General features: G+C 34.7%; 47 protein-coding genes, 6 tRNA genes and 2 pseudogenes (2 of these 55 only partly in view). 25 read left to right on the forward strand and 30 right to left on the reverse strand.

Features of this window, described 5'->3' with window-relative positions:
* The 7 genes from ybeY to J3U18_RS01390 all read left to right on the forward strand — a co-directional run.
* A protein-coding gene (ybeY, locus tag J3U18_RS01360; protein WP_065562131.1) for an rRNA maturation RNase YbeY crosses the window boundary here: on the forward strand, positions 1-237 show its 3' portion. 222 nt of this gene lie to the left of the window's left edge; 237 of the gene's 459 nt are visible here — the last part of the coding sequence; its start codon lies beyond the left edge, outside the window; the stop codon is at positions 235-237.
* A 77-nt stretch (positions 238-314) separates the two neighbouring features.
* Entirely contained in the window at positions 315-1,181 is an 867-nt protein-coding gene (gene corC / locus J3U18_RS01365; RefSeq protein ID WP_267352728.1) for a CNNM family magnesium/cobalt transport protein CorC, read from the forward strand.
* A 10-nt stretch (positions 1,182-1,191) separates the two neighbouring features.
* Positions 1,192-2,709, forward strand: a complete 1,518-nt coding sequence (lnt, locus tag J3U18_RS01370) for an apolipoprotein N-acyltransferase (RefSeq protein WP_267352729.1) — start codon at positions 1,192-1,194, stop codon at positions 2,707-2,709.
* Positions 2,710-2,935: 226 nt separating this feature from the next.
* Positions 2,936-3,844, forward strand: coding sequence for a glutamate/aspartate ABC transporter substrate-binding protein (locus J3U18_RS01375; protein WP_065562134.1), 909 nt, complete (start codon positions 2,936-2,938; stop codon positions 3,842-3,844).
* A gap of 81 nt (positions 3,845-3,925) precedes the next feature.
* A complete protein-coding gene (locus J3U18_RS01380; protein WP_065734340.1) occupies positions 3,926-4,660 on the forward strand; it encodes an amino acid ABC transporter permease in 735 nt (244 codons plus the stop codon).
* 1 nt (position 4,661) lies between these two features.
* The gene (locus tag J3U18_RS01385) at positions 4,662-5,363 is read left to right on the forward strand and encodes an ABC transporter permease subunit (RefSeq protein ID WP_267352730.1); all 702 of its coding nucleotides are present in this window, start codon (positions 4,662-4,664) and stop codon (positions 5,361-5,363) included.
* Complete coding sequence (locus J3U18_RS01390) at positions 5,360-6,085, forward strand: amino acid ABC transporter ATP-binding protein (RefSeq protein ID WP_065562137.1); 726 nt, start codon at positions 5,360-5,362, stop codon at positions 6,083-6,085. Before J3U18_RS01385 ends, J3U18_RS01390 begins: the two co-directional genes overlap by 4 nt.
* Before the next feature lie 50 nt (positions 6,086-6,135).
* Here the strand turns inward: J3U18_RS01390 and recD are convergent, their stop codons facing one another.
* Both recD and J3U18_RS01400 read right to left on the reverse strand, forming a co-directional pair.
* Positions 6,136-7,986 (reverse strand): exodeoxyribonuclease V subunit alpha, encoded by a 1,851-nt coding sequence (gene recD, locus J3U18_RS01395; RefSeq protein WP_267352731.1) that lies wholly within the window; start codon positions 7,984-7,986, stop codon positions 6,136-6,138.
* 24 nt (positions 7,987-8,010) lie between these two features.
* Positions 8,011-9,585 carry a mucoidy inhibitor MuiA family protein gene (locus J3U18_RS01400; protein ID WP_267352732.1) on the reverse strand — a complete coding sequence of 525 codons (1,575 nt, stop codon included), beginning with the start codon at positions 9,583-9,585 and terminating at the stop codon, positions 8,011-8,013.
* Between the two features lie 228 nt (positions 9,586-9,813).
* Here J3U18_RS01400 and nadR point away from each other — a divergent pair, with 228 nt between their 5' ends.
* Positions 9,814-11,058, forward strand: coding sequence for a multifunctional transcriptional regulator/nicotinamide-nucleotide adenylyltransferase/ribosylnicotinamide kinase NadR (gene nadR / locus J3U18_RS01405; RefSeq protein ID WP_267352733.1), 1,245 nt, complete (start codon positions 9,814-9,816; stop codon positions 11,056-11,058).
* Positions 11,051-11,755, forward strand: coding sequence for a nicotinamide riboside transporter PnuC (gene pnuC, locus J3U18_RS01410; protein WP_267336797.1), 705 nt, complete (start codon positions 11,051-11,053; stop codon positions 11,753-11,755). The genes nadR and pnuC overlap by 8 nt, the downstream gene beginning before the upstream one ends.
* 54 nt (positions 11,756-11,809) lie before the next feature.
* On the opposite strand, the gene J3U18_RS01415 is transcribed toward pnuC, so the two are convergent.
* The 6 genes from J3U18_RS01415 to J3U18_RS01440 are packed head-to-tail and all read right to left on the reverse strand — an operon-like array spanning position 11,810 to position 15,296.
* Positions 11,810-12,436, reverse strand: a complete 627-nt coding sequence (locus J3U18_RS01415) for a protein-L-isoaspartate(D-aspartate) O-methyltransferase (protein WP_267352734.1) — start codon at positions 12,434-12,436, stop codon at positions 11,810-11,812.
* Complete coding sequence (truD, locus tag J3U18_RS01420; RefSeq protein WP_267352735.1) at positions 12,436-13,452, reverse strand: tRNA pseudouridine(13) synthase TruD; 1,017 nt, start codon at positions 13,450-13,452, stop codon at positions 12,436-12,438. Before truD ends, J3U18_RS01415 begins: the two co-directional genes overlap by 1 nt.
* A gap of 9 nt (positions 13,453-13,461) precedes the next feature.
* Entirely contained in the window at positions 13,462-13,953 is a 492-nt protein-coding gene (gene ispF, locus J3U18_RS01425; protein WP_324169780.1) for a 2-C-methyl-D-erythritol 2,4-cyclodiphosphate synthase, read from the reverse strand.
* A 12-nt stretch (positions 13,954-13,965) separates the two neighbouring features.
* A complete protein-coding gene (gene ispD, locus J3U18_RS01430) occupies positions 13,966-14,667 on the reverse strand; it encodes a 2-C-methyl-D-erythritol 4-phosphate cytidylyltransferase (protein WP_416379927.1) in 702 nt (233 codons plus the stop codon).
* Positions 14,664-14,957, reverse strand: a complete 294-nt coding sequence (gene ftsB, locus J3U18_RS01435; RefSeq protein WP_065562145.1) for a cell division protein FtsB — start codon at positions 14,955-14,957, stop codon at positions 14,664-14,666. Before ftsB ends, ispD begins: the two co-directional genes overlap by 4 nt.
* 21 nt (positions 14,958-14,978) lie before the next feature.
* Entirely contained in the window at positions 14,979-15,296 is a 318-nt protein-coding gene (locus J3U18_RS01440; protein ID WP_065562146.1) for a TusE/DsrC/DsvC family sulfur relay protein, read from the reverse strand.
* Positions 15,297-15,489: 193 nt separating this feature from the next.
* On the opposite strand from J3U18_RS01440, the gene J3U18_RS01445 reads away from it, so the two are divergent.
* The 4 genes from J3U18_RS01445 to J3U18_RS01460 all read left to right on the forward strand — a co-directional run bounded on the left by J3U18_RS01445 (position 15,490) and on the right by J3U18_RS01460 (position 17,886).
* Positions 15,490-15,577 (forward strand) — tRNA-Ser (locus J3U18_RS01445).
* 543 nt (positions 15,578-16,120) lie between these two features.
* Positions 16,121-16,477: a tetratricopeptide repeat protein gene (locus tag J3U18_RS01450; protein ID WP_267352736.1), complete on the forward strand. Its 357-nt coding sequence runs from the start codon at positions 16,121-16,123 to the stop codon at positions 16,475-16,477.
* A 298-nt stretch (positions 16,478-16,775) separates the two neighbouring features.
* Complete coding sequence (locus J3U18_RS01455; RefSeq protein ID WP_267352737.1) at positions 16,776-17,189, forward strand: hypothetical protein; 414 nt, start codon at positions 16,776-16,778, stop codon at positions 17,187-17,189.
* A gap of 103 nt (positions 17,190-17,292) precedes the next feature.
* Positions 17,293-17,886: a glutathione S-transferase family protein gene (locus J3U18_RS01460; protein ID WP_267352738.1), complete on the forward strand. Its 594-nt coding sequence runs from the start codon at positions 17,293-17,295 to the stop codon at positions 17,884-17,886.
* A gap of 627 nt (positions 17,887-18,513) precedes the next feature.
* On the opposite strand, the gene J3U18_RS01465 is transcribed toward J3U18_RS01460, so the two are convergent.
* A complete protein-coding gene (locus tag J3U18_RS01465) occupies positions 18,514-19,071 on the reverse strand; it encodes a TetR/AcrR family transcriptional regulator (RefSeq protein WP_267352739.1) in 558 nt (185 codons plus the stop codon).
* A gap of 114 nt (positions 19,072-19,185) precedes the next feature.
* On the opposite strand from J3U18_RS01465, the gene J3U18_RS01470 reads away from it, so the two are divergent.
* Entirely contained in the window at positions 19,186-19,725 is a 540-nt protein-coding gene (locus tag J3U18_RS01470; RefSeq protein ID WP_267352740.1) for an HPP family protein, read from the forward strand.
* 270 nt (positions 19,726-19,995) lie between these two features.
* Here J3U18_RS01470 and J3U18_RS01475 read toward each other — a convergent pair whose 3' ends face one another.
* Both J3U18_RS01475 and aspT read right to left on the reverse strand, forming a co-directional pair.
* Complete coding sequence (locus tag J3U18_RS01475; RefSeq protein WP_065562154.1) at positions 19,996-21,597, reverse strand: bifunctional aspartate transaminase/aspartate 4-decarboxylase; 1,602 nt, start codon at positions 21,595-21,597, stop codon at positions 19,996-19,998.
* A 29-nt stretch (positions 21,598-21,626) separates the two neighbouring features.
* Positions 21,627-23,327, reverse strand: coding sequence for an aspartate-alanine antiporter (aspT, locus tag J3U18_RS01480; RefSeq protein ID WP_267352741.1), 1,701 nt, complete (start codon positions 23,325-23,327; stop codon positions 21,627-21,629).
* A gap of 266 nt (positions 23,328-23,593) precedes the next feature.
* Between aspT and J3U18_RS01485 the strand changes: the two are divergent.
* Positions 23,594-23,842, forward strand: a pseudogene (locus J3U18_RS01485) (beta-ketoacyl-ACP synthase); the annotation flags it as partial.
* A gap of 169 nt (positions 23,843-24,011) precedes the next feature.
* Here J3U18_RS01485 and purD read toward each other — a convergent pair.
* The 3 genes and pseudogenes from purD to araC form a co-directional block, all read right to left on the reverse strand.
* On the reverse strand, positions 24,012-25,301 hold the full coding sequence (gene purD, locus J3U18_RS01490) for a phosphoribosylamine--glycine ligase (RefSeq protein ID WP_065562173.1): 1,290 nt from the start codon (positions 25,299-25,301) through the stop codon (positions 24,012-24,014).
* A gap of 26 nt (positions 25,302-25,327) precedes the next feature.
* Entirely contained in the window at positions 25,328-26,920 is a 1,593-nt protein-coding gene (gene purH, locus J3U18_RS01495; RefSeq protein WP_065562174.1) for a bifunctional phosphoribosylaminoimidazolecarboxamide formyltransferase/IMP cyclohydrolase, read from the reverse strand.
* A gap of 195 nt (positions 26,921-27,115) precedes the next feature.
* Positions 27,116-27,961 (reverse strand): annotated as a pseudogene (gene araC, locus J3U18_RS01500) (arabinose operon transcriptional regulator AraC); the annotation flags it as partial.
* A 203-nt stretch (positions 27,962-28,164) separates the two neighbouring features.
* Here araC and J3U18_RS01505 point away from each other — a divergent pair.
* From J3U18_RS01505 to J3U18_RS01520, 4 genes are all read left to right on the forward strand, one after another.
* Positions 28,165-29,826 (forward strand): ribulokinase, encoded by a 1,662-nt coding sequence (locus tag J3U18_RS01505; protein ID WP_267352742.1) that lies wholly within the window; start codon positions 28,165-28,167, stop codon positions 29,824-29,826.
* Between the two features lie 41 nt (positions 29,827-29,867).
* The gene (gene araA, locus J3U18_RS01510; protein WP_267352743.1) at positions 29,868-31,376 is read left to right on the forward strand and encodes an L-arabinose isomerase; all 1,509 of its coding nucleotides are present in this window, start codon (positions 29,868-29,870) and stop codon (positions 31,374-31,376) included.
* An 83-nt stretch (positions 31,377-31,459) separates the two neighbouring features.
* Positions 31,460-32,875, forward strand: coding sequence for a sugar porter family MFS transporter (locus tag J3U18_RS01515; protein WP_065734316.1), 1,416 nt, complete (start codon positions 31,460-31,462; stop codon positions 32,873-32,875).
* A 75-nt stretch (positions 32,876-32,950) separates the two neighbouring features.
* Positions 32,951-33,643, forward strand: coding sequence for an L-ribulose-5-phosphate 4-epimerase (locus J3U18_RS01520; protein ID WP_065562459.1), 693 nt, complete (start codon positions 32,951-32,953; stop codon positions 33,641-33,643).
* A gap of 80 nt (positions 33,644-33,723) precedes the next feature.
* Here the strand turns inward: J3U18_RS01520 and era are convergent, their stop codons facing one another.
* The 8 genes from era to J3U18_RS01560 form a co-directional block, all read right to left on the reverse strand.
* Positions 33,724-34,629: a GTPase Era gene (era, locus tag J3U18_RS01525; protein ID WP_065562179.1), complete on the reverse strand. Its 906-nt coding sequence runs from the start codon at positions 34,627-34,629 to the stop codon at positions 33,724-33,726.
* On the reverse strand, positions 34,626-35,303 hold the full coding sequence (gene rnc / locus J3U18_RS01530) for a ribonuclease III (RefSeq protein WP_370632544.1): 678 nt from the start codon (positions 35,301-35,303) through the stop codon (positions 34,626-34,628). The genes era and rnc overlap by 4 nt, the downstream gene beginning before the upstream one ends.
* Before the next feature lie 2 nt (positions 35,304-35,305).
* Entirely contained in the window at positions 35,306-36,304 is a 999-nt protein-coding gene (lepB, locus tag J3U18_RS01535; protein ID WP_220225033.1) for a signal peptidase I, read from the reverse strand.
* 20 nt (positions 36,305-36,324) lie between these two features.
* A complete protein-coding gene (gene lepA / locus J3U18_RS01540; RefSeq protein ID WP_065562181.1) occupies positions 36,325-38,121 on the reverse strand; it encodes a translation elongation factor 4 in 1,797 nt (598 codons plus the stop codon).
* Between the two features lie 139 nt (positions 38,122-38,260).
* A complete protein-coding gene (locus J3U18_RS01545; protein WP_220225034.1) occupies positions 38,261-39,157 on the reverse strand; it encodes a MucB/RseB C-terminal domain-containing protein in 897 nt (298 codons plus the stop codon).
* A 99-nt stretch (positions 39,158-39,256) separates the two neighbouring features.
* Positions 39,257-39,814, reverse strand: a complete 558-nt coding sequence (locus J3U18_RS01550) for an RseA family anti-sigma factor (RefSeq protein ID WP_065562183.1) — start codon at positions 39,812-39,814, stop codon at positions 39,257-39,259.
* Between the two features lie 47 nt (positions 39,815-39,861).
* A complete protein-coding gene (gene rpoE / locus J3U18_RS01555; RefSeq protein ID WP_065562184.1) occupies positions 39,862-40,434 on the reverse strand; it encodes an RNA polymerase sigma factor RpoE in 573 nt (190 codons plus the stop codon).
* 200 nt (positions 40,435-40,634) lie between these two features.
* A complete protein-coding gene (locus J3U18_RS01560; protein WP_267352744.1) occupies positions 40,635-43,106 on the reverse strand; it encodes a class I adenylate cyclase in 2,472 nt (823 codons plus the stop codon).
* 107 nt (positions 43,107-43,213) lie between these two features.
* Between J3U18_RS01560 and J3U18_RS01565 the strand changes: the two genes are divergently transcribed.
* The 3 genes from J3U18_RS01565 to J3U18_RS01575 all read left to right on the forward strand — a co-directional run bounded on the left by J3U18_RS01565 (position 43,214) and on the right by J3U18_RS01575 (position 46,661).
* Positions 43,214-43,840: an NUDIX hydrolase gene (locus tag J3U18_RS01565; protein ID WP_065562186.1), complete on the forward strand. Its 627-nt coding sequence runs from the start codon at positions 43,214-43,216 to the stop codon at positions 43,838-43,840.
* 318 nt (positions 43,841-44,158) lie between these two features.
* A complete protein-coding gene (locus J3U18_RS01570) occupies positions 44,159-44,959 on the forward strand; it encodes a YdgH/BhsA/McbA-like domain containing protein (protein WP_065734310.1) in 801 nt (266 codons plus the stop codon).
* A 292-nt stretch (positions 44,960-45,251) separates the two neighbouring features.
* Entirely contained in the window at positions 45,252-46,661 is a 1,410-nt protein-coding gene (locus tag J3U18_RS01575) for a hypothetical protein (RefSeq protein ID WP_220225039.1), read from the forward strand.
* 115 nt (positions 46,662-46,776) lie between these two features.
* Here the strand turns inward: J3U18_RS01575 and J3U18_RS01580 are convergent.
* The 7 genes from J3U18_RS01580 to J3U18_RS01610 form a co-directional block, all read right to left on the reverse strand.
* Positions 46,777-46,851, reverse strand: a tRNA-Gln gene (locus J3U18_RS01580).
* Positions 46,852-46,873: 22 nt separating this feature from the next.
* Positions 46,874-46,958 (reverse strand) — tRNA-Leu (locus J3U18_RS01585).
* A 71-nt stretch (positions 46,959-47,029) separates the two neighbouring features.
* Positions 47,030-47,104: transfer RNA gene (locus J3U18_RS01590), tRNA-Gln, on the reverse strand.
* A gap of 25 nt (positions 47,105-47,129) precedes the next feature.
* Positions 47,130-47,214 (reverse strand) — tRNA-Leu (locus J3U18_RS01595).
* 37 nt (positions 47,215-47,251) lie between these two features.
* Positions 47,252-47,328 (reverse strand) — tRNA-Met (locus J3U18_RS01600).
* Positions 47,329-47,445: 117 nt separating this feature from the next.
* The gene (locus J3U18_RS01605) at positions 47,446-48,537 is read right to left on the reverse strand and encodes a multifunctional CCA tRNA nucleotidyl transferase/2'3'-cyclic phosphodiesterase/2'nucleotidase/phosphatase (protein ID WP_324169781.1); all 1,092 of its coding nucleotides are present in this window, start codon (positions 48,535-48,537) and stop codon (positions 47,446-47,448) included.
* Positions 48,538-49,146 carry a TIGR04211 family SH3 domain-containing protein gene (locus J3U18_RS01610; RefSeq protein ID WP_065562190.1) on the reverse strand — a complete coding sequence of 203 codons (609 nt, stop codon included), beginning with the start codon at positions 49,144-49,146 and terminating at the stop codon, positions 48,538-48,540. It lies immediately after the preceding gene.
* A gap of 226 nt (positions 49,147-49,372) precedes the next feature.
* On the opposite strand from J3U18_RS01610, the gene J3U18_RS01615 reads away from it, so the two are divergent.
* The 3 genes from J3U18_RS01615 to J3U18_RS01625 all read left to right on the forward strand — a co-directional run bounded on the left by J3U18_RS01615 (position 49,373) and on the right by J3U18_RS01625 (position 56,126).
* Complete coding sequence (locus J3U18_RS01615; RefSeq protein ID WP_267330125.1) at positions 49,373-51,490, forward strand: alpha-galactosidase; 2,118 nt, start codon at positions 49,373-49,375, stop codon at positions 51,488-51,490.
* Between the two features lie 330 nt (positions 51,491-51,820).
* Positions 51,821-52,825 (forward strand): substrate-binding domain-containing protein, encoded by a 1,005-nt coding sequence (locus J3U18_RS01620; protein WP_267330124.1) that lies wholly within the window; start codon positions 51,821-51,823, stop codon positions 52,823-52,825.
* Between the two features lie 202 nt (positions 52,826-53,027).
* Positions 53,028-56,126 carry a beta-galactosidase gene (locus J3U18_RS01625; RefSeq protein WP_416380368.1) on the forward strand — a complete coding sequence of 1,033 codons (3,099 nt, stop codon included), beginning with the start codon at positions 53,028-53,030 and terminating at the stop codon, positions 56,124-56,126.
* A 52-nt stretch (positions 56,127-56,178) separates the two neighbouring features.
* On the opposite strand, the gene recB is transcribed toward J3U18_RS01625, so the two are convergent.
* On the reverse strand, positions 56,179-57,671 hold the 3' end of the coding sequence (recB, locus tag J3U18_RS01630; protein ID WP_267352746.1) for an exodeoxyribonuclease V subunit beta. 1,963 nt of this gene lie beyond the right edge of the window; 1,493 of the gene's 3,456 nt are visible here — the last part of the coding sequence; the start codon falls outside the window, past its right edge; the stop codon is at positions 56,179-56,181.

Genomic DNA, 57,671 nt, shown 5'->3' on the forward strand with positions numbered 1-57,671 from the left:
GAAATTGATGTTCCATTACTTGGCGATTTGGTGATTTGTAAGCAAGTGGTTGAAGCTGAAGCAATTGAGCAACATAAGTCGTTAACATCACATTGGGCGCATATGATTGTTCATGGCTGTTTGCATTTATTAGGATATGATCATATCCTTGACGAAGAAGCCGAAGAAATGGAAAATATCGAAATCGATATAATGGCACAGTTAGGATTTGATAATCCTTATTTATTAATTGATTAGATGACTAATTTTTAATAGTCTGTTTAATATAAAATTATAACTCAAAATACATTTGATATATGAAAGGAAGAGAGCAAATGAGTGATGATAATCACCGGAGACCCAAAAAAGGGTTTACATTATGGTTAAGTCAATTATTCAATTCAGAACCAAAAGATAAAGATGAACTTATTGAAGTGATTCGTGAAGCTGAAGAAAACGAACTTATTGATCCAGATACCCTTGATATGATCGAAGGTGTAATGGATATAGCTGATCAGCGCGTTCGCGATATCATGATCCCCCGCTCTCAAATTGTAACAATCAAAGATAATTTTTCCCTTGATGAATGTTTAGATATTATTTCTGAACACGGCCATTCACGCTACCCGGTTATTAGTGAAGATAGAGACCATATTGAGGGAGTACTTTTAGCTAAGGATTTACTTATTTATATTCGACAAGGTGTTAATGATTTTGACTTGAAGAAGATCCTTAGACCGACTGTTGTTGTTCCTGAAAGTAAACGCGTTGATCATATGTTAAAAGAGTTTCGTATGCAGCGCTATCATATGGCGATGGCCATTGATGAGTTTGGTGGCGTTTCAGGTTTAGTGACTATCGAGGATATTTTAGAACTTATTGTTGGCGATATTGAGGATGAATACGATGAGGTTGAAGATCGGAATATTCGTCGTTTATCACCAACTATGTACTCCGTTCGTGCGCTTACGCCTGTTGAAGATTTTAATGAGATCTTTGGCACCTCATTTAGTGATGAGGAGGTGGATACTATCGGCGGTTTGGTGATGCAACATTTTGGGCGTTTACCAATTCGTGGCGAGACGATTACTATTGATGGCTATCAATTTAAGGTAACCATTGTTGACCGTAGACGAATTATTCAATTGCATGTCACAATCCCTGAAGATGCAGTTGTTCCTAATTTAGAGCAAAATGCTTAAGCATATTCTATTGAGCCTTTTTTTAGGCGCCATTGCCGTATTTAGTTACGCGCCCTTCCATTTTTGGCCGATTGCCTTTGTGTCTTTTGCTGGGCTTTTATGGTTAGTTGCTGATAAAACAAAAAAGCAAGCTATGCTAGTTGGCTTTAGTTGGGGTGTAGGCTACTTTTTAGCTGGTGTTCACTGGGTTTATATCAGTATTAAACAATATGGCGAAGTGCCAACGTCAGTTGCGATTATTATTTTGGGTCTGTTAGTTAGCTATTTAGCGCTCTATCCAATGCTATTTGCTTGGTTATTGAGAGCCTGTGACCGTTTTGCAACTAAGTGTTCAATGAAACAATTGGTTTTACTGGCACCAATTTTGTGGCAAGTTACCGAATTTTTACGAGGCTATATTTTAACAGGATTCGCTTGGTTAGAATTAGGTTATAGTCAACTTGATAGCCCTTTACGAAATTATTTCCCGATCGTTGGAATTAATGGGGTAACGTTACTCTTTACTATATGCTGTGGATTGGGTGTTTATTATTTGTACCATGTCAAGCAATCAGCCTTTATAAAGCACACATTTGGTGCAATTGTCGCACTATTTGCGATCATTTTTGCACCAGTTTCACTCAATTCAATTAATTGGACAACCATTGATCATTCCCGGACAGCTAATTTCAGCTTAATTCAAGGAAATATTTTACAATCACTACGTTGGAGCAGAGAGCAGTTAGATAACACTTTACAAACCTACGCTTCATTAACCGAAAAGAATTTCGGTAAAGATAAAATTATTATTTGGTCAGAAGCCAGTGTTACTGATTACGAGATAAATCAGCAACCTTATTTACAGTTTTTAGATAATGAAGCCCGAGCAAATGGTAGTGAAATTGCAGTCGGTATTATTGATTATCGTATCGGAGATAATGATGCAAATCCAGATATTTACAATACGTTACTGGTTTTAGGCGAAAATATGCCATATCAATATCCTAATGTTAATCGATATCAAAAACATCATTTGGTGCCTTTTGGCGAATTTACCCCTTTTAGATTTTTATTAGATCCTATTGCCGATCTCCTTGATATTCCTATGTCGTCAATGCAAGAGGGAGCAGAAAAACAACCTCAGCTTACAATGAAGGGATTTAAGTTTACTACTGCAATTTGTTATGAGGTGATTTTATCGAATTTGATGTGGAAGAATTTTGCACCTGATACAGATTTTTTATTGACCGTTTCAAATGATGCTTGGTTTGGTGATAGTATTGGGCCAAAACAACATTTGCAAATGGCGCAAGCTAGAGCGTTAGAGTTTGGTCGACCAATGATTCGTAGTACCAATACCGGTATTACAGCAATTATTGACCATCATGGTTATATTATTGAGCAATTACCGCAATTTCAAACCAATGTTTTAAATTATACGTTGTCACCAACTGTTGGTTTGACTCCTTATGCTAGATTTGGCGATCTAGCTTATTATCTTATTCTTTCTTTGCTATTTATTTTGGTTTTTGTAAAAAAACGTCGATAATCAATTTTTTGGCATAAATATTGCTTGTATATTATTGAAATTCAAAAAATTGTCTGAGTTAAATTTTTGTGAAAATCTAGATAAACCTAGGTTGTAGCTTGTCCTTTTAATCGATAAATATACAGTAAAAAGTACTTTTATGATGAAAAATAAGTTATAATATACGCCCTTTGTAAAAATATTAAATTTATTTAATATGATACAAATTAAACAGTAGGAGATGAGTATGAACAAAAAGACAAAATTAACCAAATTAGTGTTATCATTAGCAATGCTTGGACTAATGAGTGGTGCCGCTGTTGCTGAAGAATTAAGTGGTACATTAGCCAAAATTAAAGATAGTGGTGTGATTGTTGTTGGTCATCGTGAATCTTCTATTCCATTTTCCTACTATGGTGAAAAACAAGAAGTTATTGGCTATTCACAAGATTATTCTAATTTAATTGTCGATGCAGTTAAAAAAGAGTTGAATATGCCAGATCTTAAAGTTAAATATTTACCGGTTACTTCTAAAACGCGTATTCAATTACTTAATAACTATACTTATGATTTTGAATGCGGTTCTACTACTAACAATCTTGAGCGCCAAAAGACAGTAAGCTTTTCTGATAGCATTTTTATTGTTGGTACTCGATTCTTAGTGAAAGCAGACAGCAATATTAATAGTATCGAAGATTTAAAAGGTAAAAATGTGGTAACTACTGCGGGTACTACCTCTGAAGTCCGATTAAATCAAATTAATAATAAAGATAATTTAGGTATTCGTATTATTACGCCTAAAGATCATGGTGATGCATTTAATGCCCTTGAAACAGGTCGTGCTGCTGCATTTTTAATGGATGATGCACTTTTAGCTGGTGAACGTTCACGCGCTATCAATCCAGCTGAATGGAAAATTGTTGGCGAGCCATTATCTTACGAATCCTATGGTTGTATGTTAAGAAAAGGCGATACCCAATTTAAACAATTGATGGATAAAGCTATTGCTGATGCACAAAAATCTGGTAAAGCATTAGAGTCTTATAACAAATGGTTTACTCAACCAGTTCCACCTAAAGGTGCGAATATGGCTCTTGAAATTTCACCTAAAATGGTTGAGCTTTTTGCAAATCCAAATGATAAAGCATTAGATTAATACTTTTCATATCTTTCTAATCCAATGTACTAAATGTTTTTGCATTTAGTACATAATCTAATTTAGTGAAATAAATATATTATGAGTTTCAATTGGACACTATTTTTTGAATCCACCCCTTATGGTGATGGAATTTACTTAAACTGGCTTTTTGACGGTATTATCGTTACCGTTTCATTAGCAGTAACAGCTTGGATTATTGCATTCATACTAGGATCACTAGTAGGGATTTGCAGAACTTTAGAAAATAAATTTCTAAATAGCTTTGCTGCCGGTTATATCCAGCTTTTCCGTAATATCCCATTACTTGTTCAGATGTTTTTATGGTATATGCTTTTTCCAGAAATTTTATCTGGTAGCTTAAAAACATGGTTTATTTCTGGCATTTCTCCTAATGTCAGCGCATTTATTACTGCGGCAATCGCTTTAGGTTTGTTTACTTCTGCACGTATTGCAGAACAAGTTAGAACAGGTATTCAAACTCTACCTAAAGGCCAACGTTATGCGGCAATTGCGCTCGGTTTAACCAATCGACAAGCTTATATGTATGTTTTATTACCTAATGCTTATCGTCGTATTATTCCACCATTAACATCTGAAATGACCAACATCATTAAAAACTCATCAGTGGCTTCGACCATTGGGCTTATTGATTTGATCGGTCAAATCGATCGTATTAATGATGCAACTAATAGTATTATTGAAATATTATGTGGCGTTACCATTGCGTTTATGTTGATAAACTATGCTGTGTTAACGATTATGCGTTTTGTTGAAAAACATACACGCTTACCTAATATGAGTCATGGAGGTTAATATGCAAATTTTAAGTTGGATTGCAGATATACCTTCATTGGTTTTAAACAATTATCATTTATTGTTATCTGGATTATGGCTAACAACTAAGATCACCTTTACCGCTGTTGTATTCGGTATTATTTGGGGAACTGTGCTAGCTTTAATGCGTTTATCAAATAATAAAATTTTAAATATTTTTGCTAAATGTTATGTCAATTTATTCCGTTCCATTCCATTACTATTAGTGTTGTTATGGTTCTATTTAGCATTACCACAAGTTATTAAGCATTTATTTAATTTGCCACCATATGCTGATGTTAGGGTTGTTTCAGCAATGATTGCGTTTGCTTTATTTGAAGCAGCCTATTATTCAGAAATCATTCGTGCTGGTATTAATGCCGTTGCTAAAGGTCAGTATCATGCCGCTTATGCGTTGGGTATGACTAAAGGCCAGGCAATGCGTTTGATAATATTACCGCAAGCATTTAGATCAATGGTACCATTGTTATTAACCCAAGGTATTATCTTGTTCCAAGATACATCTTTAGTTTATGTGATGAGTTTAATTGATTTATTTGGTGCAAGTGTGACACAAATTGGTGTCGTTCAAGGTGGCACAGTTAAGTATTCAATGATTATTTTTGCAGCAATAAGTTACTTTATAATTTGTTATACTGCTTCTCGTTTAGTTAATTATTTCAAGAAAGGGATAAGTAGATGATCTCCTTAGAAAATGTATCAAAATGGTACGGAAAATTTCAAGTATTAAAAAACTGTACTACTAAAGTAGGTAAAGGCGAAGTTGTTGTTGTCTGTGGACCATCAGGTTCTGGTAAATCAACATTAATTAAAACCGTTAATGGTTTAGAGCCTATTCAGAAAGGTAAAATTACGATTGATGGTACTGAGATTACTGATCCATCGACTAATTTAGCAAAACTACGTTCTAAAGTGGGTATGGTGTTTCAGCATTTTGAGCTTTTCCCACATTTGACAATTTTAAAGAATTTGACACTTGCTCAAGTTAAAGTGCTTGGCCGATCAAATGAAGAAGCACGTGAAAAAGCCCTTTCTCTTTTAGATCGTGTGGGTTTGTTAGCACATGCCGATAAATTCCCTGCTCAACTTTCTGGTGGGCAACAACAACGTGTTGCGATTGCTCGTGCACTTTGTATGGATCCAATTGTTATGTTATTTGATGAACCAACTTCAGCACTTGATCCAGAAATGGTTAACGAAGTGTTAGACGTTATGGTTGAATTAGCCTATGAAGGGATGACAATGATGGTTGTGACCCATGAAATGGGCTTTGCTCGCAAAGTTGCGCATCGCGTTATTTTTATGGATGCCGGTGAGATCATTGAAGATACTTCTAAAGAACAGTTCTTTACTAATCCACAATCTGATCGTGCTAAAGACTTTTTAGCGAAGATCATCCATTAATATATAAAAAGCACCAGCTATTATTAGTTGGTGCTTGCTTAATCTTTTCTTTAATTCTTTTGCGAATAATTTGCTATTTGCTCAACTAATCCACTTTCCCGATGTATTTGACTTTTAACCACGCGCTCTAATATTTTGGCATCAGCGTAAATGGATACTGACTTTTTCGCCCTAGTGATTGCCGTATAGAGTAGAGAGCGATTAAGTAACGGTGAGAATTCAGTGGGTAGTATTATATTTACATGATCAAATTCAGAACCTTGTGATTTGTGTATTGTCATTGCATAGGCTGTTTCATGTTCAGGTAGTCGATAAGGTGAAAAACCTTTAATGACTCCATCCGAAAATGGAAAATAGACTCGCAATTTAGAACTATCATGTTCAGCTGTTAGTGTAATGCCTATATCACCATTGTATAAACCTAACGATGTGCTGTTACGTAAAATCATAACTGGTCGACCGATATACCATTGTTCACGTTGATTTAATTTGATCAATTTATGCTTGGCTAGTAGCAGTTCAATTTGTTTATTTAATCCTTCTACGCCAAATTTTCCTTCACGCACAGCGCATAATAAACGGCATTGAGCGAATTTAGCTAAAACTGTAGCGATATCATTATTGGCGTGATGTCTAATGGCATTTAAGTAATCTTTATAGTGTTCAATACAGTCTTCCAATAGAACTTGGTAGATTTGATTTGATGAAAGTTCATAATAACTGACATCTTGTAATGTATTATCAGCAAGTAGCTTTTTAACATTATGATACTGCCCTTCTTTTACTGCATTTGCTAACAATCCAATACCGGATGACTCGTTAAATCGATAACTTTTTTTCAGTAAACAGATGCTATCAGCGATTGTTGTTACAGGTTGATCCGTAATTGGGATGGTATAGCCGGTTAACTTACTTAGCTCATCGGCCCTTGATTGACTATACCCATTTGAAATAAAGTGACATAAGTCTCCAAAGACCGCTCCGGCCTCAACCGATGAAAGTTGGTCTTTGTCACCTAATAAAATTAATCGGGCAGAAGTCGGTAAGGCTTCAATAATTCTCGCCATCATATTGAGATCAACCATTGAGGCTTCATCAATTACAAGAACATCGATATGTAATTGGTTGTTCTTGTTATAACTAAAAGAGCGATTATCAGTCTTTGCGCCTAATAGTCGATGAAGTGTTACCGCTTCGGTTTTAATATTTAATGATTCAAAAGATAGCTGTTCAATTGCTCGCCCTAATGATTCAGTTAATCGTGATGCAGCTTTGCCGGTTGGCGCAGCTGCTACGATTCGTGTTGCTGGGTTGTTTAATACGATTCCAGCTAGAATTTTAGCTACGGTAGTTGTTTTACCTGTTCCCGGTCCACCAGAGATGATGGCAACTTTTCGTGTTAATGCAACAGCAACAGCAATTTTTTGCCAGTCAATACTTGCGCTGTTGTGAGTAAAGAGTTGGTCGAGTATTTTCTTTAAGTCGATACTCGACGTAATATCCAATTGAGTTTGATTGAAATATTGCGCAACAAAACGTTCATCTAACCACATGCGTTGAAAATAGAGTTTGTTTTCAATAAAAACTAAAGGTGCGAGTTGTTCACCAAAACTGACAACATGTTTATTAGATGCTAACTTAAGTACATTAACCCAATCGTCATTCGTCGGTGAATAAAGTTCTGACCAGATTTGTGGCTCAATATTTTCTAATCGAGTAAGATCAAGGCACACGTGCCCTGCTCTTACTTCCATACTTAAAGATAAAACTAAAAAAGCAAAACGTTTAGCAATGACTTCATCTTCAAAATCAATTTTATTAACCAAAAATTGAGCCAAATGAAGATCTAATAAACTGATCTGACTATTTTGCTTAAATTGTTCTAACCACGTAATTAACATACTTTATACTTTGTTTTATTAGGTTTATAAACCATATATATCTCGTTCTTTACCATCTGGATAAGTGATTTTAAAACTTAGATTAAGGTTTTTACTTTCACTTGGGTTTAAGGTGAATTGCCACGTTAATAATCCAGTTTGTTTGTCATATTTTGCGCCATCATATTTGGCATCATCAAGTGTTACCGCTTTATTTAAAATAACAGGTAGTTGATCCTTCACAACAATATTTATTGGCAAAGTTTTGGTATTTTTGACATCAATAGTATAAGCAAATTTTTCTGAAACATCATTACCAAATAGTGTAGGAGTCGAGGTCTCTTTTATATTACGATTTCGAGAAACTAAGATATTTTTATCACGCCCTAATGAAAAATCCAATGAGCCTTTAGTATTTTTGGTTGAAATGATAGTTTCCCCCATAAAATCACCACTGAAAAAGATATTGGCTTTTCCTGATAATAAATTCAGCTTATCCCAATCATTTATTTGCGCTAGTAAGTATACGCTACTATCAAATTTAGGCATTGAAACATATTGGTAATTTGCTTTAACATCTTTAGTTTGTAATGTGATTATGTTACTTTTACTATCGTTTTTGATTGTATAAGGTAATTTGATATCAAGATGGGTATTGATACCTAATGTATTAACATTGCCAATTTGACTAGGATTAACAAATTGCGATTTGACGTCACGTTCATAGTACTCTTGTTTTTCAGAGCTGGAGAAAAATAAACCGCTTTTTTCATAAACGTCAATGTACCATGGATTAAAATCTGGTGGAGTAATATCTTTGCTCGGATTAGATGTTGATAAACTAAAATCAACATCTTGCCAATCTAAACCCGTGTTTTGGTGGATTTCTGCTTTATATGTTAATTGGAGTGGCGAATTGATATCCGCTACTCGCACATCATAAGCAGGTTCCCAACCTGCTTTAGTTGTGATATATGAAAGCGTGATAGGTAGCGTTATATCTTTGTCAGAAGCAACTTTGACTATAACGGCATTGTGTAATTTTCCACTGTTAGTCTGATTTTCATCTAGTTGTTTTTCATATTCGCTTATCTGCCTGTCTAACTCATCGACTTCTTTTTGTAATCGATTTTGTTCATTTAATGCAGTGGTCAAATTGGTTTTCACAAAATCTAATACATTTTTCATTGCTGTTAAGTCATCAGGTCCTTTTTTAGCTAAAGTATCTAAACGGTTACCTTGTAAAAGCATAATTTGTTCATTAACAGCTTTGAGTTCGATTTCTAATGTATCGCGATCTTCTTGTAACTTATTCATTTTTTTAACAGTTAATAGAGTATCTTCACCGTTACGAATATTAGCCAGATAGTTATCACTAAATGATGTAGATAATACTCGGACGTCACTATTAGTACCAAAACCTACATTGATTGTATTTGGTTTAACATCATTAGCAATACCAGTTAATACTATTTCACTTTCACCTTTAGTTAATGAAACAGTTGACTGACCTTGTAATTCTGCTCCCTGAATAAATAATGTCACTTTATTTAATTTAACGTTATTATCTGCCAAAGCACTACCTGAAATTAATGCAATTGCTAATGCAATTTTTTTCATTGAATTATTTCCTTATATCATTCTGATTTTAATTATTAAATTATAAATGTTACTTAAAATGAAGATTGCCTATTTTTAAGATTATAAAAGTATCTCCTATTTTATATTTAATTACTATTAGATTTAAATTGATTAGGCAAAATTATTTTCCTTGTTTAATATATTGAACATTTATTAAAAATGATGTAAATTTAGTTCCAGATAAAAAACAAAAGGTAAGGAGGCGATATGAATGGTTTTAGTTATTTAAAAACTGCCATAAAACGCAAAAATTTATCGTTACAGACAGTTGCTGATGCCTGCCAAATGACCAAAGGTTATTTGAGCCAATTAATTAATGATAAAATCAAAAATCCTAGTGCTCAAAAATTACAATCACTACACCGTTATTTGCAAATTGATCCCAACAGTAAACATAAAAAGGTAGGTGTCATTTTTGGTAAGTTTTATCCATTACATACCGGACATATTTATCTTATTCAAAGAGCGATTAGCCAAGTTGACGAACTTTATGTGATTCTTTGTTCCGATACGATGCGAGATATGGCACTATTTAAAGAAAGCGCAATGTCACGCCAACCAACAATTAACGATAGGATTCGTTGGTTATTACAAACGTTTAAATATCAAAAAAATATCCATATTGAACTTTTAGAAGAAGACGGTATTCCTTCATATCCAAATGGTTGGAATGAGTGGAGCGATCGCGTTAAAAAGTTATTCAAGGAAAAAGCCATCAATCCTAGTTGCGTTTATTCGAGTGAACCACAAGATGTAGCGATGTATAAAGATTTATTCGATTTAGATACTGTGCTTATTGATCCTACCCGCCGATTTATGCAAGTTAGTGGTACACAAATTCGTCAAGCGCCTTTAAAAAATTGGCAATATATTCCAACTGAAGTTAGACCGTTTTTTGTACGAACTGTTGCTATTCTTGGTGGAGAATCGAGTGGTAAATCAACATTAGTTAATAAGTTAGCCAATATGTTTAATACCACTAGCGCTTGGGAATATGGTCGTGATTATGTGTTTTCTCAACTTGGTGGCGATGAACGAGCATTGCAATATGCTGATTACGATAAAATTGCATTAGGACATGCACAATATATCGATTTTGCTATCAAACATGCGAATAAAGTGTCGTTCATTGATACTGATTTTATTACCACGCAAGCATTTTGCAAAAAGTATGAAGGTAAAGAGCATCCATTTTTACAAGCCATGATCAACAACTATCGCTTTGATTTGGTTATTTTATTAGGTAATAACACGCCTTGGGTTGCTGATGGCTTACGTAGTTTAGGAAGTCCAAAACAACGGAAAGATTTTCAGCAACTACTAATCTCATTATTGAAAAAGAACCATATCAGCTATGTTCAAATCGACTCATCTGACTATGATGAACGTTATTTACGCTGTATTGAATTAGTAAATCAACTTATTAATGATAAGAGTATTAATTATGAATAATTTAAGAGATGTCATCATCGCTATTGGACGAAACAAGTTTTATCCACTATTTTGTATTATCTGCGTCACCCTTGCATTTTTGTATACTGATCCATTTAATAATTTCAATTTACGCTATGCCGTATCGTACGCTGGTGCATTTTTGGGATTATTGTGTGTCATTTTATTAGCTAAACGAAAAAACTTAGGAAATGTGCTAGGAATGCTTGCTGTAGTAGCTGAGTGTTGTGCCAATTTTCTTGGTGGCAATATTGGGGCAGGCTTACCTACTTTTTACTATTTTGGTTCACATATTTATGGATTATTTACTTGGCAAAAAAATCTCGATCAGAATAAAAATGTTAAAGTTCGTTCCTTAAATGAAAGTGCATTTTTATATGCGTTGATATTTTTAATTGTTGCAGCATTTTTTAATATCTATTTAACTAACGAAATCGGTGCGAGCAATACTTCATATCAACTCATTACAAATTGCTTTATATTTGGCTTAGGTGTAGTTGCTCAACTATTATTAATGATGAGGTACGCCTTCAATTGGTATTTGTGGGTATTGTTAAATGTATTAGTGATCGGTTTGAATATTTATACTGACAATATTGTTATTGCAACTCAATATTTAATTTACCTATTTAATGCATTATACGGTATTTGTGAATGGAAGCTTTCAGAAGAAAAAGCAAAAGAAAATAAATTATAGAGAACATTCAATCAAAAAATAGAAAATAATTGATTATTTTCTATTTTTTGCGATTTATTCAACATCCCCATCAACAAGCGGTACAAATTTTACTTCCCCAATATTTGTAGTTATAAAATTGTCTCCATCACGCTCAATTAATTGTAACATTTGTTTGTTTTTACCAACAGGTAAAACTAAGCACCCTTTGTCAGCAAGCTGTTCTAGAAGGCTTTGAGGAACTTCTGATGCTGCAGCAGTAACGATTATGCCGTCAAATGGACCTCGTTCAAGCCAACCTTGCCAACCATTACCATGACGAGTTGAGATGTTATGAATATCAAGTTGCTTTAATCGCCGTTTTGTATTCCATTGTAAACTTTTTATTCTTTCTACTGAGCAGACATGATCAACCAGCTTGGCTAGTACTGCGGTTTGATATCCTGAACCTGTACCAATTTCAAGTACTTTGGCTGTCGGCGTTAACCTTAGTAATTCAGTCATTTTGGCAACGATATATGGCTGAGAAATGGTTTGACCGCTACCTATTGGTAATGATCGGTCATCATAAGCTTGATGAGAAAGCGCTTCATCAACAAAATTTTCACGCGGTATTGAAGCTATAGCATCTAAAACACGATCATCTTTTATTCCCTGCTGGCGCAATAAATTAATCATAGCCTGCATTTTTGAATTTTGCATTACTCATTTCCAATTATCAATTCGCGTAAAACACTTGTAGCATAGCAACCAGAAGGTAAGTAGAAATTGATTTCAATATCATTTTCGCCTATCCATTGCCATTTAAGTTGCTCGGGGCGCAATAATATTGAGCGCCTGATTGTTTCCATTCGTTCTTTCTTGAATAATTCCTCAAAGCAAGACCAATGTTTTAAACAATTTGTTTCAAATTCTAATGCAACTGATGTTGTGCCCAATGGCGAATCACCAACCATTGGTGCAGTAATATTAATTTCGCCATTTTGCAAACGTTGTTGTAAAAGTGATAATTCATCAGTTTTAGACAAAAACCAACTATTACTTTTAGATAGTTGTAATATATCACCATCGAGCACCGTTTGCTGAATATTTTGTTTAATTCTTTGGCTGACAATATCATTAAAAATAGCACTACGAGCAGCAGAAAGATAAAAACCTCTTTTTTTACGATCTTTAACTGATATTTCGCCAGTTGCCCATTTTATTGCTTGGGTTATGTTATTTTGATCTCGTCCAAATCTTTGCTCACCAAAATAATTAGGGACACCATATTGTTTAATTGTGTTTAATTTAGGCTCAATATTATCAGTTAAGTTTCTTAAAATAATTTTAAAACGGTTACCTTTTAAAGCACCTATTTTCAATTTTTTATTATGGCGAGTAATTTGCAATATTCGACAGCCTGCTAAGTCAAATTTTGAAAAATCAGGTGTTTCTTTACCTGGCATATGTAAGCTAAACCATTGCTGGGTAACTGCTTGACGATCTTTAAGACCAGCATAACTGACATTTTTAGCTGAAATACCGACATATTTAGCTAATTGTTCGGCGACAAAGACCGTATTGCAGTCTTTCTTTTCAAGATAAACTAAAACATGTTCACCTTCACCAGTAAGCTCAAAACCAAGCTCTTCAATAACGATGAAATCTTCAAATTGCTGTTTATATAAACCATGAGTTGTCGGTTTACCATAAAAATAATTAAATTCTGCTAACACTTATTTTGCCTATCGTTTATTTTGTATTTGTTTTTTTGCTAATAGTACTACTGCCTCACAAGCTATCCCTTCTTTACGACCTGTAAAACCTAGTTGTTCGGTGGTGGTTGCTTTAACACTAATTTGATCAAAATGTACATTCAAATCTTCAGCAATATTAACGCGCATTTGATCTACATGAGGTCTCATTTTAGGTTCTTGGGCAATAATAGTTGTATCTAAATTAACTAATTCATAACCTTTAGATTGAACAATTTGGTAAACTTCTTGTAATAACAATCGGCTATTTATATTTTTGTATTTGGGATCATTATCAGGAAATAGTTTACCAATATCGCCCAAAGCTAATGCGCCAATTAAAGCGTCAGTGATAGCATGTAAAACTACATCGCCATCAGAATGAGCAATAAGTCCATATTGATAAGGAATTGTTACTCCACCTAGGATAATTGGTCCTTCCCCACCAAACTTGTGTACATCAAATCCATGACCTATTCGCATAATCTACCTATATTAAATTTGATTAGTTAAATAAAACGTAGCCAAGCTTAAATCTTCTGGGCGAGTAATTTTTATATTATCTCGACGACACTCAATTAATAATGGATGACCACCACAATACTCTATCGCTGATGCTTCATCAGTGATGGCGACATGATTATTTAAAGCCTTACTCAAACATGCTTTAAGTTCACCAGCATTAAACAACTGAGGTGTAGCAGCACCCCATAAATATGTACGATCCACAGAGTGGCTAATGATATTGGCATCATCTGTATAAGCTTGCTTGATCGTATCACTGAGTGGGGTTGCCAATATTCCACCTTTGTTTTCATGTAAAACTCGATTTATTAATTTAGTGATATCTTCATGACTAACACAAGGCCTTGCGGCATCATGGACTAATGCCCATTGATTTTCAGCAACTAAGTTTAAGCCTGCTAAAACAGAGTCAGCACGAGTTTCACCACCATAAGTCACTTTAACTTTTGATGCAACGTCAAGTGTTTTAAAAAGCTTATCTTCTTGGTTTATCACCACTACTACTTGACTGATTTTAGGGTGGGTTAATAATTTTTGTAGGGTGTGTTCTAAAATGGTCATTTGACCAATTTTTAAATATTGTTTAGGTAATTGACTATCCATGCGACAACCAATTCCTGCGGCAGGAACGATTGCGATAATATCACTATTATTTGCCACGTAATACCTTATTGTTGTGAGTTGGAATCAATAATTATTCGATAAAAATACTCATTAGGTTTAACCATACCCAAATGACTTCGAGCTCGTTCTTCTATTGCTTCATAACCTTTTTGTAAATCTTCAACTTCAGCAAACATCTGTTCGTTGCGAGCTTTTAACTTATCATTCTCTTGATGTAGGTTTTCAAGCATTTGCACATTTTCTTGGTAATCATAAAAATTATTTTTACCATACCATAATGAGTACTGCAAATACCCTAATACAAGAAGTAATATAAATGGGAGTTTCCATCTAATCATGAGTATAATTGTTCTCTTAACTTAAATACATTTCACAGGTTTAGGTAAGCCTGCAAGTTTAGTTGCTTGTTTAGCTGGTCCGTCAGGAAATAATTTATATAAATAGCGACTATTACCTTTTTCTGGACCAAATTTTTTCTCCATTGCTTTAACTAACGCACGGATTGCTGGTGATGTTTTATATTCTAAATAAAAATCACGAACGAATAAAATGACTTCCCAGTGAGCATCAGTTAATTCAATAGACTCTTTAATAGCTAATTCAGGCACCAAATCAACAGACCAATCCTGCCAATTCTTTAAATAGCCTTTTTCATCGGTTTCTATTTGATTTAACATTTTTCAAAACATGGTTTGATATTTGCGGTGTATTATACTCAAATAATAAGATTCCAACACTAATTTTGGTAAGTAAACCATATCAATTTACCTAAATTGACCCGAATTTGGCGAAAATTAGAGCAGTTGATGAAAAATATTAAATTAGCTATTTACAAATAAGTCCGTCTCCTTTAATATTCACAGCCATTGCGGAAGTGTGGCTGAGCGGTTGAAAGCACCGGTCTTGAAAACCGGCGAGGGGCGACCCTCCCAGAGTTCGAATCTCTGCGCTTCCGCCATCTTTCCTAGAGATTAATCAAATAGTTACAATTCAAAACTCAATAAATAACTCTCTTCCAAAATATATCACTTAGAATTAACTTAGAATATATCTATTTTCCCTAAAATACCTGTTTTACGTACAGTGAAAATCATCATCAATTTTTTTGCTAGGGTAAAACTCATACCATTTTTAGCAAATTTCTGCGATCTGCTTTCCAACTTTTCACTTCAATTCACACTCCAGAAAAATATTAGTTATGATGAATAAAACTAACTAATCTTTCATAACATGATCACAATAAACTACACAAAACAATTTACATACTAACCGGCCCAGACACCGATTCAATTTACGATTGCGAAAATGATTCGTATTTTATTTTTCCCTCTCTCGATATACACAATGACTGGTAGTGCTTTTATCGGAATAACGGATTAAACAAAATCGGAATTTTTGAATCGTATCAAGATGCCGTAGAGTATGTTAAGTTGAAGATTGAAGATGAATCTTTTAACTGGATATGATTTAATAATCATCTTATTAATTATTGAGATCAACCATGAAAAAAATAATAGCGATATTTTTTATCTTATTTTCGTTTAGTGTTTATTCTTATGATATTGATGAGTTAATTAAGAAAGCTAACAACGGAGACGCAGAAGCTCAATATAAGTTAGGTAATATATATTCTGATGTCAACAGTACAATTACAGATTATGAGAAGGCTATAAATTATTATAAATTATCCGCAGAGCAAGGTAATTTATATGCTCAACACAACTTAGGCGTAATGTATTATTTTGGCAACGGAGTACCTAAAAATTTATCTATTGCAAAAGAATGGTTTAAGAAATCTTGTGACCAAAAATTTGTAATTGCATGTGGTTATTATAAAAAATTAAATAAGTTTAATTAATAACTTGACCTGCACCGTCGGTTAAAACTCCCGAAATTTTTGCCATGATTTTAATTTCTCCAGATAATAAAAAACCGCTACTAAAGCGGTTTTTTTATTTTTTTAATGCCATAAGCGTAATGATGTCGGGAATGCCCGTTTTATGATGTTTATCGCTCTCGCGCATACTAACACTAAATGTTGCGTGCGCGGAATGACAACATAATATGTGTTGCTAGCAATATGATTATAATTTATTGTTTCCATTGTTTTTACCAAAATAAATCTACCATTAGTATTATCGAATGTAACAACCAGCATGGTTATTTATGAAATTATAAGCTTAAATCAGAGTTTCTACGCAGCAAATAAACTTTATAAATTATTACCCTATCTTAAGATTGATGAGTTAATTATTAAAAAGGTAGAGGCTGATGAAGCTAATCTTTTAGAAGATTACTTTGGAATCTCAGAAAATAAATTCGTGCCAGTGCTGGATAATTTAAGAAATAATGAGTTAGATAATATTACAGATTATCAACATTTATGTTCTTTTGCTGCATTGCAGCTAATTAGAACAATTAAAATACAAAAAATACAGACAGGTATCATGCAAAGGTGTATGAAAAATTTTCATATTCATGTCAAAAGGAATGTTTTATTTATTGTTCAAAACATGCTGAAAAATTATTTTTTTTATACAGCAACTACTATACAATCTGTCATCAGATAAGATGATCATCTGGAGTTGCAATAGGAAATGATCACTTAAACCCAAAATGGATGCTTGCTTTTACGCAATACCGATTATTTGATTTATTAAAAGGAGATTAAGCTTGAAAATATACACGGCACCTGGAGCACGATCTTTGGCTGTTATCTGGGCTTTGGAAGAAATCGGTCTTCCTTATGAAGCAATCCGGGTTGAAATACACACAGATAATGCGGTCGTCAAATCACCACATCCTTTTGGTAAAGTACCATTTTTAACGGAAGGGAGTTTTTCATTAAGTGAAACGTTGGCCATATGCCTTTATATTTGTGAAAAGAAACAAAATACGTTATACCCTGCGAATTTACAAGAAAAAGCTATTATCAATTCTTTAATCAGTTTTTCGATTACTGACTTAGAAACGCCACTTTCTTGCCTTGCTAAACAGATACTGTTTACTCCTGAAGATAAGCAATGGCCAGAATTTATCGATTACTTTAAAAAACAAACCATTGATGTTTTGTCTAGGATAGAACTAAAAGAAACAAATATATGGCTCATTGGTGATACCTTTACGTTAGCAGATATCTTTTTATCTCATCGATTAATGTTTGCAAAAGCATTTGGCATTACGTTGGACAAAAAACTTGAAAACTATCTTCAAAAAGCGACGAGTAGACCTGCGTTTTTGAAAGCTCATAAAATAAATGATAATTAATTCTCATTTATTTTACATTTTTGATTAACCGCTTCATGGCGGTTTTTTTGATTGAACCCTCTTTACTGAATTGGATTTGTTAAGCCGTGAGCAAGTGAGTAGTGAACCACTACTTTACCGTTCCCAATTGATTGATTTGGGCAAAATTATCAATATGTTATTAAGCAGTACTGTCAAGTTAACTCATTTTTAATATAATTATACAAAAGAAGACAAGTAAATTTTATCAACAACATCGTTATTGATAAACTTAGTAAGTATTTCATCAAAAAAATTAGCTTTGACTTTGATTGTACATCATATTATTTTGTCCATACCAGTTTAAAATAATCTAGTTTTCAAAAGGTAGAACAAAGATTTACGCAAAAGATGAAGCATGATTAATTTACATAAAATCTATTAGTTAAATTAGAAGTCTTTTTTCTTCGCTTCCACAATCTTTGCTAAAGATTGATCAATTAGTGGCAATTCAAAATTTAATAAACGACTTTTCTTCAAAAAATATCCCTTAGAATATATTGTAACCTTTAGATTTATTATTCCTCCAAAATATTAGATTTTTATAGATAAAAAACAAATAACCTTAAAATGATTCAATTAAACTTTACCAATACAATATTTGTATACTTAATTCCTATTCAACAACTCTGCCATTAAATTAATGGTATCTTGTTCAATCTGATCATTAAGATCCCTATCATTTTTATACACTACACTAATATTAATTAATCCTTCAAGAATCACCATCAGTTTATTTGTCAAAGACTCTTTATATGAATAATCTTCAAGTTTTGAATAAATTAGATGTCTAACAAATTCTTTATGCTCCATAAGTATATCTGATACGCAAGGCAAGGTTTCACGCATTTCCTCAACTGCTCGCATGAATAAACAGCCATTATAATCCACTTCAGAAAACCATTTTTTATGCCATTTAAATATTCCCAAAATAGCATTTTTTCCATTGAGTCCTTTGATAGAATCCTCAAGTTTTGAACGAAATATTGAGTCTCTAAGTTTCAACACTTCTACGATAAGTTTATCTTTGCTTCCAAAGTGATTGTATAAAGTAGTTTTAGAACATCCTGATATATCCCTAATATCATCTACTCCTACACTAGAAAAACCAGTTCGATAAAACAGTTTTTCTGCCGTCTTAATAATTAATTCATCTGTTTTTTTCAAAATAAATCACCTAAATAAATTGCAAAGTGAACAGATCTGTACTACTATCAATTTTTTGTACAGATCTGTTCATATTTTCTATTCATATATTATAACTTATAAGGAAAACAATTAATGAAATTCTTTCTTTGGGGTAGTGAAAAACTACCTAATAGACCTAAATTACTTGATTTATTTCAAGGACTGTTAGGCGGAACTTTGGCAATTTTAACTCTGGAATATCTGACTATCTATTCTGGTAGCTATTTTATTATGGCTCCGTTTGGAGCTTCATGTGTCATCTTATTTGCTGTTTCTCAGTCTCCTCTTGCACAACCAAGGAATGTAATTTTTGGGCATCTTATATCAGCATTTATTGGTCTTATATTTTTGAAATTATTTGGTGATTCAATTTTTATTACTGCTTTAGCGGTGGGTTGTGCTATTGCAGCAATGCAATTCTTAAGATGTGTACATCCACCAGCAGGTGCTAATCCGTTGGTTATATTATTAACAGCAAGTCAGGTTAATTACGATTTCAGCTTTTTATTGTTTCCCGTGCTTTCAGGCTCCATCTCTCTGGTAATAATAGCCTATGCTATTAACAATCTACTATCTAAAAACCAGTGGCCAATTTATTGGTTAGCATTTTTTAATGATAAAAAGGAGAAGTGATTAAATTAGATGCAAAGTAATAATTTTATGAGAACATTCAAAATGTGTTGCTATATGAAATAGTGTTGAACATTGCGTTATGATTTACAGTCACATCCATAAAAAAAGCCATTAAACAACGATATAAAAAATCAATATTATTGAATTAACTTGTTTCTTATTAGAATTGAATAACTAATATTCATAATGAAATTTGAGAGATATAAGAGAAAAAACCCTAGATAATCTAGGGTTTGATAGTAGAGTTGATAAGTTAATCAGTATGATTATCTATTTTTTATTAGCTTTACCTTGGTACTCTGCATAATACTCTTGTGCAAGTTTACGCATAGATAAACCAATTGCCGCATATTGATATTCATTTAAGTTAGCTAATGAAGCCCGAGCAGATGGATGTTGCACTGCAAACCCTTTACCTGGTAATAAAACTACACCAGCTTCATCAGCAATTCTAAATAACATTTCAGATGGATTTTTATTTTTTAAGATCCATTTAGCAAACTTATCATCATAAAGTTCACGACAAATATGTTCTAGATCAATTAAGGTATAATAATCGACACTATTTTCATCAGTATGATGTTCAAGTCCTAAATGTTGATACAATGATGCTGCTCGACGACGAATTAACGATTTCAATGCGGCTTTATAACTTTGATCAGTATCCATCATTTCACACAATGCAAATAACACCATTTGAACCTGTTGTGGCGTAGATAGACCAGCAGTGTGATTTAACGCAACTGCACGGCTATCTGCTACTAAACGATCGATAAATTTAAGATTTTCAGGATCGGTCACAATTGAGCTGTAACGTTTATCTAAAATCTGTCTAGCCTTGCTTGGTAATGCTTTAATTTTGTTATCTAAAATATTATCGTGTGCTATTGCAATCACACCTAAACGCCAACCTGTTGCACCAAAATACTTAGAGAATGAATAAACTAAAATCGTATTTTTAGGGCAAATAGCAAATAAGGATTGGAAATCATCAGCAAATGTACCGTAAACATCATCAGTTAAAATAATTAAATCTGGACGTTTTTTCACAATATCAGCAATGATTTTCAAACTTTTATCATCAATTTTTACTGATGGTGGATTAGATGGGTTAACTAAATAAAATGCTTTGATGGAAGGATCTTCTAATTTGCGCAATTCGGCTTCTGGATATTGCCAATTTTTATCAGGATCAGAATTAACTAACACTTCAACCAATTGATAATCATTAAGCTCTGGAATTTCCAAATACGGCGTAAAAATAGGTGCACCAATTGCAATTTTATCACCTTTTTGGATTAAGTTATTTTCTTTCATTGAATTGAAAATATAAGCCATTGCAGCAGTACCACCTTCAACAGCAAATAGATCAAGATCATCTCGTCTTAAATATTGCGCACCCATTTGAGAAAGAACATAGGCTTTAACCACCTCTTCACTAAAATGCAGCATTCTATCAGGTACTGGATAGTTACAGCCCAAAATACCTTCCACCATCTCTTGTAAGAAGGCATTTTCATCTAAACCAAGTTGATCGCGAATATATGAAAACGCTTTACCTAAAAATGACACGCCAGGAGTTTGATAATTTTGACGGACAAAATGTTCAAAACGACCTGTTAAACCAGCCTTAATTGGCATTCCTCCTATGCCTTCATTCATATATGAAAAAGACATTTCAGACTCTTGCAAAGCAAAAACACCAAGTTGGAAAAAAGCTTGTCGTGGCCATGTTGCCAAGAAATTAGGATTACCACGCCCCGCGTTTAACATTACACGGTCAGTATGGCTTTGTGCTAGTTTAATTAAATTATCTTTCAATTCAAAAGGACTTAAATTCGCATATTTTGCATATTCATTATTACTTTTCATAACCATGTATCCTTAATTTGAGATGTCAATTAAACAAAAGCAACAACTAATGGCCCTAATAAAGTTAGGAAAACATTAGCTAAAGCATAGGTAATAGCAAAAGAGTTAGTAGGTGTTGAGTTACCCGCTTTATTTAATACTTCACCAAAAGCTGGATTTGCACTACGAGAACCCGCCAAAGCACCAGCGAATACAGCAGAATTTTTATAACCCAGCACATACTTACCAAAGTAAATGCCAAGCAACATAGGCAATAAAGTAACTACAACGCCAATTAGAAATAAAGAAATACCTTGATCTTTAATGGTATCAATAGCTTGCAATCCAGAGCTTAGACCAACTACGGCTACGAAGCCAGCTAGACCAAAATCTTTAAGTAATTGCACCGCACCCGTTGGGATGTTTCCTACAGTTTGATGTAAAGATCGATACCATCCAAATAATAAGCCTGATAACAAAGCACCACCACCAGCACCTAAGGTAATTGGAATACCACTAACACGAATTACAATAAGACCAATAATAAGGCCAACGACAAGACCTAAACCATGGAATATCCAGTCAGTTTTTTCGCTCTTTGTTATCGGCGCACCAATTTTATCAACTACTCGCCTTAAGTCACCATCAGTACCATAAACCGTAATAATGTCACCTAATTTGAACACCATATCATTATTTAATGGCAATGGTTGCCCATCGCGATGGACAGCAATTAAATAAATACCATGTTTTAGTTTCATTACTTCATCAGATGAAAGTACTTGCGTTAAGTTTTGACCAACATAACGTGTATTACGCATTTCGACATCTTGAGTATTCATAACCACATCCATACCCTGTGCCGAATTCACCTCTTCACCTAATAAATCAGTGGCTTTAATCATGGCATCACGATGGCCAACAACTAAAATAATATCTTTGGCCTTTAATATAGTTTCTGGTCCAGCTTCAATAATACGATTACCACGTTTGATTCGTTCGATGCTTATACCGTTAATCACCTTTTCTAAACTTTCAACGGTCTGATTAACTTTATTGGTAATACGATATAAACGACCAGTTACATCTGATAAGGCAAAGTTCTGACCACTACCTAATAAAAGTGAACCATGTAATTGTTCTGCTTCTGCCTGAATTGCATCATCGTTAATTTCACGCCCCATAATTTTAGGTAAAATATTAACACAGACAATTATGGCTCCGAGTGAACCAAAAATATAAGTTACGGCATATCCAATAGTCACATTACCTTGTAATCGGCTTAACTCTTCAGGGCTTAAACCTAACTGAGTAAGAGCATCTGATGCCGTCCCCATTATTGCTGATTGGGTTAATCCTCCTGCAGCTAAACCAGCAGCAAGACCTTTATCTAAATGGAATAATTTGGCTAAAACGAGCACCGTAACAAAGCCAGCAACGGCAATAAATAGTGCTAAAAAGATTTCACGAAGGGTTTTAACCCCCAATGAACGAAAGAATTGTGGTCCGCTTTCAAACCCTACTGCATAAATAAATAAAGCAAAAAGTACAGCTTTGACACCAGCATCAACCGTAACACCAAACACGCTTAATGCTACAGCAACTAGTAGGGAACCAGCCACTCCACCTAATTGAAATTTACCAATTCGAATACCACCAATCAAATACCCTAAGCTCAGTGAGAGAAATAAAAGTATTTCTGGTGAATGTTTAAGTCCATCTAAAATCCAATTTGAAAGCCATTGAAACATAATAATTGTCCTCAAGTGCTAAAATTTATGAAATAGAAAAAGATAGAAAAGAAAAGATTGGAACTTGAACTTTAATATTCATCACATTTTATGAATACAGTTATATATTAAACTTCAATGCAAAGAATAGATAGTTAATTTTAACGATTAATACCATTGTTAGGAGATAACAATTTTTTAAGAATTTTAAGATTTTTACTGCTACATTAATACTCACAACATTGCTGTCTTACATTGAAATATTACTAAAGCCAATATCTATGGTTATATCATCTTTAAAAAGCTATTTTGGTCATACTCTTGGTGCATGTGGCGCGATAGAGGCATGGTTAACATTAGAAATGATGCATACTGGCTGGTTTAATCCAACTATCAACTTAAATAATGTCGATCCTCAATGTGGTGATTTGGATTATATCGTTGGTTCAGGACGAAATTTAGATATTGAATATTTTCAAACTAATAACTTTGCTTTTGGCGGAATTAACACCTCAATTGTGATTAAAAGAATATAATTTGTAATTTCTTGTCATTAAAACAAGGCAAAAAAAGTTGAGGAGAGGGGTTTTTGAGGTTATTTTCAAACCACAAAAAACTTTTAGGGTTTAAAAACCCCGTTCCTCAACTTTTTTTGGCTTAATGGTAGATAAAAAATAGCGCCATATAGCGCTATTTATTTGAAATTTATTTATTTTTTTCGCGTTCAATAGCTCGATAGCCAATATCATGACGATAGTAACAACCATGCCAATAGATACTTTTAATTTGTTCATAAGCACGTTTTTGAGCGTCTGAAACACTATCGCCTAAAGCTGTAACACATAGAACTCTCCCACCATTGGTATAGACTTGACCGTTTTCTAAACAGGTGCCGGCATGGAAGATTTTGCAATTAGTATCTGTTTCAGTAGGTAGACCTAATATAACATCTTTGGTGTTGTAATCGCCTGGATATCCGCCAGCAGCAAGAACTACACCTAAAGCAGGCCTTATATCCCATTTTGATTTTACTGTATTTAGTTCGCCCTTTGTGGCAGCCAAGCAGAGCTCAACTAGGTCTGATTGCATTCGCATCATGATTGGTTGAGTTTCAGGATCGCCAAATCGACAATTGAATTCGATTACTTTAGGATTTCCTTGTTTATCAATCATTAATCCGGCATAAAGAAAACCAACATATACATTGCCTTCTTTTGCCATGCCATTGACGGTTGGGTAAATGATTTCTTCCATAACTTTATTGAAGACGTCATCGGTTACTACTGGCGCTGGAGAGTAAGCGCCCATTCCACCAGTATTCAAACCAGTATCACCATCACCAACACGTTTATGATCTTGGCTGGTTGCCATTGGTTCGACATGTTTACCATCGACCATTACGATAAAACTGGCTTCTTCGCCATCAAGGAACTCTTCAATTACGACTCGATGACCGGCATCACCAAAGGCATTTCCCGCTAACATATCGTGTACTGCCTCTTCGGCTTCCTTTTGTGTCATGGCAACAATCACGCCCTTTCCTGCCGCTAAACCATCAGCTTTTATCACAATTGGTGCACCTTTTTGACGAATATAAGCAATGGCTGGCTCAATTTCTGTGAAGTTTTGGTATTCAGCAGTTGGGATGTTATGTCGAGCTAAAAAATCTTTAGTGAAAGCTTTTGATCCTTCTAGCTGAGCAGCCGCTTTTGAAGGACCAAAGATAGTTAATCCAGCTTTTTGAAAACTATCGACAATACCAATCACTAATGGCGCTTCTGGTCCAACAATAGTTAAGTCTATTTGTTGCTCTTGAGCAAAGTTGAGTAGACCAGCAATATCTGTTGCTTTGATGTTGATATTTTCTAAATTTGGCTCAAGTGCGGTACCTGCATTACCTGGTGCAACAAACACTTTAGAAACTAATGGCGATTGTGCTGCTTTCCAAGCTAAAGCATGTTCGCGCCCACCATTACCAATGACTAATACTTTCATACAAGGTCCTTTCAATACTTTTATAATTAATGCCTAAAATGACGCATATTGGTGAAGATCATGGCAATATTATGCTCATTAGCGGCTTGAATTACTTCGTCATCACGGATTGAACCACCCGGCTGAATAACACAAGTGACACCAACCGCAGCCGCGGCATCAACACCATCTCTAAACGGGAAGAATGCATCAGAAGCCACCACTGAACCAGCAACTTCTAGATTCTCATCTTGTGCTTTTATTCCAGCAATTTTGGCCGAATAAACACGACTCATTTGCCCTGCACCAATGCCAATAGTCATCTTATCTTTAGCGTAAACAATAGCATTAGATTTCACAAATTTTGCCACTTTCCAACAAAATAGTGCATCAGATAACTCTTTTTCAGTCGGTTGTCGTTTGGTAACTACCGTTAATTGGTCTTTGGTTACCATACCTAAATCACGATCTTGTACAAGCAATCCGCCATTAACGCGTTTTAAATCTAAACTGGCTTTTGTGCTCGCTGGCCATTCGCCACATTCTAATACTCGAACATTTTTTTTCGTTTGTGTAATGGCCAAAGCGTTTTGATCAACCGATGGTGCAATAATTACTTCAACAAATTGTTTATCAACAATAGTTTGGGCTGTTTTAGCATCTAATGGGCGATTAAAAGCAATAATGCCCCCAAAGGCAGAAGTTGGGTCGGTTTTAAAAGCATTAAGATAGGCATTTAAGATGTTATCACTCACCGCAACACCACATGGGTTAGCGTGTTTAACTATTACACAAGCTGGTTCATCAAATGATTTTACACATTCTAATGCAGCATCGGTATCGGCAATATTGTTATAAGATAGCTCTTTACCTTGTATTTGTTTGGCAGTAGCAATAGAACCTTGCTCAAGATGTTCTTCCACATAAAAAGCTGCATGTTGATGTGAGTTTTCGCCATATCGCATATCTTGTTTTTTAACAAATTGTAGATTTAAAGTGCGAGGGAATTCACCAGCAGGCTTTTCAGTATCGCCATAATATGGAGGTACAAGTTTACCAAAATAGTTAGCGATCATACCGTCATATTGAGCAGTATGTTCAAATGCTTTTATTGCTAAGCTAAATCGATACTTGAAAGAGAGGCAATTTTGCTGTTTATCTAACATATCAATGATTGTGCTATAGTCCTGACAATCAACAACAATGGCGACATCTTTATTATTTTTAGCTGCAGATCGCACCATAGTTGGTCCGCCAATATCAATGTTTTCTATCGCATCTTCTAAACTACAATTTGGGTCAGCTACCGTTTTCGCGAAAGGATATAAGTTGACAACCACCATATCAATCGGTGCGATCTGATGTTGTTGCATCACTTCGTCATCAATCCCTCGACGCCCTAAAATACCACCGTGTATTTTAGGATGTAACGTTTTGACTCGACCATCCATCATTTCAGGGAATCCCGTATAATTCGATACTTCGGTAACAGGAATGTGGTTGTCGATTAAAAGTTTGGCGGTGCCACCAGTAGAAAGGAGTTCAATATTACGTTCAGATAAAGCTTTAGCAAATTCAATGATTCCTGTTTTATCAGAAACACTGAGTAAAGCACGACGGATAGGACGAAACTGCTGCATGAAAAAGCTCCGAAATTGATATTCTAAATCCAAGTCTGTGAGCGGCTATTATATATAAAACGAGGAGCGATGTTTAGTATTAACTTTCTGAAAAAATAATTACCTAATAATTTGTATTTATTCAATGATATGGTCATTTTGCTTATCATAAAAGTAAAGCGAGTTGACACTTTGGATTTTTCTTTCATTTTGTTCTCGAGTGCTATTGCGATATTTTTGAGGACATAGACCAATTCTTTTTTTGAAGATTCGCGAAAAATAAAGTTGATCATCAAATCCGATTGAACGGCTAATTTCTGCGATACTCATATTAGTGGTTTGCAATAACAGTTTTGCACGATTTACCCGTTGCTCTTGTCGCCATTCTCCAATAGACATACCAATCTGGTCTTTAAATATATGAGCAATTCGCGATGTCGACAAACACACTTTCTGCGATACGATATCAAGCGTAAAATTATTTTCATCCAGAGTATCAATTAAATAGTTGCAAACTTGTAGTACTCGGGTATCTATTTTAGGAGGATTAGTGCAAGAAGTCTCTTGTGCGCAACGTATCAAGAATTGCTCTAACATGCTCATAGCTAAATTTTCAGAATATATCGTATTTGATTGCCCTACCTCGACAATTTTTATAAATAGCTGTTCTATTTCATCTTTTACTTGGGTATTAGGGCGATAAAATCCCGTTTCTTTTAATCGGTTTTCCCAACTTAATAAATATTTCCATGTTGATTTTGGTCTGAAATATACCCAAAAATGAAACCAATTATTCTCATCTTCTTTACGTCCGTATAAATGGGGTTCTTTGGGAGGAAAAAGAACAAAGTCACCGGGATAACAATTAAATGATTCATCATCACGATAAATAGTACCTTGGCCTGCATAAGTGAGGTTAATAATGTAACCATTTAATCCATTAGGACGATCAATGAAAAAATCAAATTTTCCTTCTTTTTCGATCGGTGTTAAACCAGATACAAGATGGACATTAAATGAATAACCAGGTAACAAAGGGTTATTTTGTTGTTTATTGCTCATTTGTCATCACCAATTTTTTGAAACTATTTTATTTTTACATAAAAATTTTTTTTGAATAGTGATAATTGTGAGATCTACATCACAAAACAAATTAGGTGTGCAGAATCGTCTATATTTATAGCAACAACATACCTACTTGTTTTATCGATAATTATTTATTCTTTCAAAAAACTCCATTTAATTAGTCTTTGAGGTGTTAGCGGATGAATAAAAAAATAACCATTGGATTGGATTTTGGTAGTGATTCTGTCAGAGCTTTAGCGGTCGACTGTCAAAATGGGAAAGAGTTAGCTACAGCAGTAGTTTATTACCCACGCTGGTCTAAGGGCCAGTTTTGTGATCCGCAAAAAAATCAGTTCAGGCATCATCCCCTTGATTACATTGAGTCAATGACTCAATCAATACAATCTGTTGTCAATCAACTTAAATCTGATGCACAAAATATAGTTGCTATTGGTGTGGACTCAACAGGTTCTACCCCAGCACCTATTGATGAAAATGGCGATGTGTTAGCTTTAAAACCAGAATTTATGAACAATCCTAATGCAATGTTTATTTTATGGAAAGATCATACCTCGGTACACGAAGCTGAAGAAATTAATAGAGTGTGCAAAACTGAACCATACTCTAAATATTTGGAATATTGTGGTGGAGTTTATTCTTCAGAATGGTTTTGGGCGAAGATTATGCATATTTTTCGTCAAGACAGTGCTGTAAAAAATGCTTCGGCTTCTTGGATTGAACTCTGTGATTGGGTACCCGCTTTACTTTCTGGAACGACAGCGCCAAATGCAATAAAGCGTGGTCGATGCGCTGCCGGTCACAAATGTTTTTGGAGCGAAAAATGGAATGGTTTACCCCCTTATGAGTTTTTTGAAAAACTCGACCCAAGTTTAGTTAATAACTTACCTTATCCTTTATTTGAAAAGACTTATACCGCAAATCATAAAGTGGGCACTATTACCCAAGAGTGGGCAGAAAAATTAGGATTACCAACATCGACCGTAATTTCTGGTGGTGCATTTGATTGTCACATGGGTGCCGTTGGTGCGGGTGCAAAACCTTATACATTAGTTAAAGTAATTGGCACCTCTACCTGCGATATTTTATTGGCAGAACAAAACGTTATAAATAATCGTTCAATTAAAGGCATTTGTGGTCAAGTAGATGGTAGTGTAATACCAAACTTTATAGGTCTTGAAGCTGGGCAATCAGCTTTTGGAGACATCTATGCATGGTATAAAAAACTCTTGTGTTGGCCTCTTGAAAAGTTAGTTTCAATCTCACCAGAATCTCAACCAATAGTAAAGGAGTTAAAGCATAAATTATTAAATGATATTGCTCAAGCTTGGGCAGAAAATCCAAATCTAGACACAATTCCTATAACGCTTGATTGGTTTAATGGTAGACGAACCCCTTATGCCAATCAACGAATCAAAGGTGTTATAACCAATTTAACGATTTCAACGGATGCTGCAACATTATTTGGAAGCTTGGTTTTATCAACAGCCTTTGGCGCTAGAGCAATTATGGAATGCTTTATTAATCAAGATGTGCCTGTTAATGAAATTGTCGCTTTAGGAGGAATAGCTAAAAAATCCCCGGTTATTATGCAAGCTTGTGCAGATGTAATGAATAAACCGCTGACCGTTGTGAGTTCAGAACAATGTTGTGCATTAGGTGCAGCAATCTTTGCGGCTGTAGCGGCCAATGTTTACACCGATATTTCCACCGCTCAAAGTAGCATGTCTAGTAAGCTAGAAACCACCTTTATTCCTGATGAAAACAGGGTCCCTAAATATGAAGAATTATATAGAAAGTATTTAGTTTGGTCAGCATCTAGTGAGCCCAACTATAACGCTTAATTTAATTTAAAAAATATGAATAAATTATAAAGGAGTCCATTATGTTTGTTTATTCAGAATCTGAAATTTGGTTTGTTGCAGGTAGTCAACACCTTTATGGGCCAGAATCACTTGAACAAATTAAAAAAAATATTCAAGAGGTAACAGATTATTTTAATCATGAAGCAAATCTACCCGTTAAAATTGTTCTCAAACCACTAGCAACAAAACCTGAGGATATATATAACCTTTGTCAGGAAGTAAATTATTCTTCAAAATGTGTTGGATTAATCACATGGTTACATACATTTTCGCCAGCTAAGATGTGGATTAATGGATTAACTCATCTGCAAAAACCTCTTCTACAACTTCATACTCAATTTAATAAAGTCGTTCCGTGGGATTCAATGGATATGGATTTTATGAATCTTAACCAAACTGCACATGGAGGACGTGAATTTGGTTTTATCGGTTCTCGTATGCGCCAACCTCATTCTCTGGTAACAGGTTACTGGAAAGATAAAGATGTTCATGAGCAAATTGGGAAATGGATGCGAGTTTGTGTGGCAATTAATGCAGAAAAAACCATGAAAATCGTTAGATTTGGTGACAATATGCGCGAAGTTGCTGTAACAGAAGGAAATAAAGTTTCTGCACAAATTAAATTTGGTTATTCAGTCAACACTCATGCAGTTGGTGATTTGGTTTCGGTCATTAACTCAATTGCTGATGGTGATGTCAATCAGCTAATTGATGAATATGAAACACTTTATAAACTTGCTCCCGTCGCCCAAATTGGTGGAGAGAAAAGACAAAACTTAATTGACGCAGCGAGAATCGAATTAGGTATTGAGCAATTCCTTAAACAAGGTAATTATGGCGGATTTACCACAACGTTTGAAGATCTATACGGTATGGCACAATTACCAGGACTTGCTGTCCAACGATTAATGGCTAAAGGTTATGGCTTTGCAGGCGAAGGTGATTGGAAAACCGCAGCATTACTAAGCACAATGAAATTAATGGCCAAAGGACTTTCTGGCGGCACCGCATTCATGGAAGATTATACCTATGATTTTACTGAAGGTAATGAGTTAGTTGTCGGCTCACATATGTTAGAAGTTTGCCCATCTATCATAGATGATGATGTCAAACCTTTACTTGATATTCAACATTTGGGCATTGGTGGTAAAGCCGATCCTGCTCGACTTATTTTCCCTGCAAAACCTGGTTTAGCAATCAATGCCAGTTTAATTGATATTGGTAACCGATTTAGATTAGTCGCTAATGAACTTGAGACAATCAAGCAACCTTATGCACTACCCAAATTACCTGTAGCATGTGCTGTTTGGAAACCAAAACCATCGTTAAAAGTATCTGCTGAAGCCTGGATTCTTGCTGGAGCAGCACATCATTCTGTTTATACCCAAGCACTTTCTATGGATTATTTTAAACTTTATGCGCAACTGCATAAAATTGAACTGTTGGTTATTGACGAAAGTACTCGAATCGATGATTTCAGGAATGAGTTACGTTGGAATGAGATTGCGTATTGTAATCCTTATGCTTGATAAATTTATTTTAGTTCAATGATTGGAAATATTTTTTCCAATTATTATCAAAATTACAGAATAAAGGGAATAAAGAGGTGGATATGAATACGTCTTTAACAACGAATAAAATGGAAATAAATTCTGCAAAAAAAATGACCTTTCTAATCGGCTTTTCAGCTGCAATGGCCGGTCTACTATTCGGTCTAGACATAGGTGTAATTGCGGGAGCTTTACCATTTATTACTATTCAGTTTGAACTAACGACTCAGCTACAAGAGTGGGTAGTGAGTTCAATGATGTTAGGAGCTGCTTTGGGGGCTCTATCCAATGGTTGGTTATCTTTTTATTTAGGTAGAAAATATAGCTTATTAGCGGGCGCCTTATTTTTTATTATAAGTTGCTTTGGATCAGCTTTAGCACCTAATGTAGAAGTTCTTTTAGTCTGGCGAGTTATTTTGGGGTTTGCTGTTGGTATTGCATCCTATACGGCGCCACTTTATCTTTCTGAAATGGCGCCAGAAAACATTCGCGGTAAGATGATTGCTGCTTACCAACTTTTAGTCACAATTGGTATTTTAGTTGCATTTTTATCAGATACCTATTTTAGCTACACAGGTGATTGGCGAATGATGCTTGGTATCATTTCTATACCTGCAATCATATTGTTTATAGTAGTGATTTTCCTGCCTAATAGTCCTAGGTGGTTGGCATCAAAAGGACGATTAAATGAAACTGAGAAAGTTTTAAAATCAATTCGTAGCGATCCTGTAAAAATTCAACAAGAATTTAATGATATCAAGGATAGTTTACAAGAAAAACAGGAAGGCTGGACACTGTTTAAAGCAAACAAAAATGTACGCAGAACAGTTTATCTTGGTATGGCATTACAAGCGATGCAACAATTTACCGGTATGAATATTATTATGTACTATGCACCAAAAATCTTTAGCCTTGCAGGATTTGAAAGTACCCAGCAACAAATGATTGCTACAATTATTGTTGGTCTTACTTTTGTGTTAGCTACATTTATTGCAATTTTTACTGTTGATAAGTTAGGACGAAAACCAATTCTAAAAGTTGGTTTTGGTATTATGGCTTTAGGTACATTAGTACTAGGTATTTGTTTGCAACTTATCGAAAATGGTAATCCATCATCATTTACATCCTATGCAGCAGTTGGAATGGCAATTATGTGTATTGGTGGTTATGCAATGAGTGCTGCACCAGTGGTGTGGATTTTATGTTCTGAAATTCAACCTTTAAAAAGCCGTGATTTTGGTGTGACTTGTTCAACTGCGACCAATTGGATTTCAAATATGATAATTGGTGCAACATTCCTTACATTATTAAATCATATAGGTGTTGCTCAAACATTTTGGTTATATACCGGCATGAATGTTTTATTTATCTTCATTGTAATTTTCTTTGTACCTGAAACCAAAAATATTTCATTGGAACGTATCGAAAAAAATCTGATGTTAGGTAAAAAACTTCGTCATATTGGAGATGATCATTGAGGTTTATATTAGAACAATTGATATTGTTTTATGTTTATTCCTGATGTTTTATTTATTATCAAACAGGATGTTAATATGTTTACTGAATTAAAAGAACATGTTTTAGCAGCAAATTTATTATTACCTTATTATCAGCTTGTGACATTTACTTGGGGGAATGTATCTGCAATTGACAGAAGTAACGGTGTTATTGCTATCAAACCGTCAGGAGTCGCTTATGATAAGTTGCAAGTGAATGATATTGTTATTGTCGATCTTGATGGTAAAAAAGTCGAAGGTAAACTTAATCCTTCAAGCGACACACAAACGCATATTGAGCTTTATAAGGCTTTTGAACAAATTGGGGGAGTTATTCATACTCATTCAAGAAACGCAACAATTTGGTCTCAAGCAGGGTTAGATATTCCAGCTTTAGGTACAACTCATGCAGATTATTTTTATGGAGATATTCCTTGCACTCGCCAGTTAACACCAACTGAAATAATTAACAATTATGAACTTAATACAGGTAAAGTGATTATTGAAGAGTTTACTAAACGATCCATTGATGTATTGGCAATACCTAGTGTATTGGTATCCGGACATGGTCCTTTTAGTTGGGGAAAAAATGCAGATGATGCTGTTCATAATGCTGTTGTCTTAGAAGAAGTCGCTGCTATGGCATTAGCTACACGCAATCTAAATGTCGGCATAAAAATCCAACAAGAATTATTGGATAAACACTATTTCCGTAAGCATGGACAAAATGCTTATTATGGGCAGGGTTAGATATTTTTGGATAATATCAATCTACTGCAAGTAGATAAAAAAATCAGGCAAACTTTTGCCTGATTTTTTAGAGAGTTAGATTAATCGTCACTATAACCTAAACTACGTAATGCTCGCTCATCATCAGCCCAACCAGCTTTGACTTTAACCCATAATTCTAAATGAACTTTGTTATCAAAGAAAAGTTGCATATCTTTACGGGCTTCAATACCGATTTTTTTGATTTTTTCACCTTTGTTGCCAATGACCATTTTCTTTTGTCCATCGCGTTCAACTAGAATTAAGCCATTAATGCGGTACATGCCAGTACGTTCATCAACTTTAAATTGTTCAATTTCAACCGTAACCGAGTAAGGTAATTCATCACCTAAAAAACGCATTAGTTTTTCTCGGATGATTTCTGAAGCCATAAATCGTTGTGATCGGTCAGTGATATAATCTTCAGGAAAATGGTGTTCACCAACGGGTAAATGTTTTTTGACAATATCTTTGATGATGTCAATCCCTTCACCTTTTTCTGCACTAATTGGCACAACATCTAAAAAGTTAATTTTTTGACTAATTTCTTGGATATGTGGTAACAGTTGGGTTTTATCTGTTACATTATCAATTTTGTTGATAACTAACAGTATAGGTGCCTTGCAATCTTTGAGTTTGCCTGCAACCATTTCGTCATCTTCAGTCCAGTGGGTTCCTTCCACGACAAAAATAACTAATTCAACATCACCAATTGAACTGCTAGCGGCACGATTCATTAAGCGATTAATCGCTCTTTTTTCTTCAATATGTAAACCGGGTGTATCAATATAGATAATTTGATCATCGCCTTGGGTATCAATTCCGACAATACGGTGACGCGTTGTTTGCGCTTTACGTGAAGTGATTGATACTTTTTGACCAAGTAGTTGGTTTAATAGTGTTGATTTGCCGACATTTGGTCTTCCAACTATGGCAACAAATCCACAATGTTGTTTTGATTCTGTCATTTTATTCCTAATTGGTTTAATGCTTCTTGAGCTGCGGCTTGTTCAGCCTTGCGACGGCTTAAACCTCGCCCTAAGTATTGGTGATCATCGTTTTCAATTTTACATTGAATTAAGAACTCTTGCTCATGATTGTCGCCAGTAACTTCAAGAATTAAATAACATGGTCTTTCATGTCGTATACCTTGCAAATATTCTTGTAAACGTGTCTTAGCATCTTTTTGCTTAATACCAGGTTGAATTTCATCTAAGCGTTTTTGATACCAAGATAAAATTATGCGGCGAATGTTTTCAATTTCACTATCTAGATAAATAGCGCCAATGATAGCCTCTACTGCATCAGAGATAATGGATTCACGGCGAAAACCACCACTTTTTAATTCACCTTGACCTAAAATTAGGTAATCCCCTAATTTGAATTCTTTTCCCATTTCAGCAAGTGTCTGTCCACATACTAAACTTGCTCGCATTTGACTAAGATCACCCTCATCTTGCTTGAGAAATCGATGATAAAGTTCATCAGCAATGACAAAACTTAATATCGAATCACCTAAAAATTCAAGGCGTTCATTATGCATTTTATTAGCACTACGATGAGTTAGTGCTAACTGAAGTAAAGATGTGTTTTTAAACTGATATCCAATAGCTTGTTGTAGTTGATTCAAATTTTTCATCACAGTTAGTGGATTCCACCTATACGGCTAAAACGAATTCCTGTTGGCCATTGATCAGGTTGTTTTTCAAAACTGATCCAAATAGTTGTAGCTCGACCAACAAAGTTTTTTTCCGGAACAAAGCCAAAATATCGACTGTCACCGCTGTTATCACGGTTATCACCCATCATAAAATAGTTATCTTGTGGAACAACCCATGTTCCGATCGGTTGACCATTTTGATGATAAAAATAACTTGTATCTTCCATTTTTCCAGGCGTTGTTAGAACATCGTGAGTAATTTCACCTAAGGTTTCTTGTTGAATTTTCATATCTAATGTAATTCTAGAGTTAGAATCAACAATACCCTTATCTTTATATTGTTCTATTGTATAGAAGTCTGGGTTTTTCCCCATTTCGTCCACTTCTTTCCAATTACTTGCTTGGGGTTGAGTATAATGTAAATCTAATGGTTCAGAACGCTGACCAACACAATTATTATCGGTTGATTGACAAGCTGGATAAATGAGAATTTTCTTTTCATTAGACAAATAGACAATTTTATCGCCAGGTAAACCTACAACGCGTTTAATAATATCTCTATTTGATCCATCGGGGTGTTTGAAAACCGCAATTTCACCGCGTTTTGGGTGGCCAGTTGAAATTAAGACAGTATTGGTGATCGGATCGCGTAATCCATATGAAAATTTTTGTACAGCAATAAAATCACCAACTAATAGTGTTTGCATCATTGACCCTGAAGGAATTTGAAATGGTTCATATATAAATGATCGAATAACAAAAACCACAAAAAGAACAGGGAAAAACGAAGCTAAATTTTCAATCCAGCCTTTAGGTTTTCCAACTTCTGCCAAAATTTTACCATCAATTTCACCATTAGCTTGCTTACGAATCTCTTCAACTTTACGTTGTCTAGCAGGTTTCCATCGGTACTTCTCTAAAAACCAAAAGATCGCAGTAATGAATGTTGCTATTGTTAATATGATGGCGAATAAGTTAGCCATTTTTTATCCTCTTTAACTGATTAATCTTTACCAACATGTAGAATAGCTAAAAACGCTTCTTGCGGTAATTCTACATTACCTACTTGTTTCATGCGCTTTTTACCTTCTTTTTGTTTTTGTAAAAGTTTTTTCTTACGACTTACATCACCACCATAGCATTTAGCTAAAACATTTTTACGAAGTTGTTTAACTGTTGAACGAGCTATGACGTGGTTGCCAATTGCAGCTTGAATCGCGATATCAAATTGCTGACGCGGAATAAGATCTTTCATCTTTTCGACTAGTTCACGCCCACGGTATGGTGCATTGTCTTTATGGGTAATGAGTGCTAATGCATCAACACGCTCACCATTAATTAATACATCAAGCCTAACCATGTCAGCGACTTGGAAACGTTTGAAGCTGTAATCTAAAGAGGCATAACCACGTGAAGTTGATTTCAGTTTGTCAAAGAAATCTAAAACAACTTCAGTCATTGGAATTTCGTAAGTTAATGCAACTTGATTACCATGATAAACCATATTGGTTTGTACACCGCGCTTTTCAACACATAGAGTAATTACATTACCTAAATACGTTTGTGGAACTAATATGTTACATTCAGCTATAGGTTCACGAAGTTCTTGAATGTTATTCACTGCAGGTAATTTTGCAGGGCTATCAACATAGATAATTTCATTTTGAGTAGTCAAAACCTCATAAACTACTGTTGGTGCAGTAGTAATTAAATCAAGATTATACTCTCTTTCTAATCGTTCTTGAATGATTTCCATATGCAATAAGCCAAGGAAACCACAACGGAAACCAAATCCTAACGCACCAGAATTTTCAGGTTCATAAAAAAGCGAGGCATCGTTAAGGCTTAGTTTTCCTAATGCATCACGAAATGCTTCGTAATCATCAGAACTGGTTGGAAATAATCCTGCATATACTTGAGGTTTAACTTTTTTAAATCCTGGTAGTGGCTTGTCTGCTGGAGATTTTGCTAAAGTTAACGTGTCCCCTACAGGTGCTCCTAATATATCTTTGATAGCACAAACAACCCAACCTACTTCACCACAATGCAAGCAGTCTTTATCTATTTGTTTTGGAGTAAAGATCCCTAGGCGATCAACATTATAAGTCATTCCTGTACTCATAACTTTGATTTTATCACCTTTATTTAACTCACCATTCTTGATACGAATTAGCGATACAACACCTAAATAGTTATCAAACCATGAATCAATAATTAGTGCTTGTAGTGGTGCATTCGAATCACCTTCTGGCGCAGGGATATCATGAACGAGTTGTTCAAGCACATCAACCACACCTACTCCGGTTTTAGCCGAGCATCTTACTGCATTGCTAGCATCAATACCAACAATGTCTTCAATCTCTTCTGCCACTCTTTCAGGTTCGGCTGCCGGTAAGTCGATTTTATTAAGTACTGGTACAACCTCAAGGTCCATATCAAGTGCTGTATAACAGTTTGCAAGAGTTTGCGCTTCAACACCTTGCCCTGCATCAACAACAAGTAATGCACCTTCACATGCAGCAAGTGAACGAGAAACTTCATATGAAAAATCCACATGTCCTGGTGTATCGATGAAGTTTAGCTGATATGTTTGGCCATCTTTAGCATGATAATCTAAAGTAACACTTTGTGCTTTAATTGTAATACCACGTTCACGTTCCAGATCCATTGAGTCTAAAACTTGAGCTTCCATTTCACGATCAGAAAGTCCTCCACAGATTTGGATAATACGATCAGAAAGCGTTGATTTACCATGGTCAATATGAGCAATAATTGAAAAATTGCGGATATTTTTATTCATATCAATAAGTTATATTTTAGTTATGTACTGTTAATTATCGTTAGTGTTATTTGCTATAAATAACAAGTCAAATAATCACGAAAATAGAAGCAAACATTCTACACATTAATGGTCAGTAAGCATAGTGTTATCGAGAGGTTTACGGCGATTTCTCAACAATATTTTGGGCAATTCTTTCAATTGTCCCTTCAGGTAAATTACCAATAATAATAATATTTTTGTTACCCAGATTAGTTGAGAATATTGTTCTTCCGCCCTGCTGAATAAGTTGATTAGGTTGACTTGCTTGCTCTAAAGAGACATTTACTGTAAAAGAAAATACGCCATCAGAAAACAATTTAGTTGCAATATCAGAACTATAAAAATTGACATTATACGCCGCTATTTCTTTAAATCCTTTTGGCAACCATGCTAAGCGCCAAGCATCAAGTAAATTATTCTGTTTTTCGATTGATAATAAAATTGGGTAAGTTCGATTATCAATATAATTTTTGAATTTTTTAACATCGAAATCAACATCGATATCAACAACTTTCAATTGATTAACAATGTCATTATCATCATCAATTAAGTCTATTCGTAATGGTAAGAAAGTCTCATCATCGATCCATATAACATAGCTATAGCGATCTTTGTCTTTTGCAATTATTTTAACTAATTGAGCACCACGATTTGCCGTTCTAGTTTTACCTAATAAAATAAAATCATAAATATTCGCTATTGAATTAAAGTCATTATAAATTACATCAGGAAATGCCTCTGTTATGCGAGAACTAGCAATCGAAAATGAAGGGCTATCAGGTTGAAAATAACTGGTGGTGTTGTTATGCAAGATAATCTCTTTTGCTGGACCTTCAAGATAAAGCAATTGCGCATTAATATTTTCTTTTTTAGCTGCGCCTAAGTGATTATATTCAAAAGTTGAGCCAAATTGTTCTCTATCTTGTGATACAAAATGAATTTGATAATCATTGATTTGCACCGCTTTACTCATTTTATTTAATAAATTTAACGCTTCATTTGTTTCTGTTGCCATGGTTGAGGCAGAAAACAATATAAAAAACAGAGTAATAATAAAATTATTACTCTGTTTTAGCTTTATTTTTATTAAAGAAAATAGAAAATTCATTTTTATTTAACGGGCATTTAACCTTTTTTGTAATTCATAATCTTGAACGAGCAATCTAATTTTATCGTATTGTCTTTTTTCAAGTAATTGCTTGTCATTATGTTGTATTCCACCAACAGGAGCTACATTAACACCCATAGGAACAGTATTAAGCGTTGGAGCACCACTGGCATCGTCCGATTGACCTTGATGATATTGAACACCAGCAATAATTGCTAATGTAACACAAGCAGCAAGTCCAACTTGGCTAACTTTAGCCACAACATCTTTAATTCGCACCCAAAATAGATTTTCAGCTTTAGGAATTGAAATCTCATCTTGAGAAGGTTGCTCTGTTAATTGTGGGTATAAATCATCATCCGCAATCGCCATAGCAACTTGATTGCTAATATCTAATGTTAATGAACTACCGTGCAATTCTCCTCGCATTGCTTCTCTTGCGATATGATAGCGATGCCAGCAGGATTGCAAACTTTCATCATGGCTAACGACATCAACAAAGTTATCGTCTGTAAACTCACCATCCATCAATAATGAAAGTTGCTGCTTCTGTTCTATTTGCATAGTAGATACCTTAATTTCTTGCTACCTATTTTAATTTGTTCAAACCACTAACTAATTAATGGTTTTATTTTTTCATCAATAGCATCACGTGCTCTAAAAATACGTGATCTCACAGTTCCGACTGGTGTACCCATAATTTCAGCTATTTCCTCATAACTTAATCCATCAATTTCACGTAGTGTGATGGCTGTTCTTAAATCATCAGGTAATGCTTCAATTGCTTCAAATACTACTCTTTCAACTTCTTTAGAAAGAACTAAACTTTCAGGGTTATCGACATCTCTTAATGAGTCTGCACCTTCGTAACTTTCCGCTTCACTTGCATCAATATCCGAAGATGGTGGTCGCCTGCCTTGCGAAGTTAAGTAATTCTTTGCAGTATTAACCGCGATTCGATACAACCAAGTATAAAAAATACTTTCACCTTTAAAAGAGCTTAATGAACGATAAGCTTTAATAAAAGTTTCTTGCACAACATCAGGTATTTCAGAAGGTAAAACATAACGTGATACCAAATGAGCTAGCTTATTTTGATAACGTACCACAAGTAAATTAAACGCATTTTTATCTCCGTTTAAAACGCGATCTACTAAAACTTGGTCTGTTATTTGCTCCCCCATTAAAGGCCATCCCTCATTATATTATCACTATTAGTGTGGCCCAAAATTGTGCACTCTAACAGTTAGATTCGTAAATTTAAAAAAAGTTCCCATTATTTTAATAGAAATTTCATTTTCATTGCTAATTCTTTTATTTTTTATCATGTTGCATACTAAAAAAGTATGTTCCTCAACTTTTTTAATATACTTTTTGAACAAAACTAATTTAGTAAGAAGATTTCGCGTTCACCAGCATCGTTGTATGTAATTTGGTAAAATTGCGGTAAATTAAAATTAACAGAGCTACTGGTGGTAAACGTAAAGCGGTCATCAGATAATACATAAAAATCATTAATATCCTTGACCATGTTCTCTTTGGTACCGTTACAATTACGGTAAATTTCGATCTGATTATGCTCGTTTAAAATGTATAAATCAAATCCATTTGCGGTATCTTCAAAAAAGAATTGAATAATACCTTCATAAGCGACGCTATCTATCTCTTTAGGTAATTCATTACTTTCATCTAAAATATTTAGCGGTCTACCTTGAACTTTGTTGTTTGATACTGCACCATAAAAATCAATAGCACTTTCAAATTGATGGAATGACACGCCAAACCGTTCGAAGAATAGATACCAAGACGCCCCATCAATTCTCAATGGCTTAACTTGTGTTGAATTATTTTTAGTTGTCGATAATCTCAAATCAACACAATTGTACATCAGCCTTTTCATTTGATTTTTAATTTCATTACTTAGCTGGTTACTATAACAAAAGATTTCGACCGAATTGGGTAAATCAGCATCTTTGTGCATACGATTGAGTAAAGCTTTTATAGCTTCTAGCACACACAAAGTACCACTAAAATGCAAGACCCGAATTTCATTCCATGAGTTACGATAAAGTAAATCAATTGAGCTAACCAAACTTAATTCTTGCTTACCATAGTTTAGAACATTAGTGCTGATTTCATCTTCTAACTTTAAATTAACCGTTGGATCGTTTTCTAAATTCAATATGATTGCTAAATGGCGTATTTCACACGGACCATATAATTGTTCTTCTGTTGCTGTTGGAACATCAATTGGAAAGTAATTTTTCAGATCTTTAATCAGTTTGGTGATTTTTTTGTTATCACGGTCATCACCATCATAATAGTAAAATTGAGTTGAACCTGAAATCAAACCATTAAAGTAACACCAACCAACTAATTTGACTAAGTATTTACTATATTCTAGATATTGATGTCCAACAATCGAATTGAGTTTAGGTTTTTGGTTATAAACATACCAACCAGCTCGGTTAATCCGGTCTTCTTTAACATGGATAAAAGTTAAAACATCTTCCTGTAAATTATCAGAAATATTTAATTTCAATGTAGAGATTTTACCAGGAAGAACTTCAAAAGAGGCATATAATTTGCGAGTCAGTATTGCTAGATCTTGTGGGCTAATCAATGAATCTAAATTGTTACGACGGCCAAAATTGAGCAAATTTCGATAACCCGTCATCATAGTATGTAGTAATATTTCGTGTATTTCACGAACTTGCTCTATTTTCCAAGTTTTACTAGCATCTAATTTTTCCAATAATGATTGTTGCCACCCCCAATTTTGCACAAATTCATTTAATATGTCACGTCGCCATGACGATGAATTAGCTTTTTGTGACAATTTTTCATTCACTTTTAAATAAAAGCAATGTCTAACTAATTCCAGTCGTTGAAAATCTCTAATCTTTGTTAAATAGTTTGAGATCCTATCCAATAACATCGAGTATGAATCAAGATAGTGATGGGAATGGATTTCTCCTTTTTGAATTAATTCACGCATATCAAACGCGATAGGCCTATTTTTGGGATAGATCGAAGAATAAGCTTCAAGTAATAATGTTTTTAATACTGCTTTGAATGGTGAATCGATACTTTTATACAGTTGCCATAAACTCGCACCAAAGTACTCTTCAGCAGATAAACCCGTCAAAGGTCCAAAATCAATCCATTCTTCGCGTTTGATGATATTCGATACAACTAATGCCTGGACACATTTTTCATAGGTTGGATAAGTGACGTCATTGACTGTAAAATCAGAAGGAATCGCAAACCATAACAGACGTTTACCTGCTAAAAGGTTGGCTGAACGGTAAAATTCTTCGAGTAGTAATATGTGCTGTGCAGATCCACAGTTTTCACCCATTAGACATTCATGATGTTGGTTAATAAACCGATCGACATCAACAACAAATAAAGTAAGTTTAATGCCGAGATCTTTAGCCCAAGTTTCTATTAATCTGCACTTCTTTATTAATGCTTGCTTTTTAACATCAGATAAACTATTTTCGATACAGATCCATATATCAAGATCTGATGAGGTAGATTGCCCGATGGAACATGTGCTACCCATTGAATATAATGCTGAAATATTGGCGTGATTTTTTTTATTTACCTCACTGAAATTGAACTCATTTTTTAACTGTTCAACAATTTCATTGGATGGTTGATAATACGCAATACCTAATGGAGTCTCTTCGCCCGCATAACCAGGCAGATTGGGATGGTTAAAATGAAAAAGAACTGGCAATAATGAAAAGACACGCTGAAATTCCAGAGACATACCACTTTGAGCACGTTCGTGTTTTAGTATTGCAAGATCATCAAGTTCTTTTTTTATATTATTTATATCGTATTGCATAGCATTATTCAGGTGAAACAGATGTACTATTGACGAACAATTTCTCCAATAATTTTCTATTATAGCGTAAAAAGAATGTAAATTTACAAATAAATGAAATAAATATTATGATCACCCTAGAAAAAATATCACAATCTTTGAAAAATACCAAAAACCAATTTCAATTCATGAATAAAGCTGCCGTGTTAATCCCTATTATCACTATTGAAAACCAATTGCACCTGCTTTTTCAGGTACGTTCAAAAAAACTTAAATGGCAACCAGGCGATATTTGTTTCCCAGGAGGACGAGTTGAGTTATCGGATATCAGCCCTGAATATACCGCCAAACGTGAAACTTTCGAGGAGTTGGGTATTACGCTTGATCAAATTACCCTATTAGGACAATTACCTAAATTTTATGCCTCATTAGGCATGATAATTTATCCTTTTGTTGCAAAAATTGAGCATGTAGATAAATTGGATAATTTACAAATTAATCATGATGAAGTTGAGTCGGTTTTTACGGTTCCATTAGAATGGTTTATTGAGCATTCTCCCAAAAAAGCAACTATGTTTGTTGGCTTTAAACCTGATGATAATTTCCCTTTTGAATTAGTTCCAAATCGCACAGCAAATTGGCAAAAGAAATCGCAACATGATGTACACTTTTATCAGTATGGTGATTATGTCATTTGGGGATTAACTGCACAGATAATTAATTGTTTCATAAGCACCATAAATATAAATGCTTAGCTGTAATATGATGATTTATTACAAATAATAATATTTTTTAATATCGTAATATTTCTTTAGCATAAAATGCTTAAAAATATATTCTTTACAAAAATTTAAAGTGACACCTACACAAATATTCTAATTGATATATACTACTTAACGGTTATTTTTCTTTTCCACAATTTCCACATTGTTTTATCTAGCTGTTTGAAAGAATTAGTAAAAGATAGATCCCGAGAGCGTTTTTCGTTTTCATACTCTCATGCAATACCCTCATAGAATAAGCGTTACAGATTGTTTTTTTATTTTTATAACATAAATACAAAGGACATTATTATGAAACGTTATAATAAATCATCTATTGCATTAGCTTTACTATTATCTCTACCTATTGCCAATATTTATGCGGCTTTACCATTAACAGCAGAAGAAAGTAATAACTTAATTCCCTTCAAAGAAATCTCTGTAACCGGTAGCTACTTACAAGCACAAAATGCAGCAGATGATATATCAAAAGCTGCAGACGAAGTTGGTGCTAAATATTATCATATAACTGGTATTGAACAACCTTCTACAGGCACATCAACTGATCGTGCAATTGTTTATGCCGATGTTTATAAATCAAATGCACCTATTGCGGTAAGCAAAGAAGAAGTTACTCACAACGGTGTTGTGCTTTATCCTCGTTCAAAAGCCCTTTATTATTTACCATTTGCAGTCGTAAAATTTAAAGGCGATTATAATAACACTTCTGAAATTTTAGATGCAGCGAGTAAAATCGCTTCTGAAAAAGATGCCTATGCGTTTTATGTTTACTCAATTATTGCTGATGATGTAAAAAATCGTGAACAAGATGTTGATGTTGCATTATACAAAAAAGAGGCGCCAGTTCGTGACTTTATCATTTCTAAAGCAATCGCAGGCCAAGATGCTTATGAAATTACGAGCGAAGCATTCAAAATCATGAAGCCATATAAAACAATCGTTTTCCATGGAACATTTAATAATACCAGCGAAGTTAGCGCAGCAGCACAAAAATATGCTATCGCTAACGATGCACACTTCTACTATGTAAAAGAAATATCTAATAACCGTGCTGAAACAGCGCAAACTGTTTATGTAAATTTATATAGATAATCATTTTTTCAAGGCTGTCCATGCGTAAAAACTCTTTTTTCCGCATGGATAGTTTTTATTCAATTTTTGCATGTCAGTAATAAAAAAATATTTTTATCAATAAATTAATTTTCCCACATTTTTAACATTGAAATAAGTATCAACTTAATTGAAACGTAATGATTGTATCTTTCTATTAAATTTAAGAATTAAAAGGTAAGGTAACATGATGTTATTGAAAGGATTTAAATTTAAAAAGTTTTCTCAATTTTCAATAAGGTTTATTGTTTTATTAACAAGTTCGATATTTTTAATGAGTAATTTAGCTTTTGCACTGGTAGCAGTCACAGCACAATCTATTAATGGCAATCGCCCATATTTTATCGATCCTGATGCGGTTGGTGTTAATGGTTCCCGAGAGTATGATCAACAAAACTTCCAATATTTTGGGATAAAATTCCAATCTCAGGTTTTTACGGGAATCAATGACCTAAATCGTCAACTAAAAAATATCAATTTCCCTCAAGTTGATCCCAATGCCACCACACCTAATCAATTAATGACATCGTTAAAATCTAATTATGGTCTTGACGGTACAATGATACCTTTTTCCATGTCTAATCCAGTTGACAGTCAATTAGTTGCTGATGATGATGGAGATAGTATAACTCAAATAACCCCACCTGATGGGGGATTTAAAATAGATTGGTTCTATCGCTATGATAATAAATCCTATTTATTACTTGAATCAGATAGAAACAGAACTTTTTGTGAGTTGGCAAGATTAGGTTGGAGTCCTTATATTAGAATTTCAGGCTCTATTGCTTTAGTAACGCAATATGGTGTTCCAAATTATAAAGTTTATCCAGGAGCTAAAAAAGATTTTTTGATTTACAATGCAATCAAACCAACTGTTTGTGCCAATCGTCCATCAATTGTGCATTCATTCCTCTTCGAAAATCGGGATTATACTGGTGATTGGGTCTATTTAACTTGGGGGGATGCTAATCAACACGTTATTGATTCTGGTTTCGTCAATAAAGTAAGTTCTGGTGGGTTTCCAACAACGGGATTTGATCAAGCCCGATTCCTTATGTTTATAGCTGGAGCACCATTTGATTTATCGACGATAACATCATCAAATAGTTCAAAAGGCGTGAATATAGAAATAAACCAAATTACTGTTGGCGATATAGATAGTCATCTAATTAATACAGGGCTTCAAGTAAAATTGACAGGTGAAGCAACGGATGTAAATCCTACCTTTACCATAAAATCTGATGGCGAAGATATATACACGTTTACGATTAAGAAATGGTTCACATCGCCAAGCCAAGATGTTTACCATTACAACCAAAGCGCAAGTGTTTGCAATGGTAAATATGTTGTTCCTACTATTGAGGATTTGACCAATAGCGACCAAAACCTTATAACCAATGGTCCATGTAAGTCAGATAATAATTCTGATAACTGTTTGGCTATTACAACTAATCACTATTATCGTAGGATTGGTAATAGCCTTCTAGGAGAATGGGGTAATGTAACAAACGAAGGAAAACTTTATCACCACACCTACCCAGGTAACCATTTTCCTAAAGGTCATCTATATTGGACATCTGATGAACGAGATGCTACCAACCAATATACTGTTGGTACAACTATAGGAGCGATTGAGTGGCAACCCAAAAATAATGAATTAAATTTCGTCTGTGTACTTAAATAATAATTGTTCTAATCATTGCGCTTGTAGATTAAAGTGCGATGATTATTACTTTTAAGTTTGACTGCACATTAATTCATTTCTCGACAGCAAACTAAAGTATTAAGTTAGGTCTTAATGGCTGGGGTACCAGGATTCGAACCTGGGCATGGCGGGATCAAAACCCGCTGCCTTACCGCTTGGCTATACCCCAATTATAAAGGAGAAAAGATATCTGGTACGGGTAGTGAGATTTGAACTCGCACACCTTTCGGAACTAGAATCTGAATCTAGCGCGTCTACCAATTCCGCCATACCCGTGAAAAGGAATAACTAAGAATGTAAAAAGCAAAACAGATTAGCTAATAGATATCAAAATTTGCAGATTGGAATGGCTGGGGTACCAGGATTCGAACCTGGGCGTGGCGGGATCAAAACCCGCTGCCTTACCGCTTGGCTATACCCCAATAAAGGATAGATATTAAGATTAAATGGTGCGGGTGAAGGGACTTGAACCCCCACGCCTCGCGGCGCCAGAACCTAAATCTGGTGCGTCTACCAATTTCGCCACACCCGCATAATATACTTTCGGTTAAAGTATAACTTAATCTTAATGGTGGCTACGACGGGATTCGAACCTGTGACCCCATCATTATGAGTGATGTGCTCTAACCAACTGAGCTACGTAGCCATTTCATTCGCAACGTCATAACCAACACTGCGAGGCGCATTATGCTTGTGTTACGGCAAATCGTCAACCCTTTTTTTTAGATATTTTGAAAAAAAGTGACAATTGATTAAGATGCAATCAAATACCGTTTAATAACGCTTCAATTCGCCTTTTTTGTAACTCATCTTGAATCAACTTTCCTTTATAACCTTCAGCAATAATATTTTGAACATTGACGCCATGAGCTAATTTATATGCCCTTTCTAGGTACTTTGCTTGTGGAAATGATTCTGTTTTAGCATAAGATTGGCTAGCAATAATTAATTGATTAAGATGATGAGGATTACGCCAAACATCTATTCGATTGAATAAATCAATAATTTGTTCAGCTGTTAATTGTGTCACGTTTTCAACTTTAAGACGGTATTGCTGCACCATTATCGCTAATTTTGTATATTGATTTGGTGCTTTAATTTGTGAACAAAGTTTTTCTGCTTCAGTTGTTAATTCACCAAATAATACTGCAAAACGAACCGTTAAATCATCGGTTAATAAAGTTGATTTCTTTAATGCATCTGCAACAGTATAAGAAAGAGTTAATGATGGAAATAATATCGCCAAAGCACCACATTGTTTTAACACTTGAAAATAAACTTGTGGATCGGAACTTGCTAATGCCTTCTCGGTCTCTTTCCAAACACGCTCTGGAGTTAGAGTATTTATTTCACCAGCTAAAACCATCTCTTCCATTAACTTTTGAGTTTCAGATGCAATTCTAAAACCTAAATGATAATAACGAGCAGCAAATCGAGCAACTCGTAACACTCGTAAAGGATCTTCTCTAAACGCAGGGGAAACATGACGCAATAATTTAAGTTTGATATCATCAATACCATGATAAGGATCGATAAGATTACCATCTTCATCCATGGCAATAGCATTAATAGTCAGGTCTCGGCGGATAAGATCTTGCTCTAAGGTAATATCCTTACTAAAGTCACAAATAAATCCAGTATAGCCTTTACCCGATTTTCGCTCGGTTCGAGCTAAGGCATATTCTTCTTTAGTTATGGGATGTAAAAAGACAGGGAAGTCTTTACCAACTTGTTGATAACCTAGAGCTAAAAGCTCATCGGGTGTAGAACCAACTACAACCCAATCTCGATCAACAAGAGGAAGATGTAATAATCTATCTCGAACAGAACCGCCAACAAGATAGAATTTGCTCATTTAGCGCATCCAGCGATCTTTTTTGCGGCGCCCCGGCATAATAGCTGGCAAAATTAAACCTAATAGGAATCCACCACCAGCTACTAAGCCACCATAAGTAAACCAAGTAACAATAAGGTCTCGTCGCTTGTCATCAACTTGATTTAGCATTGATTCAAGTTTAGTGTCTTGTGATTTATTGATTTGTTCTAATTCTTTATTTCTAGCTTGTAGGCTTTCAATTGTTTGTTCGGCTTGTTTTAATTTTTCGGAATAATCATTGATAGCATTTTGTCTATACTGCTCTGCGTTATCAACCTTATCTTTATATTCCGCAAGTTTTGACTCTAACGTTGGGACAAGTACTTTAAGGCTAGGTTGATCTTTTAGTTTATTTGATTCAATCCAAGCCGAGCTACCGTTAGGAAGTTGTATCCGGGTGTATTTACCGTCAGCGCTTTTCTCTAGTTCTGCAACTTTTTCCCCTGCTTTAACTGCATTCGTATAGGCATATTGAGAACCTGGACCGCGGCGAAGATAAATATCAACATTTTCAGTCACATATTTATCTGCTGCTTCAACACTAAAAACCAGCGTAATTAAAGAAAATAAAGTAATAATATTTTTCATAATATTTTAAAATTTCACCCATGATTAAAAATCATAATAACACAAAATACTGCCTTTTCGCACAACCATTTACAATAAAAATTGCTTAATTAGCCATTTTAGAAAAATAAAATGAAAACGATTACATTAATTGAGATCTTAATCACAAAATTAAAAATTAATCATATTAATTAATGAAAATTATTATTATTCTATATCCGAAAAGTGATTAACCTTTGGAGAGAATATGAATTGCCATCTTAGAACCCGCGATATTGATATTATCTTACGCACCCAACCTTATGCTGAACTCTGCTATTTTGGTAAACGATTACAAAACGTAAATCTTGATGATATCGATATGCTTATACCTGCCGTACCCAATTCACGTATTGATATCGATGTCCCGTTCACCCTTTGTCCTGAGGAAGGAGTAGGAAACTTTAGCACTCCAGGACTAGAAGGTCATCGAAATGGTAAAGATTGGTCACCAGTTTTTGTTACCAAAAAAGTAACCAAGAAAAAAAATGATATAACTATAATTAGTGAAGATAGTATTGCAAAACTTCGTTTGACTAGTAAGCTGATTTTAGACGAAACCGGTGTATTACAATGTCAAAATAGTCTGACTAATCTAGGTAAAGAACCATATCAAGTCAACCGTTTATCTGTAACATTACCAATTCCTGAACGTGCACAAGAATTAATGGCATTTAGTGGTCGTTGGATTAAAGAGTTCTTTCCTCACAGAACAAAAATCGAACATTGTGGATACCTGCAAGAAAACCGCCGTGGTCGTACTTCACACGAATACTTTCCGGGTATGGTAGTTGGTACCGATGGATTTAAAGAACAAACTGGTGAAGTTTGGGGTATCCATTTAGGTTGGAGTGGTAATCATCGCATCCAAGTTGCAGTGAAAAGTAATGGTAAGCGCTTCATCCAAGCCGAAGCGCTTTATCTTGCTGGAGAAATATCATTAGCTAAAGGTGAAACTTTAAGTACTCCTTGGCTTTATGCAACCTATAGTAATGAAGGCTTAAATAAGATGAGCCAGCATTTCCATCAATTTTTACGCCAAAATATTATTCATTTCGCAAGCGATAAACCTCGTCCTGTCCATCTTAATACTTGGGAAGGAATCTTCTTCGATCACAACCCAGATTACATCATGAAAATGGCGACAAAAGCAGCACAACTGGGTGTTGAACGTTTTATCATTGATGATGGTTGGTTTGGCAAACGTGATGATGATTATCAAGCATTAGGCGATTGGTATTTAGATAAACGCAAATATCCAAAAGGACTTGAACCAGTTATCAAACATGTAAAAAAACAAGGAATGGAATTTGGTATCTGGGTTGAGCCAGAAATGATCAGTAAAAACTCTGATCTTTATCGAGCACATCCTGATTGGTTACTTGAATTACCTGGCTACAATCAACCTGAAGGCCGTCATCAATACTTACTTGATTTACAAAATCCAGCGGTATTTGATTATCTACTCGAAAGATTAAATTGGCTACTCGGTAGTTATGATATTGACTATATTAAATGGGATATGAATAGAGAAATTGTTCAGGCAGGCCACGAAGGTCACCCAGCTGTAGTTGGACAAACTAATGCGGTTTATCGTTTAATGGATATTCTGCAAGAAAAATATCCTAATGTTGAAATTGAATCATGTTCTTCTGGTGGTGGTCGTATAGATTTTGAAGTGTTAAAACGTACTCAACGTTTTTGGGCCTCAGATTCGAATGATGCATTAGATAGACAAATCATACAACGAGGTATGAGCTACTTCTTCCCACCTGAGGTAATGGGTGCTCATATCGGCGGCAAAACTTGTCACACCACCTATCGTGAATTAGATATGAATTTACGAGGTTTAACAGCATTATTTGGACATATGGGTGTTGAGCTCGATCCCGTGAAAGAATCGGCAGAAGAACAAAAAGGTTTTACACATTATATCCGTTTACACAAACAGCTACGCCCATTATTGCATAGTGGTAATAGTGTTCGTTTAGATGTTGATGATAGCGCAGCTATGCAAAGCTATGGTGTGGTCAGTCAGGATAAAAAAGAAGCAGCATTTATTATAGCGCAATTGGCATTACCGACTTATGCATTAAGTGGTAACTTACGCTTAGTTGGATTATTAGCTGATAAGCAATACAAAATCGAAATTCTAGATCTACCTGATCACATTGATCCGAAAGTAAATGGTCACGCCATGAAATCATTTCCAAAATGGATGACAACCGATACCACACTGTCAGGAGATTGGTTAATGAATATCGGCTTACCATTACCTGTACTCGATCCTGCTACCGCAATGTTAATAAAAGTTACGGCAAAATAGTACGAACTGGTTAAAATTTAACTAATTTGAGGGGAATTTAGTCAATTAATCATTCCCCTTATTAATAAATTACAACTGAAACGATTCAGGCATCAATGCTTTGTTGGCAAAGCCAAAATTTTGCTTTATTATCATACATTAAGTCATAAAAGTGAGCAGATATCTGTATCAACTATTTAAGATAAGTAAGAACGTATTCTGTAATATTTCATAACTTCATTATGAATCATTTTTGGCTTAGTTATTAACAGTTCTACTTAACTTGATACCAACACAAAACTAATAATAAACTTTAAAAAAGTTACGGTAATAATTTAAAAGGTTTTTTTTATGGCGACAATAAAAGATGTTGCACATTTAGCTAAAGTTTCTGTTGCGACAGTCTCGCGAGTGATTAACAACGCCGAAAACGTTAGTGATACCACACGCGAAACCGTAAAAAAAGCCATGGAAAAATTAAGTTATTATCCTGATGCTAATGCTCGTGCATTATCACAACAAAACTCTAATACTATTGGAATTGTTGTGGCTGACGTATCCGATCCATTTTTTGGCGCTATGGTTAGCACGGTAGAAAAAGTTGCATCCAAAACAGGACATTTTTTGCTAATTGGTAATGGTTACCATAATGAACAACAAGAATATAATGCAATAACTCACTTAATAGAGCATCGCTGCTCATCACTAGTCGTTCATGCAAAAATGTTACCCGATAGCAGATTGATAAAATTAATGGAGCAAGTGCCAGGGATGGTATTAATCAATCGGCTATTGAAAGGTTTTGAAAAGCGTTGTATTGCTCTAGATGACCGTTATGGTTCATATCTAGCCGTAAAACATTTAATCCAGCATGGACATACTAAAATTGGATATTTATGCTCTAACCATGAAATTTCTGACTCGTCCGATCGGTTACAAGGCTATAAAGATGCATTAATTGAACACAATATTGATGTTAATGAAAACTTTATTGCCTTCTCCTCACCTAATGAAGAAGGAGGAGAACAAGCAATGATGTCACTATTGGAACGTAATCGAGAAATTACCGCAATTGCCTGTTATAACGACTCAATGGCCGCTGGTGCAATGTCAGTGTTATATGATAACGACATAAAAATTCCAGCAGAAATTTCCATTATTGGATTTGATGATTTGCTACTTGCGCGCTATTTACATCCAAAATTAACCACCATCCGTTACCCACTTCATACAATGGCTGAACAAGCTGCGGAACTGGCATTATGCTTGGCAAAAGGCGAAGCACCTTCAGCAAATTTAATTAATATATATACGCCCACCCTCTCTAAACGGTATTCAGTCTATCCAATTGAATAATTGATACAAAATATAAATTAATCAAAGTATACCTACCGATGTAATCGTATACATAAAAAATTAAAATTATAAAAACAAAGTCAATCAAATAAAAATGTATTCGATTACACAAATGTTAACTTGATCACTGTTTTCAATAATTGAATCATTATAATTAAAAAGTCAAAAAAGATTTTAGACATTATCAGATATACTTGAACAAATGGAGAGGCTTATGAATCCGTCCCTAGATGATATTATCAACAGACAAGATTGGAATAATCTATCTGTATTAAGCATGAACAAACTTGATACCCATCCAAAATTTCATAGTTGGCGAAACAAGCAAAGTGCTAAAAATAATGCTGATTCAAGTGCCATTATTTCACTTAATGGTGACTGGTTTTTTAGTTATTACCAAAATCCTAAACAAGTACCTGTATCATGGTTAAAAAAAGAAATAGATAAAAATACTATTCCAGTTCCATCAAATTGGCAATTACATGGCTATGATGCGCCTGTTTATACTAATATCCGATATCCATTTCCTTATAATCCCCCATTTGTTCCTGAAGATAACCCAACTGGTTGCTATTCTCGCTATTTTAAAATTGATAAAAAATGGTTAAATAAAGGGGACACAAGAATTATATTTGATGGTGTCAGCTCAGCATTTCATCTTTGGTGTAACGGCAATTGGGTTGGCTATTCACAAGACAGTCGCATCGCTGCTGAATTTGATTTAACGCCTTTTTTAAAAGAAGGTGAAAATCGAATTGCTGTATTAGTATTGAAATGGTGTGATGGTAGTTATTTAGAAGATCAAGATATGTGGCGATTAAGTGGTATTTTCCGTGGAGTTTCACTACTTAACAAACCAAAATCACATTTGAGTGATATTCATGTTAAAACGGAGCTTGACGCTTGCTATCAAAATGCAATATTAACATTGCAAGTTAACATAAAGCATGACAGTGAGATGGACATGCTAAATGTCGGTATTGAGTTATGGCAAAAAGACAAACTCATTCTTGAACAAACGCAACCAATCGGAGTATCTTTTGTTGATGAAAAAGGTGGATATAATGACCGAATGACATGCCATATCCCCGTCAATAAACCACAATTGTGGAGTGCCGAAACCCCAAATCTTTACCGACTAGTTGTTAGCTTAAATCATAAGAAAACCGGCTTGATTGAATCAGAGGCTTATAATATTGGTTTCCGAACTGTTGAAATCAAACATGGGCAACTCTGTTTAAACGGTAAACCACTTCTTATTAAAGGAACTAACCGTCACGAATTTTATCCTGATATGGGCTATGCTGTTACCGAACAAGCCATGTTGCACGATATCAAGTTAATTAAACAGCACAACTTCAACGCTGTACGTTGCAGCCATTACCCTAACGATCCTCGTTGGTATGAACTTTGTGATGAATTTGGACTATACGTAGTAGATGAAGCCAATATTGAATCGCACGGCATGTTTCCAATGTCTCGATTATCTGACGATCCTCGTTGGTTAGCAGCTTATAGTGAACGAGTAACTCGCATGGTTCAACGTGACCGAAATCATCCTGCCATAATTATTTGGTCATTAGGAAATGAATCAGGGCACGGGGCAAATCATGATGCACTATATTCATGGATAAAAAGCAATGACCCAACTCGTCCAGTGCAATATGAAGGTGGTGGTGCCAATACTAAAGCTACTGACATTATTTGCCCTATGTATGCCCGAGTTGAACAAGATCAATCTCATCCTAATGTGCCTAAATGGGCGATAAAAAAATGGATATCCATGCCAGATGAAGAACGGCCACTTATTTTATGTGAATATGCTCATGCAATGGGAAACAGTCTAGGTACATTCTATAAATATTGGCAAGCCTTTAGACAATATCCTCGATTACAAGGAGGATTTATTTGGGAATGGGCTGATCATGGTATTCGTTGCCATACCAAATCTGGCGAAAGTTATTGGGCTTACGGTGGTGATTTTGGTGAAGCGTATCATGACAGACAATTTTGTTTAGATGGTTTAGTGTTTCCTGATCGCCAAGCACATCCAAGTTTAATTGAAGCTAAAAAGGTACAACAACCTTTCCAATTTAAGCTTGTAAACCAAAAACCATTGGTTATTGAAGTAAAGAGCGAGTATTTATTCTATACTACTAACAATGAAACATTAGAATGGGAGTTGTTGGTTGATGGTAAAATACAGCTAAATGGTAAAGTTAAACTGACTATTTCACCTAATAACCCTATTGAACTCAAACTTATAGATGACATTGATAATAACTTTGATGGTGAAGACTTACACTTATCACTCAAAGTCATCCAAAATAGAGCTACTACTTGGTCTCCAGCAAAACACGTTGTAGCTTGGGAACAATTTAAATTAACCAATAGTTTTATTCCACAATTAGCATTTAGTAACAATAAAACATCGTTAAAATTAACTGAAAATAAAACCGAATTTGTTGTTAATTGGAAGAACCAGAGTTGGCAAATCAACAAAAAAACTGGCCAACTCAGTCAATGGAACAAAAACAAAAAACCACTATTAGCCAGCGCCATTGCAGATCAGTTTATACGAGCACCAATCGATAATGATATTGGAATTAGTGGTGACTTTGACAGTAATAACAATCCATATGCATGGGTCGAACAGTGGAAGGCGGCGGGTTACTTTGATTTAAGCCACAAATGTTTAGCAATAAGAGCATCACAAACTGAGAATTATGTGATCATTGAAGTTTTGCACAGCTACTCGGTGAAAAAACGCAAAGTTATTCAAAGTAAGTGGGTACATCAGTTTGATCTAGATGGTATCTTAACTATCTCAGTTGAAGTGGACATTGCCAATGACATGCCAGCACCAGCTCGTATAGGTTTGATGTATCAATTAAAAGGGATACCAAAACAGGTGAAATGGCTTGGCTTAGGACCACATGAAAATTATCCAGATCGAAAAACTTCAGCGATTTTTGGTGATTGGTCATTACCATTTTCTGAACTTTACACACCTTACATTTATCCATGTGAAAACGGCCTACGCTGTGATGTAAAACAATTAACACTTAATGAGATGACGATTACTGGTCATCAATTTAAATTTAACATCAATCAATATGGAACCAAACAGTTGATGGAAAAAAGCCATAGACACCTATTAGAACCACAACAAGACGCCTATGTCAGTATTGATGCTTATCATATGGGAATAGGCGGTGATGATTCTTGGACACCAAATGTTCACAGTGAATATTTACTAACCGATAAACATTATCGATATCAACTAAAATTTAAATGCTGATTTACATAATTTCTTCAGAAAATTAAAGGCACACCTATTTGTGCCTTTTTATTTAAGCTAAATTCTCACCATCAAACAATTTATCAAGTTTCTCAATAAACTCTTGTTTTGGTAGATGGTAAAAAATACCTTTATCAGGAAGCCCTCGTAAGAATAGATAGTAAACTCCACCAAAATAAGTTTCATATTGATAGTCGGGTAAACGACTTCGCAAAAATCGATGCAACGCCAAACAATAAAGTTGATATTGCAATTCATAACGATGCTCACACATTACTTGATTTAATGCTTGCTCAGTATAGGCCTCTATACCATCACCTAACCAATTTGATTTATAGTCAACAATATAATATTTACCTTGATACTCAAACACTAAATCGATAAATCCCTTTAACATGCCTTGTACCGTTTCAAAATCTAAAGGTGGACACTGTTTAGATAAATCATCGTATTGTTTGCATAAACTATCTAGTTGCGAGCTAGTCACGGCATGGCGAATAGGAAAATAGAATTGTAGTTCATTAATGCATTTGCTATTTAAAATACTGGCTAATGTCGAACAATCTTGATGTAGTTTAGTTGTTAATACTTGTTGAAGCCAATCATTTAGTACCCTTAACCAAGGTTCATCCAAACCCAATTTTTTAATCGTAGTTGTACATAATTCATCGGCATTACTTGGCGTTAAATTTTCCATAATGGAATGTAACAATGTACCAACATAAGCACCTTTTGGAAAATGATGAATATCATATTGCACCTCAGATAATAAAGAAGCATCTGGCGGTACACGACTCTCACTCCAATCACTAGCTGAATTAAAACCATTGTTATGTTTTTGTAACTCGGTATAGCTTGTCACTCGCCAACTATTAGATAATTTACGTTTAAATTCATTAGCAGCCAGTAACATATTAGGCGCTTCTGTGGCAGTATATTGCTCCCCCAATATAGGTAATTGTAGTTCAACCAAATCAGCAAACTTACCTATCGAGCGTAATTCGCCTTTTAATAAATAATCAATTGCTGATTGACTCTTTTTCAATGATGCTAAGCCAACACTACAATGATAGATTGAGCGCGTCATTGCTACATAAAGTAATCGTAGATCTTCAGCTAAACGTTCATCTTCAATTTGTTGTTTAACATCATCGGTTAGTAACCAAGCATAAGTGGGTTGATAATCATTATTTTTATCATGATAAAACTGACTATCTGAATTACGAAATTGGGCAGCAAATGGTAACCATACGATAGGAAACTCTAAACCTTTTGATTTATGAATTGTGATAATTTTAACTAAATTTTCATCGCTTTCTAAGCGTTGTTCATGATTTTCTATATTAGAGTCAGGGCTGACAATTTGCCTAGATAACCAACGAACCAAAGCATGTGGGCTATCTAGTTCATCAGCGGCTTCTTGCAACAATTCGCCTAAATGCATAAAGTTAGTTAATGTACGTTCACCATTTGGGCTAGCTAGGATATTTTCAGCTAACTTACGCTTTTTCATCATCCGCCGCAACATTACTAATACACCATAAT

It is taken from the genome of Gilliamella sp. B3482 (genome assembly GCF_026536805.1).
GTDB lineage: Bacteria > Pseudomonadota > Gammaproteobacteria > Enterobacterales > Orbaceae > Gilliamella > Gilliamella apicola_E.

What these genes read in the sequence shown, in the direction of transcription:
- corC (WP_267352728.1), top strand. Translation starts at nt 315, where the DNA reads ATGAGTGATGATAATCACCGGAGACCCAAAAAAGGGTTTACATTATGG.
- J3U18_RS01375 (WP_065562134.1), top strand. Translation starts at nt 2,936, where the DNA reads ATGAACAAAAAGACAAAATTAACCAAATTAGTGTTATCATTAGCAATG.
- J3U18_RS01380 (WP_065734340.1), top strand. Translation starts at nt 3,926, where the DNA reads ATGAGTTTCAATTGGACACTATTTTTTGAATCCACCCCTTATGGTGAT.
- J3U18_RS01385 (WP_267352730.1), top strand. Translation starts at nt 4,662, where the DNA reads ATGCAAATTTTAAGTTGGATTGCAGATATACCTTCATTGGTTTTAAAC.
- J3U18_RS01390 (WP_065562137.1), top strand. Translation starts at nt 5,360, where the DNA reads ATGATCTCCTTAGAAAATGTATCAAAATGGTACGGAAAATTTCAAGTA.
- recD (WP_267352731.1), bottom strand. Translation starts at nt 7,986, where the DNA reads ATGTTAATTACGTGGTTAGAACAATTTAAGCAAAATAGTCAGATCAGT.
- J3U18_RS01400 (WP_267352732.1), bottom strand. Translation starts at nt 9,585, where the DNA reads ATGAAAAAAATTGCATTAGCAATTGCATTAATTTCAGGTAGTGCTTTG.
- nadR (WP_267352733.1), top strand. Translation starts at nt 9,814, where the DNA reads ATGAATGGTTTTAGTTATTTAAAAACTGCCATAAAACGCAAAAATTTA.
- pnuC (WP_267336797.1), top strand. Translation starts at nt 11,051, where the DNA reads ATGAATAATTTAAGAGATGTCATCATCGCTATTGGACGAAACAAGTTT.
- J3U18_RS01415 (WP_267352734.1), bottom strand. Translation starts at nt 12,436, where the DNA reads ATGCAAAATTCAAAAATGCAGGCTATGATTAATTTATTGCGCCAGCAG.
- ispF (WP_324169780.1), bottom strand. Translation starts at nt 13,953, where the DNA reads ATGCGAATAGGTCATGGATTTGATGTACACAAGTTTGGTGGGGAAGGA.
- ftsB (WP_065562145.1), bottom strand. Translation starts at nt 14,957, where the DNA reads ATGATTAGATGGAAACTCCCATTTATATTACTTCTTGTATTAGGGTAT.
- J3U18_RS01440 (WP_065562146.1), bottom strand. Translation starts at nt 15,296, where the DNA reads ATGTTAAATCAAATAGAAACCGATGAAAAAGGCTATTTAAAGAATTGG.
- J3U18_RS01450 (WP_267352736.1), top strand. Translation starts at nt 16,121, where the DNA reads ATGAAAAAAATAATAGCGATATTTTTTATCTTATTTTCGTTTAGTGTT.
- J3U18_RS01455 (WP_267352737.1), top strand. Translation starts at nt 16,776, where the DNA reads ATGGTTATTTATGAAATTATAAGCTTAAATCAGAGTTTCTACGCAGCA.
- J3U18_RS01470 (WP_267352740.1), top strand. Translation starts at nt 19,186, where the DNA reads ATGAAATTCTTTCTTTGGGGTAGTGAAAAACTACCTAATAGACCTAAA.
- J3U18_RS01475 (WP_065562154.1), bottom strand. Translation starts at nt 21,597, where the DNA reads ATGAAAAGTAATAATGAATATGCAAAATATGCGAATTTAAGTCCTTTT.
- aspT (WP_267352741.1), bottom strand. Translation starts at nt 23,327, where the DNA reads ATGTTTCAATGGCTTTCAAATTGGATTTTAGATGGACTTAAACATTCA.
- purD (WP_065562173.1), bottom strand. Translation starts at nt 25,301, where the DNA reads ATGAAAGTATTAGTCATTGGTAATGGTGGGCGCGAACATGCTTTAGCT.
- purH (WP_065562174.1), bottom strand. Translation starts at nt 26,920, where the DNA reads ATGCAGCAGTTTCGTCCTATCCGTCGTGCTTTACTCAGTGTTTCTGAT.
- J3U18_RS01505 (WP_267352742.1), top strand. Translation starts at nt 28,165, where the DNA reads ATGAATAAAAAAATAACCATTGGATTGGATTTTGGTAGTGATTCTGTC.
- araA (WP_267352743.1), top strand. Translation starts at nt 29,868, where the DNA reads ATGTTTGTTTATTCAGAATCTGAAATTTGGTTTGTTGCAGGTAGTCAA.
- J3U18_RS01515 (WP_065734316.1), top strand. Translation starts at nt 31,460, where the DNA reads ATGAATACGTCTTTAACAACGAATAAAATGGAAATAAATTCTGCAAAA.
- J3U18_RS01520 (WP_065562459.1), top strand. Translation starts at nt 32,951, where the DNA reads ATGTTTACTGAATTAAAAGAACATGTTTTAGCAGCAAATTTATTATTA.
- era (WP_065562179.1), bottom strand. Translation starts at nt 34,629, where the DNA reads ATGACAGAATCAAAACAACATTGTGGATTTGTTGCCATAGTTGGAAGA.
- lepB (WP_220225033.1), bottom strand. Translation starts at nt 36,304, where the DNA reads ATGGCTAACTTATTCGCCATCATATTAACAATAGCAACATTCATTACT.
- lepA (WP_065562181.1), bottom strand. Translation starts at nt 38,121, where the DNA reads ATGAATAAAAATATCCGCAATTTTTCAATTATTGCTCATATTGACCAT.
- J3U18_RS01545 (WP_220225034.1), bottom strand. Translation starts at nt 39,157, where the DNA reads ATGGCAACAGAAACAAATGAAGCGTTAAATTTATTAAATAAAATGAGT.
- J3U18_RS01550 (WP_065562183.1), bottom strand. Translation starts at nt 39,814, where the DNA reads ATGCAAATAGAACAGAAGCAGCAACTTTCATTATTGATGGATGGTGAG.
- rpoE (WP_065562184.1), bottom strand. Translation starts at nt 40,434, where the DNA reads ATGGGGGAGCAAATAACAGACCAAGTTTTAGTAGATCGCGTTTTAAAC.
- J3U18_RS01560 (WP_267352744.1), bottom strand. Translation starts at nt 43,106, where the DNA reads ATGCAATACGATATAAATAATATAAAAAAAGAACTTGATGATCTTGCA.
- J3U18_RS01565 (WP_065562186.1), top strand. Translation starts at nt 43,214, where the DNA reads ATGATCACCCTAGAAAAAATATCACAATCTTTGAAAAATACCAAAAAC.
- J3U18_RS01570 (WP_065734310.1), top strand. Translation starts at nt 44,159, where the DNA reads ATGAAACGTTATAATAAATCATCTATTGCATTAGCTTTACTATTATCT.
- J3U18_RS01575 (WP_220225039.1), top strand. Translation starts at nt 45,252, where the DNA reads ATGAGTAATTTAGCTTTTGCACTGGTAGCAGTCACAGCACAATCTATT.
- J3U18_RS01605 (WP_324169781.1), bottom strand. Translation starts at nt 48,537, where the DNA reads ATGAGCAAATTCTATCTTGTTGGCGGTTCTGTTCGAGATAGATTATTA.
- J3U18_RS01610 (WP_065562190.1), bottom strand. Translation starts at nt 49,146, where the DNA reads ATGAAAAATATTATTACTTTATTTTCTTTAATTACGCTGGTTTTTAGT.
- J3U18_RS01615 (WP_267330125.1), top strand. Translation starts at nt 49,373, where the DNA reads ATGAATTGCCATCTTAGAACCCGCGATATTGATATTATCTTACGCACC.
- J3U18_RS01620 (WP_267330124.1), top strand. Translation starts at nt 51,821, where the DNA reads ATGGCGACAATAAAAGATGTTGCACATTTAGCTAAAGTTTCTGTTGCG.
- J3U18_RS01625 (WP_416380368.1), top strand. Translation starts at nt 53,028, where the DNA reads ATGGAGAGGCTTATGAATCCGTCCCTAGATGATATTATCAACAGACAA.